The sequence below is a fragment of the Nitratireductor lacus genome, assembly GCF_056431025.1.
Genome location: NZ_JBWKMB010000026.1, coordinates 1 through 57147 on the forward strand (window position 1 = coordinate 1; position 57147 = coordinate 57147).

The 57147-nt window shown below is 62.0% G+C and carries 48 protein-coding genes and 1 tRNA gene; 27 read left to right on the plus strand and 22 right to left on the minus strand.

Features of this window, described 5'->3' with window-relative positions:
- Window positions 1-171 precede the first annotated feature (171 nt).
- Window positions 172-435 (plus strand): helix-turn-helix transcriptional regulator, encoded by a 264-nt coding sequence (locus AC07E3_RS18500; protein WP_478363919.1) that lies wholly within the window; start codon window positions 172-174, stop codon window positions 433-435.
- A gap of 84 nt (window positions 436-519) precedes the next feature.
- Here AC07E3_RS18500 and AC07E3_RS18505 read toward each other — a convergent pair whose 3' ends face one another.
- The gene (locus AC07E3_RS18505; RefSeq protein ID WP_336065941.1) at window positions 520-1263 is read right to left on the minus strand and encodes a sulfite exporter TauE/SafE family protein; all 744 of its coding nucleotides are present in this window, start codon (window positions 1261-1263) and stop codon (window positions 520-522) included.
- Between the two features lie 615 nt (window positions 1264-1878).
- Between AC07E3_RS18505 and AC07E3_RS18510 the strand changes: the two genes are divergently transcribed.
- Window positions 1879-2106, plus strand: coding sequence for a hypothetical protein (locus AC07E3_RS18510; RefSeq protein WP_478363921.1), 228 nt, complete (start codon window positions 1879-1881; stop codon window positions 2104-2106).
- Between the two features lie 238 nt (window positions 2107-2344).
- On the opposite strand, the gene AC07E3_RS18515 is transcribed toward AC07E3_RS18510, so the two are convergent.
- Complete coding sequence (locus AC07E3_RS18515; protein WP_336065944.1) at window positions 2345-3103, minus strand: GGDEF domain-containing protein; 759 nt, start codon at window positions 3101-3103, stop codon at window positions 2345-2347.
- A 351-nt stretch (window positions 3104-3454) separates the two neighbouring features.
- Here AC07E3_RS18515 and AC07E3_RS18520 point away from each other — a divergent pair, with 351 nt between their 5' ends.
- From AC07E3_RS18520 to AC07E3_RS18545, 6 genes are all read left to right on the plus strand, one after another.
- The gene (locus tag AC07E3_RS18520) at window positions 3455-4543 is read left to right on the plus strand and encodes a GGDEF domain-containing protein (protein ID WP_478363923.1); all 1089 of its coding nucleotides are present in this window, start codon (window positions 3455-3457) and stop codon (window positions 4541-4543) included.
- 259 nt (window positions 4544-4802) lie between these two features.
- Complete coding sequence (locus tag AC07E3_RS18525) at window positions 4803-5810, plus strand: endonuclease III domain-containing protein (protein ID WP_478363925.1); 1008 nt, start codon at window positions 4803-4805, stop codon at window positions 5808-5810.
- Window positions 5807-6682: an ImuA family protein gene (locus AC07E3_RS18530; RefSeq protein WP_478363927.1), complete on the plus strand. Its 876-nt coding sequence runs from the start codon at window positions 5807-5809 to the stop codon at window positions 6680-6682. The genes AC07E3_RS18525 and AC07E3_RS18530 overlap by 4 nt, the downstream gene beginning before the upstream one ends.
- Window positions 6579-8159 (plus strand): Y-family DNA polymerase, encoded by a 1581-nt coding sequence (locus AC07E3_RS18535; protein WP_478363929.1) that lies wholly within the window; start codon window positions 6579-6581, stop codon window positions 8157-8159. Before AC07E3_RS18530 ends, AC07E3_RS18535 begins: the two co-directional genes overlap by 104 nt.
- Complete coding sequence (locus AC07E3_RS18540; RefSeq protein WP_478363931.1) at window positions 8156-11425, plus strand: error-prone DNA polymerase; 3270 nt, start codon at window positions 8156-8158, stop codon at window positions 11423-11425. Before AC07E3_RS18535 ends, AC07E3_RS18540 begins: the two co-directional genes overlap by 4 nt.
- 85 nt (window positions 11426-11510) lie before the next feature.
- Window positions 11511-12440, plus strand: a complete 930-nt coding sequence (locus AC07E3_RS18545) for a carbohydrate kinase family protein (protein ID WP_478363933.1) — start codon at window positions 11511-11513, stop codon at window positions 12438-12440.
- A 261-nt stretch (window positions 12441-12701) separates the two neighbouring features.
- On the opposite strand, the gene cysQ is transcribed toward AC07E3_RS18545, so the two are convergent.
- From cysQ to AC07E3_RS18565, 4 genes are all read right to left on the minus strand, one after another.
- The gene (cysQ, locus tag AC07E3_RS18550) at window positions 12702-13502 is read right to left on the minus strand and encodes a 3'(2'),5'-bisphosphate nucleotidase CysQ (RefSeq protein ID WP_336067569.1); all 801 of its coding nucleotides are present in this window, start codon (window positions 13500-13502) and stop codon (window positions 12702-12704) included.
- A 45-nt stretch (window positions 13503-13547) separates the two neighbouring features.
- Window positions 13548-15467: a sulfate adenylyltransferase subunit CysN gene (cysN, locus tag AC07E3_RS18555; protein WP_336065960.1), complete on the minus strand. Its 1920-nt coding sequence runs from the start codon at window positions 15465-15467 to the stop codon at window positions 13548-13550.
- A 2-nt stretch (window positions 15468-15469) separates the two neighbouring features.
- Window positions 15470-16432 carry a sulfate adenylyltransferase subunit CysD gene (cysD, locus tag AC07E3_RS18560; protein WP_223005262.1) on the minus strand — a complete coding sequence of 321 codons (963 nt, stop codon included), beginning with the start codon at window positions 16430-16432 and terminating at the stop codon, window positions 15470-15472.
- A gap of 173 nt (window positions 16433-16605) precedes the next feature.
- Window positions 16606-17724 (minus strand): DegT/DnrJ/EryC1/StrS family aminotransferase, encoded by a 1119-nt coding sequence (locus AC07E3_RS18565; RefSeq protein WP_478363935.1) that lies wholly within the window; start codon window positions 17722-17724, stop codon window positions 16606-16608.
- A 297-nt stretch (window positions 17725-18021) separates the two neighbouring features.
- On the opposite strand from AC07E3_RS18565, the gene AC07E3_RS18570 reads away from it, so the two are divergent.
- On the plus strand, window positions 18022-19383 hold the full coding sequence (locus AC07E3_RS18570; protein WP_478363937.1) for a phosphohexomutase domain-containing protein: 1362 nt from the start codon (window positions 18022-18024) through the stop codon (window positions 19381-19383).
- Window positions 19384-19489: 106 nt separating this feature from the next.
- On the opposite strand, the gene AC07E3_RS18575 is transcribed toward AC07E3_RS18570, so the two are convergent.
- Window positions 19490-19564 (minus strand) — tRNA-Gln (locus AC07E3_RS18575).
- A 97-nt stretch (window positions 19565-19661) separates the two neighbouring features.
- A complete protein-coding gene (locus AC07E3_RS18580) occupies window positions 19662-20762 on the minus strand; it encodes a DUF2793 domain-containing protein (protein ID WP_478363939.1) in 1101 nt (366 codons plus the stop codon).
- A 341-nt stretch (window positions 20763-21103) separates the two neighbouring features.
- Between AC07E3_RS18580 and AC07E3_RS18585 the strand changes: the two genes are divergently transcribed.
- Complete coding sequence (locus tag AC07E3_RS18585; RefSeq protein ID WP_478363941.1) at window positions 21104-22510, plus strand: mannose-1-phosphate guanylyltransferase/mannose-6-phosphate isomerase; 1407 nt, start codon at window positions 21104-21106, stop codon at window positions 22508-22510.
- 2 nt (window positions 22511-22512) lie between these two features.
- On the opposite strand, the gene AC07E3_RS18590 is transcribed toward AC07E3_RS18585, so the two are convergent.
- The 3 genes from AC07E3_RS18590 to AC07E3_RS18600 form a co-directional block, all read right to left on the minus strand.
- On the minus strand, window positions 22513-23751 hold the full coding sequence (locus tag AC07E3_RS18590; protein WP_336065968.1) for an O-antigen ligase family protein: 1239 nt from the start codon (window positions 23749-23751) through the stop codon (window positions 22513-22515).
- Window positions 23748-24737: a UDP-glucose 4-epimerase GalE gene (gene galE, locus AC07E3_RS18595; protein ID WP_478363943.1), complete on the minus strand. Its 990-nt coding sequence runs from the start codon at window positions 24735-24737 to the stop codon at window positions 23748-23750. The genes AC07E3_RS18590 and galE overlap by 4 nt, the downstream gene beginning before the upstream one ends.
- Window positions 24738-24821: 84 nt before the next feature.
- Window positions 24822-25427, minus strand: coding sequence for a biotin transporter BioY (locus tag AC07E3_RS18600; protein WP_336065974.1), 606 nt, complete (start codon window positions 25425-25427; stop codon window positions 24822-24824).
- 127 nt (window positions 25428-25554) lie between these two features.
- On the opposite strand from AC07E3_RS18600, the gene AC07E3_RS18605 reads away from it, so the two are divergent.
- A complete protein-coding gene (locus tag AC07E3_RS18605; RefSeq protein WP_478363945.1) occupies window positions 25555-26460 on the plus strand; it encodes an MBL fold metallo-hydrolase in 906 nt (301 codons plus the stop codon).
- A gap of 208 nt (window positions 26461-26668) precedes the next feature.
- On the opposite strand, the gene AC07E3_RS18610 is transcribed toward AC07E3_RS18605, so the two are convergent.
- Window positions 26669-27448 (minus strand): DUF1499 domain-containing protein, encoded by a 780-nt coding sequence (locus AC07E3_RS18610; protein WP_478363947.1) that lies wholly within the window; start codon window positions 27446-27448, stop codon window positions 26669-26671.
- A 279-nt stretch (window positions 27449-27727) separates the two neighbouring features.
- Here AC07E3_RS18610 and AC07E3_RS18615 point away from each other — a divergent pair, with 279 nt between their 5' ends.
- From AC07E3_RS18615 to AC07E3_RS18630, 4 genes are all read left to right on the plus strand, one after another.
- Window positions 27728-28090 (plus strand): hypothetical protein, encoded by a 363-nt coding sequence (locus AC07E3_RS18615; RefSeq protein WP_478363949.1) that lies wholly within the window; start codon window positions 27728-27730, stop codon window positions 28088-28090.
- Between the two features lie 85 nt (window positions 28091-28175).
- Entirely contained in the window at window positions 28176-28559 is a 384-nt protein-coding gene (locus tag AC07E3_RS18620; RefSeq protein WP_478363951.1) for a DUF427 domain-containing protein, read from the plus strand.
- A 124-nt stretch (window positions 28560-28683) separates the two neighbouring features.
- The gene (locus AC07E3_RS18625; RefSeq protein WP_478363953.1) at window positions 28684-29220 is read left to right on the plus strand and encodes a PadR family transcriptional regulator; all 537 of its coding nucleotides are present in this window, start codon (window positions 28684-28686) and stop codon (window positions 29218-29220) included.
- Window positions 29214-29843, plus strand: a complete 630-nt coding sequence (locus AC07E3_RS18630) for a GyrI-like domain-containing protein (protein ID WP_478363955.1) — start codon at window positions 29214-29216, stop codon at window positions 29841-29843. Before AC07E3_RS18625 ends, AC07E3_RS18630 begins: the two co-directional genes overlap by 7 nt.
- Window positions 29844-30065: 222 nt before the next feature.
- Here the strand turns inward: AC07E3_RS18630 and ppdK are convergent, their stop codons facing one another.
- Both ppdK and AC07E3_RS18640 read right to left on the minus strand, forming a co-directional pair.
- Entirely contained in the window at window positions 30066-32741 is a 2676-nt protein-coding gene (ppdK, locus tag AC07E3_RS18635; RefSeq protein ID WP_478363956.1) for a pyruvate, phosphate dikinase, read from the minus strand.
- Between the two features lie 221 nt (window positions 32742-32962).
- Window positions 32963-34162 (minus strand): MFS transporter, encoded by a 1200-nt coding sequence (locus AC07E3_RS18640; RefSeq protein WP_336065992.1) that lies wholly within the window; start codon window positions 34160-34162, stop codon window positions 32963-32965.
- 86 nt (window positions 34163-34248) lie between these two features.
- Between AC07E3_RS18640 and AC07E3_RS18645 the strand changes: the two genes are divergently transcribed.
- Window positions 34249-35280 carry an AraC family transcriptional regulator gene (locus tag AC07E3_RS18645; protein ID WP_478363958.1) on the plus strand — a complete coding sequence of 344 codons (1032 nt, stop codon included), beginning with the start codon at window positions 34249-34251 and terminating at the stop codon, window positions 35278-35280.
- Here the strand turns inward: AC07E3_RS18645 and AC07E3_RS18650 are convergent.
- Window positions 35240-35698, minus strand: coding sequence for a DUF1810 domain-containing protein (locus tag AC07E3_RS18650; protein WP_478363960.1), 459 nt, complete (start codon window positions 35696-35698; stop codon window positions 35240-35242). The two genes, AC07E3_RS18645 and AC07E3_RS18650, sit on opposite strands and share 41 nt — an antisense overlap.
- A 128-nt stretch (window positions 35699-35826) precedes the next feature.
- Between AC07E3_RS18650 and AC07E3_RS18655 the strand changes: the two genes are divergently transcribed.
- Complete coding sequence (locus AC07E3_RS18655) at window positions 35827-36171, plus strand: VOC family protein (RefSeq protein ID WP_336065999.1); 345 nt, start codon at window positions 35827-35829, stop codon at window positions 36169-36171.
- Window positions 36172-36338: 167 nt separating this feature from the next.
- On the opposite strand, the gene smc is transcribed toward AC07E3_RS18655, so the two are convergent.
- The 4 genes from smc to AC07E3_RS18675 all read right to left on the minus strand — a co-directional run bounded on the left by smc (window position 36339) and on the right by AC07E3_RS18675 (window position 41935).
- Entirely contained in the window at window positions 36339-39797 is a 3459-nt protein-coding gene (smc, locus tag AC07E3_RS18660; protein WP_478363963.1) for a chromosome segregation protein SMC, read from the minus strand.
- 54 nt (window positions 39798-39851) lie between these two features.
- Window positions 39852-40451, minus strand: a complete 600-nt coding sequence (locus AC07E3_RS18665) for a DsbA family protein (RefSeq protein WP_478363964.1) — start codon at window positions 40449-40451, stop codon at window positions 39852-39854.
- A gap of 123 nt (window positions 40452-40574) precedes the next feature.
- A complete protein-coding gene (locus tag AC07E3_RS18670; RefSeq protein ID WP_065816056.1) occupies window positions 40575-41285 on the minus strand; it encodes a DsbA family protein in 711 nt (236 codons plus the stop codon).
- A 152-nt stretch (window positions 41286-41437) separates the two neighbouring features.
- Window positions 41438-41935, minus strand: coding sequence for a DUF721 domain-containing protein (locus tag AC07E3_RS18675; RefSeq protein ID WP_478363967.1), 498 nt, complete (start codon window positions 41933-41935; stop codon window positions 41438-41440).
- A gap of 50 nt (window positions 41936-41985) precedes the next feature.
- Between AC07E3_RS18675 and mutY the strand changes: the two genes are divergently transcribed.
- The gene (gene mutY / locus AC07E3_RS18680) at window positions 41986-43119 is read left to right on the plus strand and encodes an A/G-specific adenine glycosylase (protein ID WP_478363969.1); all 1134 of its coding nucleotides are present in this window, start codon (window positions 41986-41988) and stop codon (window positions 43117-43119) included.
- Between the two features lie 6 nt (window positions 43120-43125).
- Window positions 43126-43737 (plus strand): HAD family hydrolase, encoded by a 612-nt coding sequence (locus AC07E3_RS18685; RefSeq protein ID WP_478363971.1) that lies wholly within the window; start codon window positions 43126-43128, stop codon window positions 43735-43737.
- Window positions 43738-43955: 218 nt separating this feature from the next.
- On the opposite strand, the gene AC07E3_RS18690 is transcribed toward AC07E3_RS18685, so the two are convergent.
- Window positions 43956-45089, minus strand: a complete 1134-nt coding sequence (locus AC07E3_RS18690; RefSeq protein ID WP_336066015.1) for a site-specific DNA-methyltransferase — start codon at window positions 45087-45089, stop codon at window positions 43956-43958.
- A gap of 144 nt (window positions 45090-45233) precedes the next feature.
- Between AC07E3_RS18690 and AC07E3_RS18695 the strand changes: the two genes are divergently transcribed.
- Together AC07E3_RS18695 and AC07E3_RS18700 are read left to right on the plus strand one after the other, a co-directional pair.
- A complete protein-coding gene (locus AC07E3_RS18695) occupies window positions 45234-46886 on the plus strand; it encodes a vWA domain-containing protein (RefSeq protein WP_478363973.1) in 1653 nt (550 codons plus the stop codon).
- A 98-nt stretch (window positions 46887-46984) separates the two neighbouring features.
- Window positions 46985-47674 (plus strand): HAD family hydrolase, encoded by a 690-nt coding sequence (locus tag AC07E3_RS18700; protein ID WP_478363975.1) that lies wholly within the window; start codon window positions 46985-46987, stop codon window positions 47672-47674.
- A gap of 113 nt (window positions 47675-47787) precedes the next feature.
- Here the strand turns inward: AC07E3_RS18700 and AC07E3_RS18705 are convergent, their stop codons facing one another.
- The gene (locus AC07E3_RS18705) at window positions 47788-48375 is read right to left on the minus strand and encodes a hypothetical protein (protein WP_336066020.1); all 588 of its coding nucleotides are present in this window, start codon (window positions 48373-48375) and stop codon (window positions 47788-47790) included.
- 253 nt (window positions 48376-48628) lie between these two features.
- Between AC07E3_RS18705 and thrC the strand changes: the two genes are divergently transcribed.
- From thrC to AC07E3_RS18725, 4 genes are read left to right on the plus strand one after another with little or no spacing between them, the layout of a single operon-like run.
- Window positions 48629-50032 (plus strand): threonine synthase, encoded by a 1404-nt coding sequence (thrC, locus tag AC07E3_RS18710; protein WP_478363977.1) that lies wholly within the window; start codon window positions 48629-48631, stop codon window positions 50030-50032.
- A gap of 24 nt (window positions 50033-50056) precedes the next feature.
- Window positions 50057-51349 carry a M16 family metallopeptidase gene (locus tag AC07E3_RS18715; protein WP_065816064.1) on the plus strand — a complete coding sequence of 431 codons (1293 nt, stop codon included), beginning with the start codon at window positions 50057-50059 and terminating at the stop codon, window positions 51347-51349.
- A gap of 15 nt (window positions 51350-51364) precedes the next feature.
- Window positions 51365-51967: a GNAT family N-acetyltransferase gene (locus tag AC07E3_RS18720; RefSeq protein WP_322339475.1), complete on the plus strand. Its 603-nt coding sequence runs from the start codon at window positions 51365-51367 to the stop codon at window positions 51965-51967.
- Between the two features lie 5 nt (window positions 51968-51972).
- A complete protein-coding gene (locus tag AC07E3_RS18725) occupies window positions 51973-54861 on the plus strand; it encodes an EAL domain-containing protein (protein WP_478363980.1) in 2889 nt (962 codons plus the stop codon).
- 42 nt (window positions 54862-54903) lie between these two features.
- Here AC07E3_RS18725 and AC07E3_RS18730 read toward each other — a convergent pair whose 3' ends face one another.
- On the minus strand, window positions 54904-55485 hold the full coding sequence (locus tag AC07E3_RS18730; protein ID WP_065816511.1) for a YqgE/AlgH family protein: 582 nt from the start codon (window positions 55483-55485) through the stop codon (window positions 54904-54906).
- Window positions 55486-55664: 179 nt separating this feature from the next.
- Between AC07E3_RS18730 and AC07E3_RS18735 the strand changes: the two genes are divergently transcribed.
- Window positions 55665-56462, plus strand: coding sequence for a protein-disulfide reductase DsbD domain-containing protein (locus tag AC07E3_RS18735; RefSeq protein WP_336066028.1), 798 nt, complete (start codon window positions 55665-55667; stop codon window positions 56460-56462).
- 36 nt (window positions 56463-56498) lie between these two features.
- The gene (locus AC07E3_RS18740) at window positions 56499-57011 is read left to right on the plus strand and encodes a redoxin family protein (RefSeq protein ID WP_478363982.1); all 513 of its coding nucleotides are present in this window, start codon (window positions 56499-56501) and stop codon (window positions 57009-57011) included.
- Window positions 57012-57147: the final 136 nt, after the last annotated feature.

Consider the following 57147-nt stretch of genomic DNA (forward strand, 5'->3'; position numbering starts at 1 on the left):
GCAGGCACTCGACACTGGGCTATCTGAGCCCCGTGGAGTTCGAGGAGCGAGCTATGTTAGCTTAACCTCGTGTCCGAAAAACCGGCAGCAGGCCAAATGACAGGAATTTCGCGCGTCGCTTCAAGCGCTTCGCACAACATGATGCGGCGAGAGGCATGGGGAAGTCCATCTATGATCGTGTGTGAGCCGAAGCGTCCCACAGAGCGCTGCCCGTCCCACGCTGGCGCGCTGCTAGAGGACATCATCCCGGCAACTGGAAAGAGCAAGGTAGGGATCGCCAATCTTCTCGGCATCTCCCGCATTGCCGCACGCCTTGGAAACCTGTTTGGCGACGGCCCCGCCATCATCTGGCTCCCGATGCAGGTCGCCTATGATGCCTGGCACGCTGAACGCGAGGTCGATGTAAGCGGGATACCAACGCTCACGGACGCTTAAGCTATTCCACATACGAGAATCCCGGCGCATGGCCGGGCCGTTCTGTGCGTTTTTTGCAATGAAGTTTGAGTGACTGGATCGGAGCTAGTTGCCCAGTGTTCCTATGATCTCGCGAGCTGCCAGCACCGTGATCAACACACCGACCATCAGCATCATCGGGCGATCCGGCATGTGCTTTACGACGAGCGCGGCGAGTGGCGCTGCAATAATCCCTCCGACGATCAGGCCCAGTATGATCGGCCAGAGTTCCAGGCCCACGGTCAGAAGGAACGTTCCAGAAATCGCGACTGTGACGAGAAACTCGCTGGCGTTGGCGGATCCAATCGCAGTGCGTGCAACTGCACCCTGCCCGATTATGCTCGAGGTAACGATCGGTCCCCAGCCGCCCCCGCCTATCGAATCGAGAAACCCGCCAACCAACCCGAGTGCCGGCAGCATCTTGGGTTCGGCAGGTTCGCGAGGTTTTCGGCTAGCAGCCTTCCAGACGATCCATATTCCCATCGCAGCAAGATAAGCAGCCACGAACGGGCGGATTGTGCTTCCATCGACAGAGGAAAGGAGGAGCGCACCAACGAGGCCGCCCAACGCTCCGGGTACTGCGAGGCGGGCAACCATCCTCCACCTCACATTCCCAAATCTCCAATGGGACAAGGCCGATGCGCCGGTTGTGAAAACTTCCGCCGCGTGAACGCTCGCACTGGCAGTAACGGGTGGGTAGCCTAATCCCAGCAAGACCGACGTACTTGCGAGGCCGTAAGCCATACCGATGGCGCCGTCTATGAGTTGGGCTGCAAATCCGACCGCAACGAAAAGCACGAAGTCAGACATCGGAGTATAGCTCTCAGGCCAGCGCAACGGCGCTTTCCTGTGATTATACCTTAACGGAAATCGGCGCGCTCCTGGTTTTTGTGGTCTTTGCCAACATGGCTTTGCTCTTTCCCACCAAACGTGTCCGTGGCCGGAATCTGGTTCACACGGCTATATGCTTACAGGAACCAGCGCCCAGAGAGAGCATTAAGGACCAGAGAGAGCATTAAGGAAATGGCAACACCGGCGCCGATAAGGCCGACCGGTGTTCAGACAGTCAGCCAGAGAGGAACGATATGTTCGGGCTCGCATTTCGGGCTGTGATCCTAGCCTTCGTACTGGCAGGTTTCGCCCATATGGCAGCGGCTATAGTGCTTATGTTCTTCGATGACCATCACTCTTTCGCCGCTACGCTCATTGCTGATAACCGCCTTCTACGCGCCGGCCCTATTCTTCCTTATGTGGAAGAACAGGGAGGCCCACAAGGATGATCACTGGTAGGGAGGCGGAACTGGCTGCTTGGGGTTACGCCGCCTCCTGCTTCCGCTTCTCTTGGCTTCCCTCTGCCACCGGTCTCAGGTCGCTCACAGACGATCGATATTGTCCGGCCCGTTCAACACCGGATGCTGAAGGTGCTTGTCAGCATTCCTCGTTGGCGCCATTGCCGACAAGCGGCGCGGCGCTAATTCTCTTTCCATGGACCAGTATGAGATCACTGCGCGCACCATGTTTGCGGCACTGGAACGCGGGAGCTGGAAGCTGCAGCCTCCATCCGTGCGAGAGGAATGGCTCGCCAAGGCGCGCGCGCTTCACACCGCCATTGATGCGGGCAAATGGCCTCCACGAGACACCAGCGGACTATAGCTCTCCTGCAGCCTGAGCTGACCTCCGTGTGACCTCGCTTAATTTCTCGATGCAACGGTAAGAGCACGCACTTAGACATCCAGGGCAATTCCAGGAAAAGTGGAGATGTTCTGGAATCGAATGACTGGTGTACGACACGGGAGGCCGCAGGGTGCCCGAAGAAGAAGTCCGAAGCCGGGTCTGGTCTGTGTTTCACATCGAGGCCGAGTAGTCCGGCAGACAGTGCCCGGTAATGAACCTACGCAACGATCTCCTGTGGCGGATGGTGCACCACACGGTCACGACCGCCCTGCTTTGCCTTGTAGAGCAGCGAATCAGCTTCCTTGACGACCGCATCGAGGGACTGCTGCGGGCGATGTACCGCGATGCCGATGCTGACCGTGGTCGATATGTCTTCGACGCTGGCCCCGCAACCGACAAGGCGGCATGTGATTGCAATGCGTTCGGAAACCGTACGGGCCAGCGGCAGGTCCGCACCGGGCATGAACACCGCGAATTCTTCGCCGCCGATGCGGGCGCAGATGTCGTCTGCGCGGACGCTCTGCCTGATCGCTTCTGCAATGAGAACAAGAACCCTGTCGCCCTCCGCATGACCGAAACGGTCGTTGATGCGCTTGAAGTGATCCACATCGATAAACAGGACCACGCCCGCCGATGCGTCGGTGGCGTCGATGGTTTCGCCGGCAATCCGCATGAAATCCCGCCGATTGCGCAGCCCCGTCAGGAAATCCGTGGCGGCGGCCATATCCAGTTCTGCGGCCAGTCTGGCAACCGTCGCCGTCTTGCGCAGAAAGACGAAGGAAATGGGATAGGCGATCACGATCGTGATGAACGCGGTCAGGATCAGATCCAGCAAAAGCCGCTCGGAAAAGAAGATGGAATAGAAGACGAGCGTCAGCGCATCAGCGCCCAAAACGGAAAAAAGCGTGACGAAGCAGGCCTGCTGCCAGATCCGCAATCCATAAAACCTGTCAAATGCTGCCTGAACCCAGCTCATTCCATGCCCCACTTTGCCGGCATATGAATAATCCGATCTCGTAAAGATGACGTTACCCAACGGAAGTACGCATCCGGCCAAATGTCCCTGACAAGTGAAAACTGGAGTTTTTCGCTGGAATTTCTTGTAATTTGCCTGCCTTATCATTCATACTGTCAATCAGCTAAAGTAATGGCGGACTATGCTTTAGGGGCAGGACCTAATGCGAAGCATGCTGGTTTCTGAGGCCGCTTCTGAAGAAGCTGCTATCGGGCTTCCGCCTGAAGGTGAGCGAATTCAAGAGATTGGACTGGTTCGTCATATCCTGGCAATGATGAGGCAGTCGGACAGGCTTCCGCGGAGATAGACCCCATGGAAATGGTTTCTCTGGCATCCGAGTTCCTGCAAGGCCTGGGAATTGCCGTTATCGCGGCTCTTCTTTATGAGCGCGCAGCCCGACTGACCATGACATCGCTGCAGCGCAATCTGCTCGTTTCTGTAATGTTTTCGGCCGGCACAATCGGCCCCGCCCTTCTCGCGGCACCGTCGTCTTCCGGCTTTTCCTTCGATATTGGCAATGTCTTCGTCGTCCTCGCCATGACATATGGCGGCTGGATCACGTTGACCGTTACGACTGCGGTCGCGGTCCTCGGTCGCCTCTGGCTCGGTGGAGCCGCGGTGGCGAGCAGCGTTCTTGCCGTTCTGATCTGCAGTGCCATCAGCCTCGCTTTCGCCCAGATGGTAAAGGGCCGGCGTGTTTCGATACCGGCGCTGGCCGGGGTCGGGCTTCTGGCATCGGTGTCGCTGATCTCGGTATTCCTGCTGCCGCGGGAAATCGCCATGGAAACCTTGGGCGAAGTCGCATCTGTTGCTATTGTCGCCAATGTAGTTGCCGCCGTGGTCATCGGTCGCATTCTCGAATTGCAGCGCTCGCATTTCGGCCCCCCACGCCTGAAGGAGGCACCATTGGGAACCACCGACACCGCAACCGGGCTTTTGAACAGACGGGTGTTTGACAAGCTGGGGCCGGAACTCGCGGCCGCCATGAACTGGGCAGGACAGCCCTACTCCATGGCCTTGATCGACATCGACGAGTTCGATCAGGTGGTTGAAGCGCATGGGCATGCCGCCGGCGAGCAGACATTACGCCATGTTGCTTCGGTCGTTCAGTCAGCCGTCCGCCAGACTGATATGGTGGCGAGCTTTGGCGGCCAGGCCATTGCCCTGGTGCTGCCGGCCTATGACGCTGAGCGCGCCTTCGGGCTTGCCGAGCGCATCCAGAACGCGGTTGCCGACACCCCATTTCATCTCGACGGGATCGAAATTCCGCTGACCGTCAGCGTCGGGCTTCATACGCCGCTGCCGTGCAAGGAAAGTTTCTGGATCGCGCTGGGGCAGGCCGACACAGCGCTCAACCGTGCCAAGTCCACCGGCGGCAATCGGCTTGAAGTGGCTGTCTGAAGCCGGAAATTCTTCCCCGTCATAGAAGCGATGACCTGCCTGCATTGTGGGCAGAATGCCTGCCTTCGTGTCACGATGACAGTCAAACGGTCCGCACGAAACCGGCGATGGTGCGGGCAACTCCGTGAAAAGGCGTGAAAAAGCCGGAACAAACATTTTTGGCACGTTTGATGCTTCTCTTCCTGCGAGTCCGGAGGGGACTCTCCAGGAAAACGCCACAAGAGCGCTGGAGTGAGCCGTCAGACTGATCGTGCCTGCCGTGGGGCCGATCGTCTGGCGGCTTTTCATTTCTGCACACAGTCCCGTCTGGGATCACAGAACGATTGATTTGTTCCCTTTTTGTTCTTATTGTGCAGGAATGCAATACACCCTGCCCCTTTTGCCATTCGACCGGATGGCGAGCCTCCACCGGCGCTTGCTGGCTGTCTTCGGACCGCCAGCGGAGTTCGTGCGTCTAGACCCGGTCAGTCAGATGGTACTGGCGATGCTTAGCGCCAGAACGCGCAGCGAGGCGGCGTTGAATGCCTTTGTCAGGCTTGTCGAACACTTCGAAGTGGCAAAGTTCAAGGGCTCCTGGATACGGCTGGCCGAGGCTTCTTTCCACGAAATAGACCCGCTGCTCGAAGGCATTACCCATCCGGAGCGCAAGGCTGTTGCCCTGCCCCGCGCCCTGCAGGAGATCGCCAGCCTGGGCGGCGGGCTCAGCCTCGATTTCCTGCACGGCTGGCCTGTCGATGACGCCTTGTCCTGGCTGGAGCGCATTTATGGTGTCGGCCCCAAGACCAGCACCGCCACGCTCAACATGAGTACATTGCGCAAGCGCGTTCTTGTCGTCGACACGGCCCATTGGCGCGCCGCACGCTGTCTTGGACTTATTCCCGGGCAGACCGCGCCTGAGCGTTCGGTTCGCCTTCTCAACCGTCAGGTTCCCGACCAATGGGACGCGGCAGACACCGAGCAGCATCACATCCTGATGCAGGAGCTCGGGCGAAATTTTTGCGCCCGCAAAAACAGAACCGCCTGCCCTTTCGCCAGGGTCTGCGCTCATGGCGACAGCGGCCCGGCGCCCCGGCGTGACCGCCTGCTGGAAGAGTTTCTGCATGCGTCAGCCAGGGTCGGCGGGAAGGGAAAAAAGACGAGTCCGATCAGGCTTCTGGAAGCGGAAGCTGAAAGTTTGAATCAGGATAGATCGACTGCGGCGCCAATGGCGCAGAGTTCCATGGCACCTGCCGCGTCTTTGTGGTTGCGTTCGGAGGCTGCGTCATGAAACAGGCCATTGAAATGAAGCCGGTTCAGCGTACCGGAAGGGAAATATCTGTCGCTACGGCTCCCGAAAAAACGGGCAGTGTTCTTGATGCCCTGCGCAGCCGCATTGCTCCCCAGGAGAGGTTTGCGCCAGCACCCCGCCCCTCTTTTTCGCTCGGGTCCGAAGCCCTCGATGCCGCCCTGCCCGGCCATGGCCTCACAACCGGCGTGCTGCACGAAATCCTGCCCGCCGGCCACGGCGACTTTGCCGCTGGTCTCGGCTTCGGCATCTGTCTTCTGGCGCGCCTTCTTTGCCAGCGGCCAGGGTCTCTGTTGTGGGTGTCTCCGGCACATCTTTCCAGCCGCGAAGGCGCGCTCTACCCGCTCGGGCTTGCAGCCCTCGGGCTTGATCCGAACCGCCTGATCCAGATCCAGGCGCGCAAGCCGATCGATGTTCTGTGGGCGCTTGAAGAGGGGCTCTCCCATGCCTCCCTTGCCGCCGTCGCCGGCCTGTTGCCGGACAATGCCCGCGCCTATGATTTCGCCGCCAGCCGCCGCCTTGGCCTGCGGGCGGCACGCCATGGGGTCACGGCCCTTGTCATGCGCGGCCGGCAGGCCTGTGCCGAAAACACCGCCGCGGAAACCCGCTGGTCTGTCGGCACCCTGCCAGGCCGCGCGCGCTTTTCCGGTCAGGCAGGTCCCGGTGCGCCGCACTGGCGGCTTCAGCTTCTCAAATGCAGGCAGGGCCTCTCCCGCCGTTTATCGCAACACTGGGATGTCGAGTGGGATCATGACACGCTTTCTTTCCGTCTTCCTGCCCCGCTGGCCGATCGAGCGCCGGGTCACACGGCCTGGCGACGCGGCATCGACCATGCATGGGCGGAAGCCTCATGAGGTCGAGCCGCTGGTGCTCGTCACCACCACGGACAATGGCCAGCGCATCACCGCGCTCAACCAGCCAGCCGAGGCGCTCGGCTTTTCGCCGGGCATGGCGCTGGCCGACGCACGCGCCATTCATCCCGCCCTCAGGGTCGCCCATGCCGACCTTCCCGGCGACGAGCGCGCGCTCATCCGTCTGGCGCTCTGGTGCCAGTGTTTTTCGCCCTTCACGCGGCCGGATTTTCCCGACGGGGTGAGCCTGGACATCACCGGCTGCGCCCATCTCTTCGGCGGTGAGGCGAAGCTTGTCGACACGCTGGCGCAAAGGCTTGGCGGCTTCGGCCTCACCGCGCGGCTGGCGCTCGCGCCCACCATTGGTGCCGCCTGGGCGCTGGCCCGCCATGCGCCGTCCGGCAGGCTCATCGTTTCGCGCGAAGCACTCCACAGGCATATGGCGCCGCTGCCCGTCTGCGCCCTGCGGCTGGAGCAGAACACGACCGAGGCAATGGAGAAACTCGGCCTCAAACATGTCGGCGACCTGATCGGCAAGCCGCGCGCGCCGCTTGCCGCCCGCTTCGGCCCTTCTGCCCTGCGCCGGCTGGATGAAGCCCTTGGTCACGAGGAGGAAAGCTTTCGCCCGCTCAACCCGCCCCATCTTCACGCCGCGCAATGCCGTTTTGCCGAACCCCTCGTCACACAGGAAGCAATCGAAATCGCCATCGGACGCCTTTCGCGCGACCTGTGTGCGATGCAGGAAAAGGCGGGCAAGGGTGTGCGCCGGGTGGAACTGCGCCTGTTTCGCGTCGATGGCTGGTTCGAGGCCCTGCCGCTTGCCACCAGCACCGCCACGCGCGATGCCGGACACCTCGCCCGCCTGCTTGGCGAGCGGCTCGACCGCATCGAGGATCGCGCGGGCTTCGGCTTCGAGGCCGCCAGTCTCACCGCCTTTTCCGTGGAAACGCTTGCCATGCGGCAGGAGGATCTGGGCGACGACGCCCGTGCCGACCGTAATGGCGACATTGCCCCCCTTCTCGACCGGCTGGTGAACCGTTTTGGTGCGCAGAACGTCACCCGCGCCGCGCCGCATGCAAGCTTTTTGCCCGAGCGCGTCAGCCAGTCCGTCCCGGTTCTCACACGGGCCGAAAAGCATGACTGGCAGGCTCACCTTCGCCACGTTCAGGATGGAGCAGCCTTTGCCCGGCCGCTCTTTCTCTTCCCTGTGCCCGAGCCCGTCATCACGCTTGCCAGCGTGCCGGACGGGCCACCCACCCGGTTTGAATGGCGGCGTGTGGCGCATCGCGTGACCCGCGCCGAGGGGCCGGAGCGCATCGCGCCCGAATGGTGGCGCGCACCGCTCGGCGCCAGCCGAAAGACGCGCGATTATTTCCGTGTCGAAGACGATGCCGGCCGCCGCTTCTGGCTTTTCCGCGACGGACTCTACGAACGCGATGAAGAACCGCCGCACTGGTTCATTCACGGGGTTTTCGCATGAGCGGGAAAACACCAGAGCACGTCGCGCCGCCGGCCCTGCCCTTTGCCGAGCTCGGCGTCACCAGCAATTACAGTTTTCTACGCGGTGCCTCGCATCCGCGCGAGCTGGTTGCAGAAGCCGCCCGGCTTGGCCATGCGGCCATCGGCATCGCCGACCGCAACACGATGGCTGGCGTCGTGCGCGCACATGTGGAGGCCAGGGCGCGGAAGATCCGCCTCGTCGTCGGCGCGCGGCTGGTCATGCGGGACGGTTTCGAGACGCTTTGCTTCCCGACCGACAAGCATGCCTATGGCCGGCTGACGCAGCTTTTGACCGATGGCAACCGCTACGCGCCGAAAGGCGAATGCCACCTTCATCTGGAGAACCTCGAAAAACTTGGCGTGGACCAGCGCTTCATCGCCATGCCGGCTTATGATTTCGGCACCGATTTCGAGGAAAACCTGCGCCGCCTCGCCGCTCTTTTTCCAGGCGATGTCTTTCTGGCGCTCACGCCTTATCGCCGGGCCAATGACGGCGCGCGCCAGCACCGCCTTGCCGCGCTCGCCGCCGCCTGCGGCACGCCGCTCATCGCCACCAATGACGTGCTCTACCACACACCGGCCCGCCGCCCCTTGCAAGATCTTCTCACCTGCATCCGCGCGCACTGCACCATAGACGAAGCCGGTTTCCGGCTGGAGCGCAATGCGGAGCGGCACCTGAAAGCACCAGCGGAGATGGCTCGCCTGCTGCGCGGGCACGAAGACGCCATCGCCCGTTCCGTGGCGCTCATGGACGAATGCCGCTTCTCGCTCGAGGAGCTGCGCTTCGACTATCCGAGGGAATCGAGCGGTGAGAGCGCCACCCCGCAGGAGGAGCTTGAGCGCCTCACCTGGCTTGGCGCAAAAGACCGTTTCAACGGCATGGTTCCACCGAAGGTCGCAGGCATGATTTTCCATGAGCTGAAGCTCATCGGCCAGCTTGGCTATGCCGCCTATTTCCTCACCGTGCACGACATTGTGCGCTTCGCCCGCACGCAGAAGCCACCCATCCTGTGCCAGGGGCGCGGCTCGGCGGCCAATTCGGTCGTCTGCTATTGCCTTGGCGTCACCTCGGTCAATCCCACCGAGATCGATCTTCTGTTCGAGCGTTTCATCTCCGCCGAGCGCGGCGAGCCGCCGGACATCGATGTCGATTTCGAGCATGAGCGGCGCGAGGAGGTGATGCAGTATGTCTACGACAAGTACGGGCGCCACCGTGCCGGGCTTGCCGCCACCGTCATTTCCTATCGCACGCGCAGCGCCGTGCGCGAGGCCGGCAAGGCCATGGGCCTGTCGCCCGATGTGGTGGCAGCCATGACCGGGCTTGTCTGGGGGCATTCGGAAAAAACGCCGGCCCGCGATCAGGTGCGCGAAGCCGGGCTCGACCCCACCGACCCGCGCCTGCGCCAGACCCTCGTGCTCGTCGGCCAGTTGATCGGCTTTCCCCGCCACCTTTCCCAGCATGTGGGTGGCTTCGTGCTCACCCACTCGCCGCTCAGCGAGATCGTGCCCATCGCCAATGCCGCCATGAAGGACCGCACCATGGTGGAATGGGACAAGGACGACCTCGACGCCCTCAATATCCTGAAAGTGGATGTGCTCTCGCTCGGCATGCTCACCTGCCTGCGCAAGAGCTTCGATCTGTTGCGCGACCATTATGGCGTGGAACGCACGCTTGCCACCGTGCCCCGCGGTGACAGACCTACCTATGCCATGATCCAGCGCGCCGACACGATCGGCGTTTTCCAGATCGAAAGCCGGGCGCAGATGTCCATGCTGCCGCGCCTGAAACCGGAAAACTTCTACGACCTCGTGATCGAGATCGCCATTGTCCGTCCCGGTCCCATTCAGGGCGACATGGTCCACCCCTATCTGCGTCGGCGCAACAGGGAGGAGGATGTGGACTATCCCTCCGAGGAACTGCGCGCCGTCCTGCAGAAGACCCTCGGCGTTCCGCTCTTTCAGGAACAGGCAATGAAGATCGCCATCGTGGCCGCCGGCTTCGCGCCGGAAAAGGCCGACCGGCTGCGCCGCGCCATGGCCTCTTTCCGCCGCACCGGCACCATCGACCAGTTCCGCGAGGATTTCATCAACGGCATGCTCGCCAACAATTATACGCCCGATTTCGCCGAGCGCTGTTTCAACCAGATGAAGGGTTTTAGCGATTATGGCTTTCCCGAGAGCCATTCGGCCAGTTTCGCGCTGCTCGCCTATGCCTCTTCCTGGCTCAAATGCCATTATCCGGATGTTTTTGCCTGCGCCCTTCTGAATTCGCAGCCCATGGGGTTTTACTCCGCCTCCTCCATCGTGCGCGATTTCCGCGATCACGGTGGCGAGACGCGCCCCGTCGATATCAATCACAGCGGCTGGGATCACACGCTGGAGCCTGCGGCGAAGCCCGGTGCGGTCGGCCATGCGCTGCGGCTCGGCCTGCGCCAGGTGGACGGCATGCGCGAGGCGGCGGCGCTCAAGATCATGGCTGCGCGTGCGGCGGGCTTTTTCACCACACTGCGCGACCTCTATTTTCGCTCCGGCATCGACATGTTCTCCCTGCGCCGGCTGGCCGAGGCCGATGCCTTCCGCTCGCTCGGGCTCGACCGGCGCGCCGCCCTTTGGGAAGTACGCGGCCTGAGCGGCCATCACGGTGTGCGCGCAGCCGCCGAGGAACTTCCGCTCTTCGCCAGCGCCAAAAGCGCGGCCGCAACGCCCCTTCAGGAAGAAGAAAGCGTCGCCCTGCCGGACCTTCTTCCCGGCGAGCAGGTGGTGGAGGATTACGGTACGCTCGGCCTCTCGCTCAAGGCGCATCCCGTCTCCTTCCTGCGCCGTCTGCTGGACAGGCGCCGCGTCCTGAAAACCCGCGCCCTTGCCGAGACCCCGGCGGGCCGCTTCGTGCGTGTGTCGGGCCTTGTGCTGGTGCGCCAGCGCCCGGGCACCGCCAGCGGTGTCATCTTCATGACGCTGGAAGACGAGACCGGCATCGCCAACGTCATCGTCTGGCCGCGCGTCTTCCAGCGGTTCCGCCGCATCGTCTTCGGTGCGCGCATGGTGACGGTCGAGGGCATTCTGCAGAAGGAAAGCAATGTCATCCACGTGGTTGCACGGCGTCTCATCGACACGACCCCCGATCTCCTTGCCGCCATGTCAGATCAGGGCGTGGGTGCTGTGGAAGAAAAGGCCGCCACGGCGCAAAACCTCTGGCGGCACCCGCGTGATGTGCGCGTCCTGCCCAAGGGCCGCAATTTCCATTGAACGCAAGAGCCTTTCCGCGTAACCAGACTGCTCCTTGTTAAAAGGGGTGGGAGAACCCCGCAGGGGAACGAACGGGAGGCTTTTCATGATCCTTTGCTGCGGCGAGGCGCTGATCGACATGCTGCCGCGCCAGACAGGCCAGGGCGAGGCTGCATTTGCGCCCTATACGGGCGGCGCGGTCTTCAACAGCGCCATCGCCATTGCGCGCCTTGGTGTGCCGTGCGGCTTCTTTACCGGACTTTCTGACGATCTTTTCGGACGGATGCTGCGGGAAAAGCTCGAGGAAAGCCATGTGGATCTCTCCCTTGTGCAATTTTCAAGCCGTCCCACCACGCTCGCCTTCGTGACCCTCGCCGACGGCCAGGCCGAGTATAATTTCTATGACGAAGGCACAGCCGGTCGCATGATCGAGCCATCCGATCTGCCGGCCATCGGCGCGGACGTGCCGGCTATGCTTTTCGGTGGCATCAGCCTCGTTTCAGAACCCTGCGGCTCGGCCTATGAAGCGCTGATGGCGCGCGAGACCGAAAACCGCGTCCTCATGCTCGACCCCAATATCCGCCCCGCCTTCATCACCGATGCGAGCAGCCACCGCGCACGCATCGAACGCATGGTGGCGAACGCCGACATTGTGAAAATTTCAGCCGACGATCTGGAATGGTTCGGAGAGACAGGCAGCACCGACGAAATTCTCACCCGCTGGCTGGAGCGCGGCCCCAGCCTCGTCATCCTCACCGATGGCGGAAAAGGCGCAACGGCCTACACGAAATCGCAAAAGCAGTTCGTTCCGGCAACTCCCGTCGAGGTGGTCGACACGGTCGGGGCCGGAGACACATTCAACGGTGCGCTTCTGACGGCCCTTGAGACGGCAGGGCTTCTGACGAAGGACAAGATCGCGGCGCTCGACGAGGCGCAGATTTCCAAGGCAATCGCCTTCGCCGCCCGCGCTGCCGCCATCACCGTGTCGCGCGCGGGAGCAAATCCACCGTGGAAGAATGAGCTGATGGGGGTCTGATTGGACGGTCAGGCGGAAAAGCCTGTGCTCTGCCTTCCCATCAAGGAGCGCCGAGGTTTCGGCCATCCTCCTTCTCCCCGTGCGCGGGGAGAAGGTCCCGGCAGGGGGATGAGGGGCGTGCTCACTCTTGCCCCACGACAGCCGGCCTCATTCAAAACCCCGCATTGATCATAACCGCAGGCGCTCGCCCCTCATCCTCACCTTCTCCCCGCCAGCGGGGAGAAGGGGCATCAACGTTGCGGCCAAACAAGCGAGACGCTATCAGCCCACTCCCTCAGCCACGAAAGAGGGACTCACAAAGGCTTCCAGCCCCTTGCCCCCCTTCGGCCCATAGGTGAGCGGCACGCCATCGAGCGTGCGCGCCATGCCGCCTGCCGCGCGCAGGATCGCATCGCCTGCCGCCGTGTCCCACTGCATGGTGCGGCCGAAACGCGGATAGAGGTCCGCATCGCCCCGCGCGATCATGCAGAATTTGAGCGACGAACCGATGGAAACCGTCTCGGCATCGGGATAGCGGGCAATGAAGGCGCGCGTCTCGTCGGTGCAGTGCGAGCGGCTGGCAAGAATGGCGGGCGGCGTCCGGCGCGGCCGCGCCCTGATCGCGCGCCGCTCCTGCGGCATGCCGGCCACCACCGGAATTTCAAACGCGGAACCCGGACGCGCCGAATAAAGCAGGTCGCGTGCCGGCGCATAGACAACACCCGCCACCGGCTCGCCATTGCGGATCAGGCCGATATTGACGGTAAAATCCGGACGCCGCGCAATAAATTCGCGCGTGCCGTCGAGCGGATCGACCAGAAGGAAATTGCCGTCGCCGCAGGCCGGAATGACACCGCCGGACGCGGCTTCTTCGGAAACGCAGGGCGTTCCAAGCCCCACATTGCGGAAACCGTCGAGAATCACCTTCTCCGCCGCGCGGTCGGCTGCGGTCACCGGCGTGTCGTCGGCCTTCTGCTCCACCTCGAAGCCCGCTTCGTAGTGCTGCATGATTGCGGCACCAGCCGCCAACGCCAGTTCCTCGAACAGCGCCAGAAGCGCTGCGTCGTCCTTCAACATGCCCATGGGCCAGTCAGTCTTTCCACTCAAGTCAACCGCAACAATCGCAGATCAGCAATAGCCGCGTGCCTTGAGCCATGCCTCGACCTCATCGACCAGCTCCTCCGGCGCGCGGGCCATCGTCTCGATGTGGATATCAGCCCTTTCCGGCGTCTCATAGGGGGAATCGACACCCGTGAAGTTCTGGATCTCGCCATTGAGCGCCTTGGCATAGAGCCCTTTCGGGTCGCGCCTCGCGCATTCCTCGAAGGGCGTGTCCACGAAGACCTCCACGAACTCGCCCTCGTTCATCAGCTCGCGCGCCATGCGCCGCTCGGCCCTGAAGGGCGAGATGAACGAGACGAGCACGATCAGTCCGGCATCCGCCATCAGCTTCGCCGTTTCGGCCACGCGGCGGATGTTCTCCACCCGGTCCTCGTCGGTAAAGCCAAGATCCCGGTTCAGCCCGTGGCGAATATTGTCGCCGTCCAGAACATAGGTGTGGCGGCCAGCCGCGTGCAGTTTCTTTTCCAGAAGGCTGGCGATGGTCGATTTGCCGGAGCCAGAAAGCCCGGTGAACCACAGCACCGCCGGCTTCTGGTGCTTCAGTTCCGCGCGCGACTGGCGCGTCACGTCGAGCGCCTGCCAGTGGATGTTCGCCGCGCGCCGCAATGGCCGCTGGATCATGCCGGCCCCAACCGTCGCATTGGTCAGCCGGTCAATCAGGATGAACGCGCCCGTGGTGCGGTTGTCGCTGAAAGCGTCGAAGGCGATCGGGGCCTGCAGCGAAAAATTGCACAGGCCCACCTCGTTCAGATCGAGGCTGGTCGCCGCTTCCTCGGCAAAATTGTTGATGTTGCGGCGATGCTTGAGCTGGCTCACCGTCGCCGAAACCTCATCCGTTTCGGTGCGCAGGATGTAGGAGCGCCCCGGCAGGAGCGGCTTTTCATCGAACCACACAAGCGTCGCGGAAAACTGATCGGCCACATGCGGCCGCGCCTCGGGCGTCACCAGCATGTTGCCGCGTGAAAGCTCCACCTCGTCTTCGAGCAGAAGCGTCACCGCCTGCCCCTCGGATGCGACCTCCAGATCGCCATCCTGCGTGACGATGCGGCGGATGCGCGTCTGCTTGCCCGACTTGGCGACCGTAACCCGCTCGCCGACGCCGATGCTGCCAGCGGCCACCGTGCCCGAGAAACCGCGAAAATCGAGGTTCGGCCGCGAGACATACTGCACCGGAAAGCGAAAGGGCTTTCCCTCTGCCTCGGCCTCAATGTCCACCGTCTCCAGATGCTCCAGCAGCGACGGCCCGTCATACCAGGGCGTCTTGCCCGACGAGCGGATGACATTGTCGCCATAGCGCGCCGACATGGGGATCGGCTGGATGGTCGTGAAGCCGAGCTCTTCGGCAAATTCGCGATATTCCGCCGCGATGCGCTCGAACACGGCTTCGTCAAAGCCGACAAGGTCGATCTTGTTCACCGCCAGAACGATGTGACGAATGCCCAGAAGCGAGGCGATCATCGAGTGCCGGCGCGTCTGCGGCAGGATGCCCTGCCGCGCGTCCACCAGCACGATGGCCACATCCGCAGTGGATGCACCCGTCGCCATGTTGCGCGTGTACTGCTCATGACCCGGCGTGTCGGCCACGATGAATTTGCGGCGCGGCGTGGAGAAGAAGCGATAGGCCACGTCGATGGTGATGCCCTGCTCGCGTTCCGCCTCCAGCCCGTCGACCAGCAGTGCGAAATCGATCTCGTCGCCGGCCGTGCCGTGTTTGCGGGAATCGTTCTCAAGCGCTGCCAGCTGGTCCTCGAAGATCAGCTTGGTGTCGAACAGGAGACGCCCGATCAGCGTCGACTTGCCGTCATCCACCGACCCGCAGGTCAGGAACCGCAAAAGCCCCTTGTTCTCCTGCCCGGCCACATAGTCGCGGATATCGACCAGAGCATCGTCATCTTCACGCAGAAGCGCTGTGTTGGCGGTCAACATGATCAGAAATACCCCTCGCGCTTCTTCTTTTCCATTGAGCCCGCCTCATCGCGGTCGATCAGACGCCCCTGCCGTTCGGACGTGCGAGCCGTCAGCATCTCGCCGACGATTTCCTCGAGCGTGGTGGCGGTCGACGGGATCGCGCCCGTCAGCGGGTAGCAGCCAAGCGTGCGGAAGCGCACCAGGCGCTCCTCCACCTTCTCGCCCGGCTGAAGGCGCATCCGGTCGTCATCGACCATGATGGTCATCCCGCCCCGATCCACCACCGGCCGTCTGGCGGCGAAATAGAGCGGAACGATGGGAATGTTCTCCTGCAGGATGTATTGCCAGATGTCCTGCTCGGTCCAGTTGGAGAGCGGGAAGACGCGGATCGATTCACCCTGCGCCACGCGCGTGTTGTAGATCTTCCACATTTCCGGCCGCTGGTTCTTCGGGTCCCAGCCATGGCCTGCCGAGCGGAACGAGAAAATGCGTTCCTTGGCGCGGCTTTTCTCTTCGTCGCGCCGCGCGCCGCCAAAGGCCGCGTCAAACCCGTATTTGTCGAGCGCCTGGCGCAGCGCCACCGTCTTCATCACATGGGTGTGCGTGTTGGAGCCGTGGTCGAACGGGTTGATGCCGTCGCGCACGCCCTCTTCGTTCACGTGCACCAGAAGGTCAAACCCCTTTTCGCGCGCCATCCGGTCGCGGAACGCGATCATCTCGCGAAATTTCCAGGTGGTGTCCACATGCAGAAAGGGAAATGGCGGTTTGGCGGGATAGAACGCCTTCATCGCCAGATGCATCAGCACGGACGAGTCCTTGCCGACAGAGTAGAGCATCACCGGCTTTGAAAAGGTCGCCGCCACTTCGCGGAAGATGTGGATCGCCTCGGCTTCCAGCCTGTCGAGATGGGTAAGGGCTGCCGGCATGTCTTCGCCTTCGCGTCTTTGTCGCTGCGGCCGGAGCCTTCGCGGCTTCCGGATCATGCCCTTGAGGTACCATGCGGTTTTCCGCCCTCTCAAGGCGCGCACGCCCAACCTCACCCCGGTTTGCGAGGCACATTTTGCGTTGTTTCCGGCAAAGAGGAAAAGGCATTTCAGAATGCGAAAAAGGCCCGTTTTCACGAGCCTTTTAGAGGTTTCCGACGCTGCTTTTTCGCCTATTCGGCGACAGCGCTGCGGATGGTCTCGATCACGTGATCCTGGTCGCTCTCGGCCAGATAGGGGTGCATCGGCAGGCACAGGATGCGGTGCGGCAGGCTCTCCGAGACGGCGAGACCACCCGGCGCTTTCGCATGCATCTCATAGGCCTTCTGCAGGTGCAGCGGCTTCTCGTAATAGACAACCGAGGGAATGCCCGCCTCGCCAAGGCGCTTGCGCACCAGATCGCGCTTCTCGGTCTCGATGGCATATTGCGCCCAGGCCGAGCGGTGGCCCTTCGGCGTCACCGCCACCTTCACCACATCGCCAAGGCCTTCGGCATAGCGTGCGGCAACCTTCTGGCGCGCTTCCATCTCGTCTTCGAGGATGGCCAGCTTCTCGATCAGGATCGCGGCCTGGATCGTGTCGAGGCGCGAATTCAGGCCCACGCGCACATTGTCATACTGGCTTTCGCCCTTGCCGTGGAAGGCGATGGAGCGCAGCACATCGGCCAGCTCGTCATCATCGGTGAACATCGCACCGCCATCGCCATAGCAGCCCAGCGGCTTCGCCGGGTAGAAGCTCGTCGACGCCACATGGCCGAACGCACCGCAGCGCTTGTTGTTGAGCGTGCCACCGATGGACTGGGCAGCGTCCTCGATGATGCGCAGCCCCTCGCGCGCGGCAATGCCCTCGATGGCTCCGTAGTCGGCAGCCAGACCGAAAAGATCGACCGGGATCACCGCTTTCGGCGTCAGCCGGCCTTCCGCCTTGATGTGATCGATGGCAGCCGTCAGGCTCTTGGGGTCCATATTATAGGTGTCGGCGTCGATTTCCACGAAGACCGGCTCCGCACCCGCGAGCGCCACGACTTCTGCCGTCGCCGCGAAGGTGAAGCTCGGGCAGAACACGGCGTCGCCCGGTCCGATGCCATAGGCCATCAGCGGCATGAGCAGGGCGTCGGTGCCATTGGCGCAGGCAATCGCGTGCTTGGTGCCGACATAGGCTGCGAGTTGTTCTTCGAAAGCGCCGACCTGCGGCCCTAAAATATAACGTCCCTCAGCCACGACCGTGTCGATTGCAGCTGCGAGCCTGTCCTTGATGCGCTCACGCTGAGCGCCGAGATCGATGAATTGCATATATTGCCCAATCGGTTGCGGGTGATTCCGCGTTAGCCCCGTCCGTTGAATAGGGCTGTCGCGTGCGCTCTGCAACCAAAGGGCCTCTTCAAACTGATGGGCCAACTGTTACACGAGGTGAACGGCCCGGGATGCAACGCTTTTTCTCCCTGTGAATTTTCGGGGCGTGCGCATTTGTCGCCGCAATTCTGTCTCTGTGTGCATTCACGCAACTCTAACAAAACTTCAATCAATCATTGCAATGTTCGACAATGAAAGAGCATTGTTCATTGTCAAAAAAAATCCAGGAAGGAAAGTATGGGCGCCCCCTTCAAAGCGTATGACGTTCGCGGCCGTATCCCCGCAGAAATCAATGTTCCCTTCGCCTATCGCTTTTCGCAGGCGCTCAAGCAAAGCCTCAATCCCGGCACGGTCGTTATCGGCCACGACATGCGCATGGACAGCCCGGCGCTGGCCGAAGCGCTGACCCAGGGCCTTCTCGACAGCGGCGTCGATGTGCGCCCCGTTGGCCGCTGCGGCACGGAAGAGGTCTATTTCCACACTGCCGCCAGCGGCGCGGATGCCGGCCTCATGGTGACCGCCAGCCACAACCCGCCCGATTACAACGGCATCAAGATGGTGCTGAAAGGCGCGTCCGCCGCCACGCCGGACAACGCTTTCAACGCAATCGAAGAGATCATGCGTTCCGATGCAGTGCTTCAGCCGGTTGCCGACTACGCCGCGCGCGGCGCCCTGCACGATCTTTGCGACCGCGACGCCTATATCGAACGCCTTCTCAACGAAGTGGCCGGTCAGGACCTGAAACCGATGAAGATCGTCTGCCATGCCGGCAATGGCTGTGCAGGGCCGATCATCGACCTTCTGGAAAAGCACCTGCCCTTCACCTTCATCAAGATCGACCACGAGCCCGATCCGCGCCTGCCCAATGGCGTGCCAAACCCGCTGCTTCCTGAGAAGCGCGAGAAGGCCAGCAGGGCGGTGATCGAGCACGGCGCGGATCTCGCCATCGCCTGGGACGGCGATTTCGACCGCTGCTTCCTCTACGACCACAAGGGCCGTTTCGTGGAAGGCTATTATCTGGTCGGCATGATCGCGCAGTCCCTGCTCGTCAAGAATCCGGGCGGCACGATCCTCTACGACCCGCGCCTGACCTGGAACACGATCGACATGGTGGAGAGTGCCGGCGGCGTGGCAAAACCTTGCCGCACGGGCCATGCCTATTTCAAAAAGATGATGCGCGAGGAAAACGCCATCTATGGCGGCGAGATGAGCGCGCACCACTACTTCCGCGATTTCGCCTATTGCGATTCAGGCATGCTTGCCTGGCTCGATGTGGTGGCCGACCTTTCGGCCAGCGGCACGACGCTTGCCGAGCGACTGGAAGAGCGCATCGCCGCCTATCCCTGCTCCGGCGAGATCAATTTCACCGTTTCGGACGCAGCCGAGGTGCAAAAACGCATTTCCGACCACTACATGCCAAAGAAACCTCAGATCGAGAGTCAGGACGGCCTCGGCATGGTGTTCGACGACTGGCGCTTCAACCTGCGCGCCTCCAACACCGAACCGCTCTTGCGCCTCAACGTGGAAACCCGCGGTGACAAGGCGCTTTTGCAGGCGAAGGTGGATGAGTTGCGGGGGATGATCGAGGGAGCGGGTTGATTGTACGCACCATGCGAATCCGGCCGAAGCCCGCTGCTCATCCGGCGGGCTTTCCGTTTTGGGTGATATCCCAATTGGCTTGCCCAGCCGTAGCTTTAGCGGAGGCTGGCTGGGGCGGCAGGATTCGAACCTGCGAATGACGGTACCAAAAACCGTTGCCTTACCACTTGGCGACGCCCCAAGACCGAGCGAAGCGGTGGATAGCAGAAGCGCCGCCCCACGACAAGCAGGCGTTTTGAGCCTTTCTGTGGAGCACGCGCTTCCCATTCCCGCCCGTGTCAGGCCACCCACTCTCCCCAGAACCGCGTGACCGTCGCCGGGACATAGCCATCAAGACCGCCGAAGAACTGTGCGAGCTCCACCGTATCGCCGGCTGTGAGGTTCGCCATCACGTGAAGGTGCAGCGCCGTCTCCGACCCGTCGACCGCGAGACTGGCCACATCGCCCTTCACCAGAGGCGCAGAGAGGTCGCCCGCACCATTCAGCACCAGCTTCGCCTTCACCGAAGCCGGAACATTCGCGCCGTTCTGCTTCCAGCCGATGGCCGCTCCGAACCGATAGAGCCCGTCGGCCGGCGCGGTAAAGCGGTTCGTCCCCGTGTCGAAGGCCATCTGGCTGTTGGCCAGCGTGTTGTTGATGGCCACAGTCTGCCAGGTGTCGGCAGCGACATACTGGTCGTAGTTGATGAAGCCCAGAAATTTGGGGTTCGACGGCAGCGCGATACGACCGGAGTTCTCGTCCGCGCGAATCGCATCGTTGAAGGCGGAGCCGTCTGCAGAGACCGCAAGCCGCCAGCCATCCGACCCGAAAAGGCCCATCGTCGCCCTGGTGACAAACCCGCTCTGCAGCAAGAGACCGACATCGCCGGCAGGTGCCTCCTTGTTCATCGCGCAGAACAGGCTTCCTGTTCCCCCTTCAGCCACGTAGCGGGCCGTCCAGAGTGCCTTGTCGAGTTTTGCGGAAAACGGGTTTGCCGCATCGGCGCTGGTTCCAAGCCCGAACAGGGCCGCGTTCTGGATTTCGGCCCCGCTTTCCGGCACGCCGTCGATTGGCTGCCAGCCCGCCCCATCGAACACCGCAAGGCATGCCTCGTCCACGATCCAGGCGCGCCAGCCCGTAACCGGCGCAAGCTTTTCCCATGCGCCGTCGACGAAATAGGCGATCGCACGTTCCCAACCGGTCCATTCACCGCTGGCTGCGGGGCCGACAACGTAACAGTCGCCATCGTCGGGAGTGACCGGCGGTGCCGCGAGGTCACGGTCGCGCACTGAAAGGTGCATCAGCCCGTCGAGCAACCGGATCGCTTCGTTGTGGGTCACGTGTTTTTGCGCCTGCGAGGGCATGATATAGGGCAGTTTGAGCTTTGCAGTCTGTTCCATGTCGGCCGTTCCTTGTGAAGGCACAAGTCTACGGGCGGTTGCGCCTACGGGGATAAACGCGTGCGTGCCCGTTCCGGCCTTCCCCCGGCAAAGGGCGCAGCACGCCCGCCCTTTTGGCTGCTTTCACGGGTTGCGGTGGGGAAAAAGAGCCTGTCGGGGTAGCCCCCTCTCCCCATGGACGCACCAAATCCACGGATGGACCTATTGCCTACACCCCGTGTCAACGTTTCCAATCTAATCTCGGGGCACTCTTCGTGAAGGCATTCTGAAACGCTGGAAAGTGTTTCGCCGCGTTCACGGTCAAGACAACGCATTTTGGACGATGATGGCGGGGTAGGCTCATGTTGGTACCGGTGATCATGGCGGGCGGAATGGGAACGCGGCTGTGGCCGGTTTCGCGCGAGCACTATCCCAAGCAGTTCTGTGCGCTGGTCGGCGACACGACAATGCTGCAGCAGACGATCGGGCGTCTCGACGGTCTCGACTGTGCTCCTCCGCTTACCGTCTGCAATGAAGAACACCGTTTTCTGGCCGCAGAGCAACTTCGACAGGCAGGCATTGAGAATGCCCCGATCCTGCTCGAACCGGTTGGCCGCAACACGGCACCGGCGATCACGCTTGCCGCATTGCAGGCGATGGCAAATGGAGCTGACCCGCTGCTTCTCGTAATGCCTGCCGACCATCTGATCCCGGATGTGCCCGCCTTCCACAGGGGTGTCGAAGAGGCAAAGACACTGGCTGAGGAAGGCCGGCTGGTGACCTTCGGCATCGTGCCGACCGGTCCAGAGACCGGCTTCGGCTATATTCGCCGTGGCGAAAAGATCGGCGAGACGGGGTTTACGGTTTCCGGTTTCGAGGAGAAGCCGGATCTGGCCACCGCAAAATCCTACCTCAAGGATGGCGGATACGACTGGAACAGCGGCATGTTCGTGTTTCGGGCCAGCGTGTATCTGGACGCCATGCAGACGCATGCCCCGGCGATACTGGATGCGTGCAGGGCGGCGATGGCGGGCGTAGAAAGCGACGCCTATTTCCTGCGGCCCGAACGCACGGCCTTCGAAGCCTGTCCGTCCGACTCCATCGACTATGCGGTGATGGAAAAAACCGATCGGGCTGCCGTCGTACCGCTCGATGCGGGCTGGAACGACATCGGGTCATGGTCGGCCATATGGGAAGCGCAGGACAAGGATGCCGACGGGAACGCGCTGACCGGCGACGTGTTGCAGGTTGCCTCGAAAAACTCCATCGTCTCCGCCCAGAAGCGCCTCGTCGCCATTGTCGGTGTGGAGGAGCTGGTTGTGGTCGAGACGGCGGACGCGGTCCTCATCGCCAGCCGCGACGCGGTACAGAACGTCAAGGAGATCGTCACGCAGCTCAGGTCGGCCAAGCGCACCGAACACATGGACCACCGCCGGGTTTACCGCCCATGGGGCGACTACGATTCCATCGATTTCGGCAACCGCTATCAGGTCAAGCGCATTACGGTGAAGCCCGGCGCAAAACTCTCCGTGCAGAAACACCATCATCGTTCCGAACACTGGGTGGTCGTACGCGGCACCGCGCGGGTCCTGAAGGGTGAAGAAACAATCACGCTGACCGAGAACCAGTCGACCTATATCCCGCTTGGCGAGATCCACGCGCTTGAAAACCCTGGCAAAATCCCGCTCGAACTGATCGAGGTGCAGTCGGGATCGTATCTAGGCGAGGACGACATCATTCGCCTCGAGGACCGATACGGCCGCGTTTGACGTTACCGAGAAGGTAGCGGTGCTCCGGCATCGGCCAGGCGCGACGTGCCCCGCGCGAGAAAGAGCCCGATGATCAGGAAGATCATGAAGACCGTGTCGAGGATGTCGTGCCCGAAGATGAGGTTCACGCTTCCGCCGCCGGCGTAGACGGCTGCCAGTATCAATAGCACCGCACCTCCCAGACGCTCCAGTCGATCCCCGGCCTTCGCCAGACTGCGCACCGCGATGACGGTTATCAGCGCAAACATTGCAATGATGGCAAGACCGGCAACGATGCCACCTTCCACAAGGATGGTCAGGAAGCCGTTGTGAAAATGTGTGAACCCCACCTCAAGGCCGAAATTCTGCTCCATACGTTCCCGGATCAAGGTGGAAATGTTCTGCATCCCATGACCGAAGATCGGTTCCTCGGCAAAGAGCTGCCCGCCAGTGCTCCAAACCGCCACCCGAAGCCCCACGGAGGAGTTGTAGTCTCCTCCTTCCGTCAGCCTGTCCATATTATGCCAGAGTGCCTCGAAGCGGTTTACGATCAAGCCGGATGTGAGTACGGCGATCACGATCGCAATGCCCAACAGGGCGAGGACACGTCCACGAAGTAGGGGCAGAACACGGCTTCGGAATATGAATAGCTGTCCCAGTGTGAGAACGATCATCACCCCCCAGACTGAGCGTGATCCCGACAACATCACCGCGCCGAACGCAGCTGCGAAGGCAGCGAGCAGTATCAATGATCGCCTGGTTTCAAGGATGAGGGCGCCTGCCAAGCACATCAACCCCGCCAGACAGATCACATCGGCAAAGACCAGCGCATTGCCGGCGCCGCCTTCAGCACGCATTCCTATAAACTTGTACTGCACGAGCGCGAAGGCGAGCCCCCCAAAACTTGCTATGGCGGCACCTGCAAGCGCCGCGTACGCAACCTCTTCCCTGTCAGCAATCGTCCACACTGAATAGGAAAAGGGAAACAGCAGAAACGTCGAGAGCGGAAGAAGCTTGTAGGCCATTTCCAGCGACGGCTCATTCAGAAGAAACGAAACGACGTTGGCCAGCACATAGACCAGCATGAGCAGCGCGACCCACCGCATCGCGGTGTCGGGGCTCAGCCGCCGCCTGCCGGAAAGAACCTCAAACACACACCAGAGCGCACCGCCATGCCAGACCACGCTGGTGGCTGACCCGACAATGGGCGGCATGGAAAAAACGGCCAGGGTGAACAGCCTGTTGACGACCCGATAATTCATTGTCTGTTCCGCCTGGTGAGCTTCGTTTCCCAGTTCAGTGCGTGGGTCACGATCGTTTTCAGATCGTCGTAGCGCGGCTGCCATGCCAGTTCCCGGCGGCAACGTTCCGCCTCCGCGACGATCGCCACCGCATCGCCCGGCCTGCGACCGGTGGTGCGCACGTCGAAATCCGTCTGCGCCACGTCCTTCACCGCATTTATGACCTCAAGCACCGAGTAGCCCTTGCCGTAACCGCAGTTCGCCACGAGGCTCCCCTTGCCTTCGCGCATGCGCAGAAGCGCAAGATAGTGGGCGTTCACCAGGTCGGACACGTGAATGTAGTCTCGAATGCAGGTTCCGTCCGGCGTGTCGTAGTCGGTGCCGAACACGTCCATATGATCGCGCTTCCCCGTCGCGGTTTCGCACGCGACCTTGATCAGGTGCGTGGCGCCCCTGGTCGACTGCCCGGTCCGAAGTTCCGGATCCGCACCGGAGACGTTGAAGTAGCGCAGCGCCGTATAGGCGAAGTCATGCGCCGCAGCACAGTCGCGCAGCATCAGTTCCGTCATCATCTTCGACGTCCCGTAGGGAGATTCAGGCCGCAGTTCCGTATCCTCGCCAACCGGGAAACTGGCCGGGCTGCCATAGACGGCTGCCGTGGACGAAAAGATGAAGTGACGCACGCCGCACCGTACTGCGCTTGCGATCAGGCTCTGCGATTTCACCGTATTGTTCAGGTAATAGCCCAGCGGATCGGACACGGATTCGGGCACGATGATCGATCCCGCGAAGTGAACGATGGCGTCTACACCGTGCTTGCGGATGATATCATCCACCAGTGCCTCATCGGCAATATCACCGACAACGAGCGTTGCTGCATCTGCGACGGCCCAGTCAAAGCCGGTGCTGAGACGATCCAGAACCACCACCTCTTCGCCGTGGTCCAGCAGTTCCCAAACCATATGGCTGCCGATGTAACCGGCACCGCCGGTGACCAGAACACTCATCGCAGTCCCCTCAAAAAAAATCGGGCCAGATACCCCATCCGGCCCGATCTGCATTCCGCTCTAAATCGGCAATTCCATGGCGGGTCAGCGCCCGGAGACGCCCAGTCCCCGCAGCAACGCCCATGCTGCCGGCATGAAACAGGCGGCCAGGGCGACCTTGATCAGGTCGGGCAGGATAAACGGCGCAACGCCGAACTGCCAGGCCTTGTCCGCACCGATCAATCCGGCGAGCCAGGCAAATCCAAGTGCCATCATGACCATTTCCGCGAACAGCATGGCACCGCCAAGCTTCAACGGGCTGCGGTCCCATCCGCGGTCAGCGGCCCATCCTGCGATAGCAGCCATCACCACGAATCCAAGCAGATAACCGCCCGTCGGTCCCATCATATAGGCAAAACCGATCCCCTTTTCAGGCGTTCCCTGGAACACCGGAAGGCCCATGGCGCCCTCGGCCATGTACAGGAGGAGTGTTGCCACGCCGAGGCGCATGCCGAAGGTCGCACCGATCACGAGCACTGCCAGCGTCTGGAGAGAAAGATCGACCGGTCCGAGCACGACACGTGTCTTTGCCGACAGGGCGAGAATCACGGTCGCGCCGATGGCGAGGAAAAGCTGCGTTGCCAGACGCTGGGTGGCGTTGCGCGGAAGTGTCTGCGAAACGAGGGATTTTGAGGCGATTGCGAGCGACATGGCTCCTCCGTTCAGGCTCTTTGCGAAAAAGTGCGCGTTTCTTCTCCTATAAGCGCTTCCATGATATGCGGCAACCTGAATGCGGCTTCTTGCCGTTCGGTGCTCTTTATTTCCGGACAATCTGCCAATGGCTCTCGAATTTGAAACACGTTTCGATCCCGCCTATGGCGACGCGATCAAGGTCGCACCGGATGTTCTGCGCCTCACGGTCAACAATCCGAGCGCCTTCACCTTCCACGGCACCAACAGCTACATCGTCGGCAGGTCCACCCTCGCCGTCATCGATCCCGGCCCGGAAGACGAAGCCCATCTGCGAGCACTCCTCAAAGCCATTGATGGACGACCGGTAAGCCACATCTTCGTCAGCCACACGCACCGGGACCATTCGCCGCTCGCCACACATCTGGCGCGCGAAACCGGGGCGCTGGTCTGCGCAGAAGGCCCGCACCGCGCCGCCAGGGCCTTGAGAATCGGCGAGACCAATCCTCTTGATGCAAGCGCGGATATGGATTTTGTGCCAGACCGGGCGCTCGCCGATGACGAGCTTGTCGAGGGCGACGGCTGGGCCATCCGGGCCATCCACACCCCCGGTCATGCAGCCAACCACGCTGCCTTTGCACTTGAAAATACGGGCATCCTCTTCTCCGCAGACCATGTGATGGCGTGGGCAACCTCCATCGTTGCTCCGCCCGATGGCGCCATGTCGGATTACATGGCCTCGCTCGACCGCCTGCTGGCGCGTGACGATACGGTGTTCTTTCCCGGCCACGGCAGCAAGGTGAAAAACCCGCAGCGTTTCATGCGCGGACTGAAGGCCCACCGCAAAATGCGCGAACGCGCCATACTCGACCGCGTCACGCGTGGCGACCGCACAATCCCCGAAATGGTCGGCTCCATTTATCGGGATACGGATCCCAGGCTGCACGGGGCAGCGGCCCTTTCGGTTCTCGCCCATCTGGAAGATCTCGTCGCGCGCGGGGCCGTGACGACCGAGACAGAGCCGTCCATCGATGCGGTCTATCTGCCTGGCTGACCCTGGAGCATCGGACCGAAAAGTGGAATTCGGTTTTCGGATTGTTCCGATGCTCCGTCCATCGTTTAGATCGTCCTTTGTGCGTCCGCATGGACGCACGGCGATCTTGAGCATCGGACCGAAAAGTGGAATCCGGTTTTCGGATTGTTCCGATGCTCTATCAATAATTTAGATCGTCCTTTGTGCGTCCGCATGGACGCACGGCGATCTAGACTGCTGCCAGCAGGGCCATTCTTTCATCGAGTTCTTTGAGAAATCGCTGGATGCGAGCGGCATTGTCTCCTAGATCGTGGCGCCCATAGCGCGAAACGGACCGCATGTCGACGAAAGTTGCGGTCTGGTCGTCCTCTATGCGGATCGCGACGTCTGCCGGGAAACCCAGAATGAAGGAATGGGCAACGCCTTCCAGCGTGATGCTGCCGCCGGCGAGCTGTTCACCTTCCGGGCCTCTGGGCTGCCAGCCCTTGTCCTGCATCATCGAACGCACCACTTCGAGAACCTTGTCCGCCGTGTGTTCATAGCGCCGTCCAGCGACTTCCGGATAGCCCTCTTCCTGCAACGCGCGGTCTTCGGGGGAGATGCCCTTGACCGGGTTCATGGCACCGGTGCGCGCGGCCGCAGCCAACGGCATCTGCGGAGGGTGGTCGAGGTCGGTGGAGATGTCGATCAGCCGAGGATGCTCGAACACGCGAACGCCCGATACTCCGTAGGGGGTGAGCACGATGGAGGCAATCAGTATTCCGGTGCCGGCAATCGACGCGCCGGACGACCCGTGTTCCCAAACCTGGACCAGAGCAATCACACCAAGCGCGAAACCGGTAAGGGCAAGAACGCCGCTCAACCCCAGCAGCCAGAAAAAGGGAACCGTTTCCACCAGTCCGAACCGGTGCCCGGCTCCCGAGACCGCAAGAAGCACCGCGGCGAACACTGCAAGCCTGAGGCTCCAGGGAGCGGCGGGAGCGCGTTGCGGTACCAGAGTTGCCTTCATGTAAAGAACCAAGCATGTCTTGATGCTGAAGATAGGTCTCTCTTAAACCAATGCCTGCCTGCGGGAAATGCGGTTTCCGTATATTCCTTGAGGATTCAGTCCCTTGTGTCTTTTGGCTGCGAAACTGATTCACCTTTCTGGAACCGCACTGCGCCATGCAGCGTTCTTCTCTCAAAAGCGTTTCCTTTGGTCGATATAACACGCCACATTCCGGCCATGCTGACCGGCACAATGAACCGGGCGGAGGGGGTGCGTGGGAGAAAGTTATGAGGTTCCGCCATGCAGACAGTGCTTCCAGAACATCATGAAACCGCCTCGAGCTCACTGGAACTGGTTGAGCTGGAACTTGCTCTGAAGCATCAGGATTTCGTCGAGCTCGGCTTCGAAGGCGCGGTGCGACAGGCACTGGACCAGATCAACGGGCGCCTGCTTTTCCACATGCGGCTTGATGGAATGAACGATTGCGACTGGGTGGCTGCCGTCGTGCTGGAGGAGCATGATGAACATGCTTACGCCCTCGTGGTTCAGCGGACCGGAAGCGGATCGCTTGAAGTCGAGGACATCGACACAAGCGGACTGCCGGTGGCCAGGATCGTCAACGCCTATGCAGGCCTCATGACATCGCTGGATCGCGTGCAGTAACCAGGCGTACGGCGTTACAAGCCGTTGCCCCGCACAAGGAACCTGGAGCACTCCACCGCGTTCCCTCCACAACGGAGTGAACGTCATGACTGACAACGGAAATCCAGCCCCCGGCTTCATGCGCAATCCGCACAAGCGCATCACCATCACGCCGCACGCCAAAAGGATCATCGTGAAGGCGGATGGGATTGAAATCGCGGCAACGAAGGCCGCCAAGCGTCTGCGCGAGACCGGCTGCCGGGATGTGTTTTACATCCCCTTCACGGACATCAATTTCGCCGGCCTTGAACCGACCCAAACCAGAACCCACTGCCCTTACAAGGGAGATGCCTCCTACTGGCGGCTGACCGGCGCCGGGGAGCCGGGCAGCGACATCATGTGGGCGTATGAAACGCCGTACGACGAAGCTCAGGAGATCAAGGAGCACGGCGCATTTTATGCCGAGTTCGTTGACATTGAGGAGCATTAGGTCCTGTTGACAAAAGGTGATCCCAGAGGAGTGTGCCCGCTCCTTGTTGCTTGGATCTCAGTGGATAGCCCGATTAAGGGCCAGGTGCTTGACGCTCAACAGTCCGATATTCTAGTACTAGAATATGACAGTGAATCTTACAGATGCTGAACTCCTGCTCCTGGGACTCGTCGCTGAGATGCCGCGACATGGATATGAGCTGGAACAGATCATAGACACACGGGGGATGCGTGAGTGGACGCAAGTCGGCTTCTCGTCGATCTATTTTGTGCTCGGCAAGCTGGAGAAATCAGGGCTCGTAGCGGCCGAAGTGCCCAGGGGTGCCAAAGCGCGAAAGACGTTCTGCATTACGCCATCTGGTCGTGAGGTTTTGTGCGAACAGACGATTGCCGCCCTTGGCGCCTATCGTCCTACGTTCTCATCGCTCCTGCTCGCAATGGTGCACTGGCCAGTGCTGTCGCGCGATGAGGCTCTCGGGGCATTGGAGACGCGCCTGTCGTCGGTTGACGCCGAATTGGAACGGCTCGAGCGCGTGCGCCGGCAAAGGCAGCCCATGCCCGATCACGTCGAGAGTCTTTTTGACTTTTCAACCGGTCAACTGAACGCCGAGCGAAGCTGGATCATCACCACGCTGGACTATATGAGGAACAAGCCATGGTAGACGAAGCACTGATAGATTTGACACAGGACCGAACCTCACTCCGCGCACTTTACGCGCCACCTGCGGGCAAGTTCACCGCTGTTGATGTCCCGAAACTTCCCTTCGCGATTCTGGATGGGGGAGGCCCACCCGAACAGACCTCCATCGGAGCCGCGGTGAAGGCTCTCTACACAGCAATCTATGCCATCCGGCGCGAAGCGCGGGAGCGAATGGGCAGGTCCTTTGTCGAGCCGCCGGTGGAAATCGTCTACTGGGCGGACGATATGCGCGACCTGGCAGCGGGCAATCGTGAGAAGTGGCATTGGCGTGTGCAGATTACTTTGCCGGTTTGGGCCGATGCGCAGAAACTGAAGGACTCAGTTGCCAAGGCGCGCCACGAACTGGGCGATGAATTTGCTGTTCGATGGGAGGTTCTGGCCGAAGGCAAGTGCGTGCAGTTCCTGCATGTTGGCGAAACGACCGACCTTCCGGAGATTTTGGCGGAGCTCTACGGCCATTACCTGGGGCAGCAAGGGCTGGAACCGGATGGCCCCTATCATGAGATCTATCTCGATGATTGGAGCCGCGTTGCGCCGCGTCAGCGCAAGATCATCCTCCGGCAGCCGGTGCGCCCGACGAAGTAGGAGAAGACAGGCATCCATAGCTTTGCGGCAGCGAGTGCCAGGAAGCCGGGGAAAGAGACGGCGGTCGTGTCATATCGGGTAGCGATCGGCGATTCCGTGAAACGGTGAGCCGCTCTGGGGTCGGGACCGCCTCAACCATTTACGGGTTCGAGGAGGCGGTCCAACTGTCTGTTTCACGCAATTCCGGATGGAAAACCGGTTCTCGCTTTTCCTGGAACTGCCCTATCCGGCAGCCCTGCTTTCGCTGATGGCAGCCTGCGCGGCAGCCAGCCGGGCGATCGGCACGCGAAATGGCGAGCAGGAAACATAGTCCAGCCCCACGCTCTCGCAGAAGCGAATGGAAGCGGGGTCGCCGCCATGCTCGCCGCAGATGCCCAGCTTGATCTCCGGCCGGACATCACGTCCCTTCCGGGAGGCAATCCGCACCAGTTCGCCAACGCCGTCGACATCCAGAGACACGAACGGATCCTGCTCGATGATGCCGCGTGTGCGGTAGGTCTCGAGGAACGAGGCCGCATCGTCACGGGAAATGCCGAATGCCGTCTGCGTCAGATCGTTGGTTCCGAAGGAGAAAAACTCTGCGCTGGCCGCGATTTCATCCGCTCTGAGAGCCGCACGCGGCAGTTCGATCATTGTGCCGACAAGATAGCTGAACGTGACACCTCGCTCTGCCATCACTGTCTTCGCCACCGCGTCGATGCGGTCCTTCACGAAGGTCAGTTCGGCGGACATGCCGACCAGCGGCACCATCACCTCCGGCACCACCGGCGCGCCTGCCTTTTCCGCAGCCTCGGCGGCCGCCTCGAAGATCGCGCGCGCCTGCATCTCCGCAATCTCCGGATAGGAAATCGCCAGACGGCAGCCACGGTGGCCAAGCATCGGATTGAACTCGTGCAAAGCCTCGGTCCGCTGGCGCAGTTTCTCCGCCGAAACGCCCATCGCCTCGGCCACCTCGGCGATTTCCTCCTCGGTCTTGGGCAGGAACTCGTGCAGCGGCGGGTCGAGCAGGCGGATGGTGACGGGAAGCCCCGCCATCACCTCGAATATCTCCACAAAGTCGGAGCGCTGCATCGGCAGAAGCTTGGCGAGTGCCGCGCGCCGCTCGCTTTCCGTGTCGGCCAGGATCATCTCGCGCATGGCGAGGATGCGGCCGTCGTCGAAGAACATGTGCTCGGTGCGGCAAAGGCCGATACCCTCCGCGCCGAAGGACCGCGCCGTGCGCGCATCGGCCGGCGTTTCGGCATTGGCGCGCACCCGCATGCGCCGTGCTTCGTCGGCCCAGCCCATGATCGTGGAGAAATCGCCCGAGAGTTCCGGCTGGAGCATCGGCACCGAGCCCTTCAGCACCTGTCCCGTCGCGCCGTCGATGGTGATCGTATCGCCGGCCTTCAGCATCTGCCCCATGGCCAGGAGAACGCCCTTCCTGTGATCGACGCGCAGGGAACCCGCGCCCGAAACGCAGGGCTTGCCCATGCCGCGTGCCACCACCGCCGCGTGGCTCGTCATGCCGCCGCGCGTGGTGAGAATGCCTTCTGCGGCATGCATGCCGTGAATGTCTTCCGGGCTCGTCTCCACCCGCACCAGGATCACCCGGCGCCCTTCGGCCTTTGCCTCTTCGGCGGCTTCCGAGGAAAACACGATCTCGCCCGTCGCAGCCCCCGGCGAGGCCGGCAGGCCCATGCCGATGATGTCGCGCGGGGCGGAAGGGTCGATGGTGGGATGAAGAAGCTGGTCGAGCGACGCCGCATCGATGCGCGCCACGGCCTCTTGCTTCGTTATGAGCCCCTCATTGGCCATGTCCACCGCAACCTTGAGGGCCGCGCTTGCCGTGCGCTTGCCGGAGCGCGTCTGCAGCATCCACAGCTTGCCACGCTCGATGGTGAATTCCAGATCCTGCATGTCGCGGTAGTGCCGCTCCAGCGTGTCGGCGATCTGGACGAAGGCAGCGAAGGCTTGCGGCATCAGCTTTTCGAGCGAAGGCTTGTCGGAGCCGGCCGCGAGCCGCGCAGCCTCGGTAATGTTCTGCGGCGTGCGGATGCCCGCCACCACGTCCTCACCCTGCGCATTGACGAGAAATTCGCCGTAGAGCGCTTTTTCGCCGGTCGAGGGGTCGCGCGTGAAAGCCACGCCCGTTGCCGAATCCTCACCCCGGTTGCCGAACACCATGGCCTGCACGTTCACCGCCGTGCCCCAGCTTTCAGGAATGTCGTGCAGGCGGCGATAGGTCACCGCGCGCGGGTTCATCCACGAAGAGAAGACAGCGCCAACCGCACCCCAGAGCTGTTCGTGCGGATCCTGCGGAAACGGCGCGCCCAGTTCGGTCTCGATCCGCCCCTTGTAGAGCGCGATCACGTTCTGCCAGTCTTCGGCCGAGAACTCCGTGTCGACCTCATAGCCGCGCCGCGCCTTTTCCTCTTCGAGGATCTCCTCGAAAACGTCGTGGTCGAGCCCAAGCACCACATTGCAGTACATCTGGATGAAGCGGCGGTAGCTGTCATAGGCAAAGCGCGCATCCCCCGCCTCCGCCGCAATGGCCTCAACCGTCGCATCGTTGAGGCCGAGATTGAGCACCGTGTCCATCATGCCGGGCATGGAAGCGCGGGCACCGGAGCGCACGGAAACCAGAAGCGGTTCACCGGCATCGCCGAAGCGGCGGCCGGCCACACGACCCACCTCTTCGAGTGCCGCCTCAACCTGTGTTTTCAATTCGCCCGGATAGGTGCGGCCACTGGCGTAATAGTGGGAGCAGAGCTCGGTCGTGATCGTAAAGCCGGGCGGTACGGGCAGCCCGAGGCTGCACATCTCCGCCAGGTTTGCGCCTTTGCCGCCGAGCAGATTCCTGTCGCCCGCGCTGCCTTCGGCACGTCCATCGCCAAACACATAGACCCACTTGGTCATGCTGCATTCCCCTTCCGGTCGATTTGCCGGCGCCTGGAACCATAATGCACCGGCCACGGGACGCAGCGTTAAGCGGCAGCGCACGCCAAGGCAAGGCCGGCTTCCCGACCATCCGCCTCTTTATCGATTGAAGAGAAGATTTTTTCTGATCAGCAGGCCCATGAACGACGCAGGCGGGGCGAAGCCAAAGCTCCGCCCCGCGCCGATATTCTTCAGGCAGGTCAGGCCGCCGCGGCAACCGCCCTTGGGCGCACCCCGATGAAGATCATCACCGCTGCCAGCACCAGGACAATGCTCGCCACGCTGAACACGCCCTGCGCCCCGCTGGCGTCGAAGATCAGCCCGCCGCCGGCGGCCCCAATGGCAATCGCCAGCTGGATCGCCGCAACCAGCAACCCGCCGGCGCTCTCGGCCTGATCGGGCACGGTGCGCGCCAGCCAGGTGGACCAGCCGACCGGGACAGCGCCAAATGCAAGCCCCCAGAGCGCGATCATCACCGCACTGGCTGCCGGCATCGATCCGGCCGAGACGAGCCCGAAGCCCAGGACGCTCATCACCAGCGGCACAGTCATCAGCGTGCGACGCAGACTACGCTCGACCAGAAGCCCGCCGAACAGCGAACCGAGGAAATTGGCGAGGCCGAAACCCAGCAGAATGCCGGAGACCGCCGTGATGCTCGCATCCGTAATGTTTTCCAGATGCGGTCTGATATAGGTGAAGAAGGCGAAGTGGCCGGCAAACACCAGCATGGCCGCCAGAAGACCAAGCCCCACACCCGGCCGCACCAGCACATCGACCAGCGTGCGCAGTCGTGTCGCGGCATTGGGCGCCAGATTCGGCAGAGTGGCAAACTGGACCACGAACGTGATGACGCCGAGTGCGGTCGCCAGCACGAACACGCTGCGCCAGCCGAACATGTCCCCCACATAGCTGCCGACAGGAGCGGCAACGATCGTTGCCGCGGCGACACCGCTGACGATCATTGAAAGCGCCCTTGGCACCAGCGCATCGGGCACGAGCCGCATGGCGACCGCCGTCGACATGGTCCAGAACCCGCCCAGCCCGATGCCGAGCAGAACCCGCCCTGTGAGCAGCACCGCGATGTTGGGTGCGAATGCCACCATCAGGTTCGATCCGATGAGAAGCAGGGTGAACCCGAGCAACACATAGCGCCGGTCGATGCTGCGTGTGGCAGCCGAAACCAGCAGGCTCGTTAACAGCCCCACCACGGCCGTCGCCGTCACGGCCTGGCCGGCCATCCCTTCCGAAACGCCGAGGTCCAGCGCCATCGGCGTCAGAAGGCTTGCCGGCAGAAATTCCGCCGTCACCAGCCCGAACACGCCGAGCGCCATGGAAACCACCGCACCCCAGGCCGGCTTCCGGCTGGCCTGGGCATTTGTCCACTGCGGGACTTCGTCCATCTGTCTGTCCTTTCACATGCAGGGTGTTTTGCAGTGCGACAGAGATAGGCTGGACACTTCGGACGCACTATGTCATAAAATCCGAAATGCTTGATCGAAACGCCGAAAATTCCTCGCTTCACCCCAACCCTGACCTGGTCAGTGACCTGCTCATGGGCATGCGTCTTTATGGGATGGAGTACAATCGCACCCAGATCTCACCTCCCTTCGGCCTTCGCTTCCCGACCATTGAGGGGCGCGCTCAATTTCACTTTGTGGGCCGCGGGCCGGTGTTTCTGCGTGGGCCCGGTGACGCGCTTCATCCGCTCGATACCGGCGACGCCGTGCTTCTCCCCCGTGGCGGGGAACATTCGCTTCTGTCCGATGCGGAGATGAAGTGTCACTGCATTACGCAGTTCCAGCCAAAGACACTGTGCCGGAACGTCAATGAGATCATGGCCTGTTCGAACGAGAAGGACCACACGTCCGATGCCCTCATCTTCTCGGGCTGCATGGAGTTCGATCTGGGCAGCATGCATCCCCTTGTCGCCCTCATGCCCGACGTGATGCTGGTCAACACGCTCCTGAAGCGATATCCGGAAATCCTGCCGATCCTTGACGCCATGGAACGCGAAGCGAAGGAAGACCGTGCGGGGTTCGCCGGCATTCTCGCCCGGCTAGCCGACGTGGTCTCGGCCTTCATCGTACGTGCCTGGGTGGAGTGCGGCTGCGGTGGTTCAAGCGGCTGGGTGGCTGCCCTGCGCGATCCACGTCTTGGGCGCGTCATCGCCGCCCTGCACCGCGATCCGGGACGCAACTGGACCGTGGCGGAACTCGCCGGCCAGATGGGCAGTTCCCGCTCCGTCTTCGCCGACCGGTTCCAGGCCGTCACCGGGATGACACCCGTGCGCTACCTTACGGAACTGAGGATGCGGCTTGCCGCACAATGGATCAGCCGCGAGGGCATGGCCATCGAAACGGCGGCGCAGCGCCTGGGTTACGGATCACAGGCCGCGTTCAGCCGCGCATTCAAACGCGTCATCGGCAAGCCGCCCGGCGCCGTCCGCACGCTCACATCGCCGCGCCCGCATCCAGTCGCTACCGTTCACGAAGCGACCCCTGCCCCGCAGACTCCGTGAGGCGAAGCGTCGCCTCATCCATCTGCCCGCCACACCACCGCGCCAGTGCTTCGGAAAAGAGCGTTTCGCTCCCCTGCGAGGCAAGCGCGAAAAGCGTCATGCACGAGCAGAATTTCAGGTCGTCCGGCGTGCCAAGGATCGCCCGCAGGGACTGGCCGGGCGCCTCCAGCATCACACATGTCACGTCCCGCAATCGTGAACCGAGCACCGGGTGAGCGAGGTAAGCGCGCGCTTCCTCCAGAGAGGAGAGGCCGTAATACTTCGCGGTCGATGACCGCCCGAGAGCGCGCAATTGCGGAAAGACGAACCACATCCAGTGGGTTCGCTTGCGACCGGTCTGCAGCTCCCGGATAGCCGTCTCGAACACGCCCTCCTGCGCTTCAATGAAACGCTGCAGCTCGAATGGGTCTTTCGCCACCTGTCTCCTCCTGCGCGCGTCACCATACGATCCACAGCATATCCCTGTCCGGCAACAAGAATGAGGATTCCGGCCTTGCAAAAAGCGCGGAAACGAAATAGAACAAAAATAGAACATTGGAGACAATCATGCGCAAGACCGGAAAGCTCGACTATATCGAAATGCCGGCGGGCGGCGGCAGCATCGACCGGGTTAAAGCCTTTTACGCCAATGCCTTTTCCTGGTCGTTTACCGACTACGGCCCCGGCTACTCAGCCTTTAACGAGGGTCTGGACGGCGGTTTCGACGGCAATCCGGACGGGAACGATAAACCACTTCCGGTGCTCTTCTCCGAAGACCTTGAGGCCACACTGAAAACGGTCGAGGATGCTGGCGGAAAGATCGTGAAACCGATCTTTTCCTTTCCCGGCGGCCGCCGCTTCCACTTCACCGATCCGGCCGGCAACGAACTGGCGGTCTGGAGCGAGACATGAGGTCGTTGAACGCAGTGGTCGAGGCCGGGCCTTTGGCATTTTGCAGTCAGGTGGAATCACCTGACGTGCGCATGAATGCGGTACAACAGATAGATAGAGCCGAGCATCGTTTCCAGGGAACGGTGAACCGCTCTAACCCGGATGAAGCGGACGAGCGGGAAGAAATGCTAGCCTGCCTCGCGCAGGCGCTCGGCGGTCTGGAGATCGACAGAGACGAGTTGGCTGACGCCCTGCTCGGCCATGGTCACACCAAAGAGCCGGTTCATGCGCGCCATGGTGATGGGGTTGTGCGTGATGACCACAAAGCGGGTATCCGTTGACGCCGCCATCTCGTCCATAAGATTGCAGAAACGCTCGACATTGTGATCGTCGAGCGGCGCATCCACCTCGTCCAGCACGCAGATGGGGGCGGGATTGGTCAGGAACACGGCGAAGATCAGCGCCATCGCTGTCAGAGCCTGCTCGCCACCTGACAGAAGCGTCATGGTCTGCGGACGCTTGCCGGGCGGGCGGGCGAGAATTTCAAGCCCCGCCTCAAGCGGGTCGTCGGATTCGATCAGTTGCAGTTCCGCGGTACCACCGCCGAAGAGATGGGTGAACAGCCGCTGGAACTGCTCGTTGACCACGTCGAATGCAGCCAGCAGGCGCTCGCGCCCTTCCCTGTTCAGGTTCTGGATCGCATGACGCAGTTTGCGGATGGCCTCGATCACGTCCTCGCGCTCGGCAACGATGGTGCCGTGACGTTCGGTGAGTTCCGTCTGCTCCTCCTCGGCGCGCAGATTGACCGCGCCCAGCCGTTCCCGCTCCATCTTGAGGCGCTCCAGCCGACGCTCCACTTCGGCGATCTCCGGCATCGGCGCATCTGGCTCCAGTTCGGCCATCGCCAGAACCCTGTGCGGCGCAACGTTCAACACTTCCTGAATTCGGGCTTCCGCCTCCTTGCGCCGTTCCTCGGCTGCCGTCACGCGCTCCTCGGCACGGGCCCTGGCTTCGCGCGCCGATGAAAGCGCCTGAATGCTCTCGGTCGCCCGCTTGTCGAGCTCCGTCTGGCGGTTTTCGGCTTCCTGCAGAGTGTCAGCCGCTTCCCTGCGCACGGCTTCCGCCTTCGCTATCTCCGAAAGCAGCGAGCGGCCGCGCGCCTCGATCTCCTCGGGCGCTTCGGCGAGTTCTTCAAGCTCTGCTTGCGTATCGGCGCGGCGCTGCAGAAGGGCCGCGGTGTGCCGGTCGGCGTTCTCCACGCGTGACTGCCAGCCACGCCGTTCCGCTGCGATAGCCTCCAGCCGGCGCCGGCGCGCTTCCGCCTCGCGCCGCAATCCCTCATAGGCCGCACGCGCTTCGGCCACCGCCGCGCGTTTGGCGGAAACCTCGGCGGACTGCCGCTCAAGCTGCGCCTGCAGTTCGGTCAGATCGGGCGCGGCTTCCAGCGCTTCCTCTGCAGCCACTGTCGCCGCAGCGGCCTCTTCGTGATCCTCGACCACCCGGCTGCGCGCCTCATCAAGGCTCATGCGCCGGCTTGAAAGCTCGCCCGCTGCCTTCTCTGCACCAGCCAGCGCATCGCGCGCCCGGCCAAGCACGGCCTGCGCTTCGCGCGCTTCCTCGCGGGAGCGGCGTTCGGCTTCCACCGCGCTCTTCACCCCCTGCTCGGCATCGGCCAGTGCGGTTTCTGTCGCGCGGAGCCGCGCGGTCGCCTCGATCACCTCTCCGTCGAGCTCTGCGAGGCGATTTTTCTGTGCCAGCCTCTGCGCCGCCGCTGTCGGCGCATCGGCGCTGGCGCGATACCCGTCCCAGCGCCAAAGCGCCCCATCGCGCGCCACCAGCCGCTGGCCAGGCTTCAGCATTTTCTGCAGTCCTGGCCCGTCCCCGGCGTCCACGATGCCGATCTGCGCCAGACGACGTGCAAGCTGCGCGGGCGCTTTCACCACAGAGGAAAGCGCCATCACGCCCTCTGGAAGGGCGGGGTCGTCCGCAGCTATCTCCGAAGGCCCCCAATAAACGGGTGCGGCACTGTCGAGCGGCACATCGAGGTCTTCGCCGAGAGCGGCACCCAGCGCGGTCTCGAAGCCCCGTTCAACGCGCAATTGTTCGAGAACCGCCGGAAAGAGATCCACCCCTCCGGCATTCAGAATCTTGCGCAGGGTCTGCGCTTCTGTCTCCACCCGGCCAAGTTCGGCCCGCGCCTCCTGCAGAGGCGGGCGGGCGGCCTGCTCGGCCTCGCGGGCGGCGGCGACACGCTCCTCGTTTTCGACTGCAGCCACCTCCGCCATTTCCAGCCGCTCGGCTGCTTCGTCGACGAGCATGCGCTTTTCGGCCGGGTCCGGCAGCCCGGCAATCCGGCTGGCAATCTCCGCAAGCTCGGCATCCATATTGGCGATCTGCCGCGCCAGCCGGTCGCGGCGCTCGGCCTGATCGCGGATCGCACGTTCGGCCTGCTGCCGTGTCGCCGAGGCCTCTGCCTTCTCCGCCGTCAGCCGTGAGAGCAGTTCTTCGGCGGCCGAAAGTTCAGCGGAAACCGTTTCGAAGACATTCTGCAGTTCGGTTTCACGCCCGTCAGCACCCTCTTCGGCCTCTTTGAGCGCTTCTTCCTCTTCGGCCAGCCGCGCCAGCGCATCGGCATTGTCGCGTACCATCTGCTCTTCGCGCGCAACATCGGCGTTCAGCTGGTCGATGCGCTTCTTCAGCTCCTGCGTGCGCGCGTCTACGCGCTTGGCCTCTTCCTCCACCTGCGTGCGGGCGATGGTCAGTCGTTGCAGGGCGGCGGCGGCGGCGGCTTCGGCATCGCGTAGCGCAGGCAGCTTGTGCGCACCGATGGCCTGTGCCTTGGCCGCTTCCATCTGGCCGCTGGCGTTTTCACCAACCAGTGCCGTCGCCTCAGACAGCGCGCTTTGGGCCTCGGCCTCCTGCGCCTTGGCCGAAGACCAGCGCAGGTGCAGCAGGATCGCTTCGGCCTTGCGCACTTCGGCAGAAAGTTTCTTGAAGCGCGAGGCCTGACGCGCCTGTCGTTTCAGGCTCTCGATCTGGCTGTCGAGCTCACTCACCACATCGTCGAGCCGTTCCAGATTCTGTTCGGCGGCGCGCAGCCTGAGTTCAGCCTCATGGCGGCGTGAATGAAGTCCCGAAATGCCGGCAGCCTCTTCAAGCAGCGCCCGGCGCGCCTGCGGCTTTGCCTGGATCAGTTCACCGATCCGCCCCTGCCCCACCATGGAGGGCGAGCGTGCGCCGGTCGACTGGTCGGCGAACAGAAGCTGTACGTCGCGGGCGCGCGCTTCCTTGCCGTTGATGCGGTAGACCGAGCCTGCCTCACGCTCGATGCGGCGCGACACCTGCAACTCGTCCGCATCGTTGAAAGCGGCCGGCGCAGTGCGGTCGGAATTTTCGAGAAACAGCGTCACCTCGGCCGTGTTCCGGGCCGGGCGCGTGCCCGAACCGGAGAAGATGACATCGTCCATCCCGGAGGCGCGCATGTTCTTGTAGGAGTTTTCGCCCATCACCCAGCGCAGCGCTTCGACCAGATTGGACTTGCCGCAGCCATTCGGACCGACCACCCCGGTCAGCCCGTTCTCGATCACGAACTCGCTCGGCTCGACGAAGGATTTGAAGCCCAGAAGGCGCAGCTTGGTGAACTTCATGCCGGTCGCGCCTCAATCAGCGCACACGAAAACGGCGGACAAACGCGTTGTCCGCTAAAGCATGCCGTCGATGATCGCCGACATTTCCTCAATCGACATGGCTCCCGAGTGCTTCATCCCGTTGATGAAGAATGTTGGAACAGCCTCAATCCCCAGACGCTCCAGACCCCAATTGCGCATTGACCTGACTTCATCCAGAAGCTTGCTGTCCGTCAAGCAAGCTTCAAAGCTCTCCTGTGAGAAACCGGCATTTATGGCGGTTTTCAACAGGGCAGAGCGTCCATCCTGCACCCAGGCCCACTGCGTCTGGGTTCTATAGAGGAGATCGGAGACGCGGAAATAATCGTCCTTCGCGCAATAGGCAAGCATCAAGCCGGCTTCAGCGCGCGGGTCCGTTGGCAGCCCGCGCACGACATAGCGCACCTTGCCCGTGTCGATATACCGGCGCTTCAGTGCCGGCAGCGTCTCGACATGATAGCGGGCACAGTGTGCGCAGGTCATCGATGCATATTCGATGACAGTCACCGGCGCGTCGGGGTCGCCGAGCGCCTGCTCCTCGAGCCCGCCCGTTTCAGCGAGCGCTTCCATATCCACGCTGGCGGCGATTGCCACCACAGCCCCGTTCAGTGAAAAACCGGCTGCAAAAAGCGTCAATCCCAATGTCAGAATCAAACGACGCCGTTGGCCGCCCCCAAGGCAAGCCAAAAGAAAATTCATCAATTAAAACCCGATAAATAAAAACGCCACCGGCAAAACCGGTGGCGCAGCTACGCTAAATTAAAGCATCCCGTCGATGACAGCCGATATCTCGTCGATGGACATCGCACCGGAATACTTCTTTCCATTGATGAAGAAGGTCGGCGTGGCATCGACGCCGAAATCGCTCGCGCCGCGGGCGCGCACGGCCCGCACCTTCGTCAGAAGTTCCTGATCCGTCAGGCAGGCTTCAAAACTCTCCTGGGTGAACCCGGCAAGCTTTGAAATCTTCAGGAGCGCAGACTGTGCATCCTGCACCGGTGCCCAGTTGTTCTGCTGCTTGAAGAGCACGTCGACCATCGCAAAGTACTTGTCGTCGGAGCAGCGCGCCAGCATGAAGCCCGCTTCCGCGCGCGGATCGAACGGGAACTCGCGCATGATAAAGCGCACCTTTCCCGTCTCAATGTATTTCTTCTTCAGCTCCGGATAGGTCCGGGTGTGGAAGGTGGCGCAGTGGCTACACGTCATGGACGCGTATTCGACAATGGTCACCGGCGCATTTTCATCGCCGAGAACCTTGTCCTCCAGCGCGCCCTCTTCGAGCAGCTTGTCCATGTCCACCGTGCCACTGGAGGGGGGGGCTTCGACGGCTGCCGTGGTGACGGGATCCGTGGCAGGTGCTTCCGCCTCCGCTTCGGCGTTGCTGTCGGTGCACGCGGCCAGTCCAAGCCCAAGCGCCGGCAAGGCGGCCATGGAAAGAAGAAGTCTGCGGCGCTGGATCAGTTCGGACATGAATTTTCACCTGTTCGTCTTGGAGTGTTACCTGCGAGTGTTACCTGCGTTCACGCCACAAAGCGGGCGTTTCGGGCGAATTTGGGTCAGGGGCGCGTTTTTCTGAAGCAAGCGCCCCATCACGTTTTGGTGATCGCCGGGATCATGATCTGTCATTTGCGCCGGCCTAATATGCTCGCCCCCAGCTTTTGCAGCGATTGGCGCAGCCCCTCGTCTTCCACCCCGGCGACAAGCGCATCGATCCGGGCGCTTTCCGATCCTGTAAGAGGGCGCGTGGGCGGCGCACGGCGCACCTGCGGCTGAGCAACCGGCTTCTGCACGATCTTTATACGCCCCACCGCGGCAAAGCCGAGGAAGGCATTGACGCGGGCGATCACCTCACCCGTCTCGTGCTGCAGGCGCAGCGCCGCCGCACCTTCGCACGCGATCACCAGCGTGGCCGGCTCAAACGGGTCGTCCTCGTGCCGGCGGCGCGGCCAGGCGAGCTTTTCAGGCCGCGTGCTGAGCGCCAGCCGCTCGCCCACGATCTCGCCCCAGCACTGGACAAGCTCCACCGAAAGCCCGGCGCGCTTGCGCATCACCGGATCGAGAATACCGGTGGCAAGATCGCTCACCGCGACGGGATTGCCCGATTGCCTCTTCCCTGTCATGACATGAAGTCTCGAATTGATCCGCAACGCATATTGAGTTTCGCTCCAGTATGGCACGCAGGGAAGCGTCGGTCACCGACGCACAGGCCTCTTCGACCGATTTTTCGCGCCCGCTGCTCGCGTGGTACGACCGCCATCACCGGAGCCTGCCCTGGCGCACTCCGCCCGACGAGACAAAACTCGGCGTCCTTCCCGACCCCTACCGCATCTGGCTGTCGGAAGTGATGCTTCAGCAGACCACGGTCGGTGCGGTCAAGCGCTATTTCGAGGACTTTACCGGTGCATGGCCGACGGTCGAAGCCCTCGCCGCCGCCGAAACCGACGACGTGATGAAGGCATGGGCGGGGCTCGGCTATTATTCACGCGCCCGCAATCTGAAGAAATGCGCCGAGACCGTCGCCAGCGAATATGGCGGCCGCTTTCCCGATACCGAGGCCGGCCTCAAGGCCCTGCCCGGCATCGGCGACTACACAGCCGCCGCCATTGCAGCCATTGCCTTCAACCGCCCCGCTGCCGTGGTGGACGGCAATATCGAGCGCGTCATCACACGGCTTCATGCCATCGAGACGCCTCTGCCGCAGGCCAAACCCGAGATTCGCACTCTGGTCGCGCAGGCTCTTCCGCATGATCGACCGGGCGACTTCGCGCAGGCGATGATGGATCTCGGTGCAACCATCTGCACGCCGCGCAGGCCCGCATGTGTGCTTTGCCCCATCACCGATGGCTGCACGGCACGGCGCGAAGGCATCGCCGAGCGCTTCCCCGTCAAGGCGCCGAAGATGGAGAAGCCCACCCGCCGCGGCGCGGCCTTCATCGCCGTGCGTGCCGATGGCGCGGTGCTTTTACGGCAGCGCCCGCCCACCGGCCTTCTGGGCGGCATGACGGAGGTCCCCGGCAGCCACTGGACAGCGCGGCAGGATGGCGCCACGGACATCTCCGCCGCCCCCTTCCCCGCCGACTGGCGTGAAACCGGATCGATCCGCCACGTCTTCACGCATTTCGCGCTGGAGCTTTCCGTTTTTCGGGCCGATCTTCACAATGATCAGCCGCCCGGCGATCAACCGCCCGGCGATGGCTGGTGGTCGTCCCCCGACACACTGCCCGGCGAAGCCCTGCCCACTGTCATGAAAAAGGCTATCGAGGCTGCGATACCCGGAGCCACCAGGAAGCGCCGAAAAGGATAAAGCCGCATGAACGAGGTCCGTCACATCGTTTTCGATATCGGCAGGGTCCTGATCCACTACGATCCGGAAATTCCCTATCGCCGCCTCATCCCCGATGATGCCCGGCGCCGCTGGTTTCTGGAGAATGTCTGCACCGGCGACTGGAACATCGAACAGGATCGCGGACGCAGATGGGAAGACGCCGAAGCGCTTCTTATCGCCGAGCATCCGCAGGAGGAAGAAAACATTCGTGGCTTCCGCCGTCACTGGCATGAAATGGTGCCTCACGCCTATGACGATTCGGTCGCCATGCTCGAAACGCTCATCGACGCCGGCCATGACGTGACCATGCTCACAAATTTTGCGGCAGACACATTCTCCGAGGCCCGCGAGCGCTATACCTTTCTCAACCGGCCACGCGGCGTGACCGTCTCGGGCGAAGTGGGGCTCCTCAAGCCTGACCGCGCGATCTACGACATCCATGTCGAAAGCTTCGGCCTCGAGCCGGCCGCCACGCTGTTCATCGACGACAGCGAGAAGAATGTGGAAGGTGCAAGAGATGCCGGCTGGCAGGCCGTGCATTTCAGCGGCGCAGAGAAGCTGCGAAGGGATCTGGCCGGCTATGGCCTCGCCGTGTGACGAACGCGCGCCTTTGCGAATCATAAAGTGATTCACGAAAGCGCGGCACCCGTTTGGTCTCTAGATCGCCGTGCGTCCACCCGGACGCGCAAAGGACGATCTAAACGATTGATGGAGCATCGGAATAATCCGAAAACCGGATTCCACTTTTCGGTCCGATGCTCTAAGGACTTTTACGACTCCGGGCCCTTGGCGCCGGAGCCATTTCATTGTCTCGCTCAGGCGGCAACGCCCTGCATGTTGTCGCGCATGATCTGGCGCAGATCGTCGATCGGCTTCAGGCTGCCCTTTTCCTCAAAATGCCAGAAGGTCCAGCCATTGCAGGCTTCGAGCCCCTGAACGCGTGCGCCGATTCGGTGGATCGAGCCTGCCTCGTCGCCGATGGCAATCGTGCCGTCGGCACGCACATTGGCGGTCCAGCGACGCTTGGAATCGTGCAATTGCGTGCCCGGCTGCATAAGGCCTGCCTCCAGCAGGCTGCCGAAGGCCACGCGCGGCGCGGAACGCTTGGCCTGCATCTGGGCAAGATCCATCTCGTCCAGCGGTTCGATGCCCGCGATACGGGCGCTCGCCGCTTCGATATATTCATCCTGCCGATCGATGCCGACAAAGTGGCGGCCAAGCCGCTTGGCAACCGCCCCGGTCGTGCCTGAGCCGAAGAACGGATCGAGCACCACATCGCCGGGCTTGGTCGATGCCATCATCACCCGTGCAAGCAACGCTTCCGGCTTCTGCGTGGGATGCAGCTTGCCGCCATCCTCGTTCTTCAGGCGCTCCTTGCCCGTGCAGATGGGGAAGAGCCAGTCGGAGCGCATCTGCACATCGTCATTGGAGGCCTTCAGCGCTTCATAGTTGAAGGTATAGCCCTTGGCGGACTTGTCGCGCGAGGCCCAGATCATCGTCTCATGCGCGTTCTGGAACCGGCGGCCGCGGAAATTCGGCATCGGATTTGTCTTGCGCCAGACAATGTCATTGAGCAGCCAGTAGCCCAGGTCCTGCATCACTGTGCCGACCCGGAAAATGTTGTGATAGGAGCCGATCACCCAGATCGTGCCGTTCGGCTTCAGAACACGGCGCGCAGCCAGCATCCATGCCCGGGTGAAGGCATCATAGGCAGCAAAACTGTCGAACTGGTCCCACGCATCGTCAACCGCATCGACGCGCGACTGGTCAGGACGGTGAAGATCCCCGCCAAGCTGCAGATTGTAGGGTGGATCGGCAAAGATCACATCGACCGATTTTTCCGGCAGACGGTCAAGTGCGGCGACACAGTCCCCCTTGATGATCGTATCGAGCCATTCGGCCTTTTTCGGTTCGGGTGCAAGCTCATCGATACGACGCACAGCGGACATGGACTGACCTCTAACTCGGACTGTTTACCTGCCGTTATGGTTACGGAAGATGGTAAATATTCCGTAAGGGTCCGCGCCGATTTGCGGCCCATGCGAAGCTGTGCAATCTTCCCTTGCGTCAAGTTTCACCCACGGAGATCCGGTATGATCCGCATCCGCCTGTTGAGCGTCCTGGCAGCCCTGTTGTTTGCCTTCCCCGCGATGGCCGCAGGCAAGACGATCATCGTCCTGGATGGCTCCGGCTCCATGTGGGGACAGATCGACGGCACGACGAAGATCGAGATCGCACGCGACACGCTGCGCAAAGTCATGGAAACGCTGCCCAAGGATACCGAGCTTGGCCTCGTGGCCTACGGGCACCGGGAGAAAGGTTCCTGTTCCGACATCGAGATCGCCATTCCGCCGGCAACGGGCACGGCAGCCGCGGTTGCCGATTTCGCCGACCGCCTCAATCCGAAGGGCAAGACTCCGCTCACCGATGCGGTTCGGAAGGCCGCCGAGGAACTGCGCATTGAAGAAAATGCTGCGACCGTCATCCTTGTCACCGACGGGCTGGAGACCTGCAACGCGGACCCCTGCGCGCTCGGCCGCGAGCTTGAGGCCTCTGGCGTCGATTTTACCGCGCATGTGGTCGGTTTCGGCCTGTCCGAGGAAGAAGGACAGGAAGTTGCCTGTCTCGCAGAAAACACCGGCGGGCTCTATCTCAAGGCAGATGACGCAGGCCAGCTTGCCGAGGCGCTCGAAACCACGGTCGCAAAGGCGCCGGACCCGAAGCCAGAGCCAAAGCCGCAACCGGCCAGTGTCGAGTTCAATGTGCGTGGCATCGCACGCCTTTCGCAGGATGGCCCGGACATGGCTGACAGTTCGGAAGTGCGCTGGGACTTCATCCCTTTGGACGCAAATGGCGAGCCCGCGAACCGCAGCGCAGACGGCGGCTATCGCGGCGTTTTCGCTGCCAGCGTACCCGCCGGTTCCTATCGTGCGAAAGCGCGGCTTGGCCGCATCACATTCGAGACCGATGTGGAACTGACCGACGACAAGACAACGGACGTCATTGCCGTGCTCGATGCCGGGCTCGTCGAAATCACGCCGAAACGGACCCCCGAAGACAACGAGGCCGACACGGGCGCGCGCGTCGACGTGCATTTCGACGGCACGAAGGATGGCGGATATGGCCAGACACGCGTTTGGGCAAAGGCCGGTTCCATCAAGGTCACCGGGCGGATCGGCAAGGCCACCGTCGAAGAAAGCCACGAACTCGCCGCCGGCGAGACCCTCAAACTCGACTTGGTCATCGGCTCCGGCCTTGTCGTCCCGTCTGCCGTTTATGCGGAGGGCGGGCCGGAGGTGGAAGGCAACGCAATTCGCTTCGAGGTCCAGGACGCCAGGGCCGACATTAACGGAAAGCGCAAATCGCTTGGCGGCCAGTATGGCCCAGGCAAGCAGGGAATGGATGTTCCACCCGGCGATTACATGCTTTATGCGCGCCTCGGAAAGGCCGAAGCCATGACGCCGATCAGCGTCAGGGCGGGCGAACGCACCGAGGCGACGATCAATATCAATGCCGGCGTCCTCGCCGTCTCCGCTCCGGGCGCCTACAGGATCGAATTTCTTGAGGGCAAGAAAGACATCCAGGGCAACCAGAAGAATCTGGGCGGCACCTATGACGTCGAGGCACAGGAGACTTTGCCGCCGGGAGACTATGAAGTGCTTGTGCGCTACGAAGGCGACAGGGCGGAACAGCGCCGGAAAGCCAGCGTGACCGCTGGCGAGCGCACAGAGGTCGTCGTCGAATAGCGCGTTCAGCCATGGCTTTGTGGAGTTGTCTCGGGGCGGCATAACGGCTATGCCCCCAACGCGCCGCCATCAGGCTTCAATTCAGAACAGGTCTTGCCATGCCAGCTCCCGAACTCGTCATCTTCGATTGCGATGGCGTTCTCGTCGATTCGGAAATCATCGCGTCGCGTGTCGAAGCGCGGGTGCTGACGGAAGCGGGCTTCGAGATCACGCCTGAGGAACTGGCCAGCCGCTATGCCGGCCTCACCTTCAAGGACATCCTTTTATCCATCGAGGAAAATGCCGACGCGCCGCTGCAGGCCACGCTGATCGATCAGGCTGAAAGCGAAGTCGACAAGAAAGTACGCAAGGAGGTGAAGCCTCTGGAAGGCGTGCACGAAGCAGTCGCTGCCGTCACCATGCCGAAATGCGTCTGTTCGAATTCGAGCCACGAGCGGGTGGAGGCGATGCTATCCCGTACGCGGCTTCTGCCCTTCTTCAAGGACCGCATCTATTCCTCTCTGGAAACGCCCACGCGCCAGCCCAAGCCTGCGCCGGACGTATTCCTTTATGCCGCCGAGAAGATGGGAGCCGCACCCGGGCGCTGCTTCGTCATTGAAGATTCAGTGCACGGGATCGCCGGCGCGAAAGCCGCCGGCATGCGCGTCATCGGCTTCACCGGTGGAGCGCACATCCAGCCCGGCCATGCTGACCTTTTGATGGAAGCGGGCGCGGAGACTGTCATTCACCGCTTCCAGGACCTTGCCGGTGTCATCGAAGCCCTGTCGGAATGGAGCGAGGATGCCTGAGGGAAACCCTGACAGATTGATTCAGCCCGCACTCCAAACACCCTGATATTCCACAAAAAACGGGGGACCTGCCCCCGCCTTCATCTTGAACGGTTTAGAGACCGACCGCAAGGTTAGCGGCCGCCGTTCGGCCCCTCGTCAAACCCGACCATCAACTGAATGCTGCGATCGGGCGTCCCCGTGATCATCACATTCGGATCGTTGAAGATGAACTGGGTTGCGCCGGCGGTGTCGCTGATCGCGACCTGATGCTGGAACAGCTTCGAATAGACAACCTCGCCGCCACGAACGGCAACGATGCGGATCGGCATTGTGATCGTGCCGGTATTGCCTTTCGGACCCGGGACGACGCGTCCTGCCACGGCCACCGTCATGCCGAACGAGCCCGTGCCGTAGGTACACTTGCGCGTCACATCGGTGATCGAGGCCTGATAGATCACGCTGCCGGGCTGGTCCTGCCCGCCCTTTTCATAGGTGGTGAAATAGGCCGTGCCTTCTCGCAGGGAGACCGGTGGGCAGAAAGCGCGCAATTCGCTTTCGCGCACCACATCCTCAGCCTGCCCGGCTGCCTGGGTACCCTGCTGTTGAAGATTGCCGCCCTGCATGTCCAGTCCACCCGTCGCATCGTCGGACTGGCAACCGGAAACGATGGCAGTGGCGGAAAGCAGGAGAGAACTGATGAAAAGACGATAATTGACCAAGTGACATGCCCCGTGGATCTGCGCATTCTGCAAGCACCGGCAACGACCGGGCAAAAAAGCAACGGAGAGATGACAGATTTTTCCGGCAAATTCCAGAAAACCCGTCATCGACATTCAATTTCCGTGCGGTTTGAGTGGAAAACCGGTTCCCACCCGTCCAGATCATGCTCTATACCAGACGCGCGGCCGGAATGCGACGGGCTCTTGCGGGCGCCGGCTGTCCTCCCTCGCAGTTCATGAGGCTATACGACGAATGGCGACAGATTATATCAGCACGCGTGGCGATGCGCCGGCGCTTGGGTTTTCCGATGCCATGCTGGCAGGGCTTGCCCGCGACGGCGGTCTTTACGTTCCCCGCGCATGGCCGCAATTCTCCGCTGACGATATCCGTGCCATGCGCGGCCTGGGCTATGGCGAGATCGCCTTTCGCGTGCTCGCTCCCTTCGTGGGCGATGAAATAGACGCATCGACCCTGCGCCGCATCATTGACGAGAGCTACGCCACTTTCCGCCACCCGGCGGTGTGCCCCCTTGTTCAGAGCGGTCCGAACGAGTTCATCTTGGAGCTTTTTCACGGCCCCACCCTCGCCTTCAAGGACGTCGCCATGCAGCTTCTGGCGCGGCTGATGGATCATGTTCTTGCCGAGCGCGGCGAGCGTGTCACCATCGTCGGCGCGACATCGGGCGACACCGGGGGGGCTGCCATAGAGGCCTTTGCCGGGACCGAGCGGGCGGACGTGTTCATCCTCTTCCCCGAGGGGCGTGTCTCCCCGGTACAGCAGCGCCAGATGACCACATCCGGCGCCGCCAACGTGCATGCGCTTGCCGTCAAGGGCAATTTCGACGATTGCCAGGGCCTGCTCAAGGACATGTTCAACGATCATGGTTTCCGTGACAGCGTTGCTCTTTCCGGTGTGAATTCGATCAACTGGGCCCGCGTTATGGCCCAGATCGTCTACTACTTCACCGCCGCCGTCTCACTCGGCGGTCCCGACCGCACGATCTCTTTCACCGTACCCACCGGCAATTTCGGCGATATTTTTGCGGGCTATGCGGCAAAGGAAATGGGCCTGCCCATCGACCGCCTCGTGATCGCCACCAACGACAACGACATTCTCGCCCGCACGCTCGCCACCGGTGAATACGCCACGCGTGAAGTGGTGGCGACCACATCGCCCTCGATGGACATTCAGGTTTCCTCCAATTTCGAACGCCTGCTCTATTTTGCTTCCGGCAGGAATGCGGATGAAATCCGCCGCTACATGCAGATTCTGAAGCAGTCGGGCAGCTTCACGGTCGAGCCAGAGACGCTGGAGGTCATCCGCAAAGGCTTTTCTGCCGGTCGCTCGGAGATGGCGGAAACGGCGCAAACGATCGGCGCGGTCCGGCGCGAGAGCGGCTATCTGCTCGACCCGCACACAGCCACGGGCGTGAAGGTTGCGCGTGCAATGCCGGCATCGGCCTCGCCCATGGTGGTGCTGTCGACCGCCCATCCGGCCAAGTTCCCGGCTGCCGTCAGGGATGCCAGCGGCATCGAGCCGGCCCTGCCCGAATGGCTCGGCGACCTGATGAAACACAAAGAGTCCTTTACAGTCCTTCCCTCAGATTTAAGAATGCTGCAGGATCACATAAGCCGCCATGCCAGAGCGGCGCGTTGAGTTTGTTCAAGGAGTGAGAAGCATATGGGTGTTGAGGTAAGCCGTCTGTCGAACGGCCTGACGGTCGCAACCGAAACCCTGCCTCATCTGGAAACCGTTGCGCTGGGCATCTGGGTCAAATCCGGATCGCGCAATGAGCATGAGAATGAGCACGGTATTGCGCATCTTCTCGAGCACATGGCGTTCAAGGGAACGACCAAACGCAGTGCCCGTCAGATTGCGACCGATATCGAGGATGTCGGCGGTGAGATCAACGCTGCGACCAGTGTCGAGACAACCGCATTCTATGCACGCGTTCTCAGCGCAGACATGCCGCTGGCGGTAGAACTCCTTTCCGACATTCTGACCGATTCCAAATTCGACCCGCACGAGCTGGAACGCGAGCAGCATGTGATCCTCCAGGAGATCGGCGCCGCGCACGACATTCCCGACGACATCGTTTTCGACCGTTTCACCGAGACGGCGTTCCGCCATCAAGCGCTTGGCCGTTCGGTGCTCGGAACCCCCGAGACGGTCCAGTCCTTTACCCCGGACCAGCTTCGCGGCTTTCTCGAACGCCAGTACTCGGCCGATCGCATGGTCATTGTCGCCGCCGGCGGGCTGAAGCACGAAGACTTCGTGCGCGAGGTGGAAAGCCGCCTGGGCAGTTTCCGCAGCAAGGCCGAAGGCACCACACCGCCCTATGCACACTATGTGGGCGGTGACTTCCGCGAGCACCGCGATCTCATGGATGCGCAGATCATTCTGGGCTTTGAGGGCCGTGCCTACCATGTGCGCGACTTCTATGCCTCGCAGGTGCTCTCCACCATTCTCGGCGGCGGCATGTCCTCGAGGCTTTTCCAGGAAATACGCGAGAAGCACGGCCTCTGCTACTCGGTCTATGCCTTCCACTGGGGATTTTCGGACACCGGTATTTTCGGCATCCACGCGGCGACCGGCAAGAGCGACATTGAAGAGCTTGTGCCCCTGCTCCTCGGCGAGTTACAGAAAGCGGGGCAGGCCATCGGCCAGGACGAGCTCGACCGGGCACGTGCGCAATATCGCGCCGGCCTCATGATGGCGCGTGAAAACCCGGCAAGCCGCGCCTCGCAGATCGCGCGCCAGCTTCTGCTCTACGGCCGGCCGATCGATGTGGACGAATTGATGGATCGCCTGTCCAACCTCACCGTTGATCGCCTGACCGATCTTTCGCAGCGTCTCTTCACCTCCAAGCCGACCGTTGCGGCGATCGGCCCCGTCGGCAGCCTTGCACCCTTCGAATCCATTCAGGATGCGCTCGCCGATCAGGGGTCCATGCCTCGCAAGCTCGCCGTGTAGGATCGTCGCAGACATATGCTGGACGTGCCCTTCTTCCGCCGCCCGCCTCCGGCGCTCAAGGGCGAAACCGTGTTCCTCAGAACACCGGTCATGGGCGATCATGCGGAATGGGCAGCCCTGCGCGATGAGAGTCGCGGCTTTCTCGTGCCCTGGGAGCCGAGCTGGGCACCCGACGAATTGTCCAGAAGCGCTTTCCGGCACCGGCTCAAGCGCTATCGCACCGAGTATGACAACGGCACCGGCATCAGTTTTTTCGTCTTCGATGCACCGACCGAAGCGCTGGCGGGTGGAATCACACTCTCCAACATCAGGCGCGGCGTCGCGCAGACCGCCAGCATAGGCTACTGGATGGGCGAGCGATATGCCGGTCGCGGCATGATGCTTTCGGCCCTGCGGCTGCTCATTCCCTATGCTTTCGACGGCTTGCGGTTGCACCGCCTGGAAGCCGCCTGTATTCCAGACAACAAACGTTCTGTCGGTTTACTTGAAAAAGCCGGATTTCAGCGCGAAGGCCTGCTCAGGTCCTATCTCAGGATCAACGGTACTTGGCGTGATCACTATCTCTATGCGCTGGTCGCTGAGGAGCGTCACGTGCCTGCATTAGAAACACGAGGCTGATTTCCTTGTCGCGTTCCCTCTTCCCCGCTTTTCTGGTGGCCCTGGCCGCGGCATTCATCACCCTTGTTTCAGCCGTCGGCACGGCAGAAGCGATCGAACCGATCAAGATCGCCCGTGATGATGTGGCGCTCGATCTGTCGGGAGCGGTGGAAATCTACCGCGCGCAGGGAGACGCGTTTCAGGTGTCGACAGCGCCCGACGTCGACGGCATCGTCCGGCGCATCGAGGTGGAAGCGCAGGATGAACGTTCCACAGGAGACTGGGCGGTGTTCGCGCTCGCCAACACGACGGACCAGCAGCTTGACCGCCTCATCGTGGCGCCGCATTTCCGTCTGGTCGGCTCAGGCCTTGTCTGGCCCGACCTTGGCTCGCAGCGCATTGCCGCCATTACACCGAGTTCCGGTTTCACGCTCGACAGGCAGGAAAGCCCGGATGCGGATGAGTTTCACGTCACGCTCAATCCCGGCTCTGTCGTCACCTTCGTCGCCGAGCTTTCCTCGCCAAACCTGCCGCAGGTCTATCTGTGGGATCCCGGCGCCTATAAGGACACGGTGAACGCCTACACGCTCTTCCGCGGCATCGTCATCGGCATTGCCGGCCTGCTGGCCCTGTTTTTGACCATCCTGTTCGTGGTCAAGGGAACCTCGATGTTCCCGGCCACGGCGGCGCTGGCCTGGGCGGTTCTTGCCTATATCTCCATTGATTTCGGGTTCCTGAGCAAGGTGATCGAGATTACGCCTGGCAACGAGCAGATATGGCGCGCCGGTACCGAGGTCGGTCTGGCCGCCACGCTTGTGGTTTTCCTCTTTGCCTATCTCAATCTCAACCGCTGGCACGACCATTTCAGCTATGGCGTGCTCGCCTGGATCCTGGGTCTCGGCATCATTGCCGGTTTCGCCATCATCGACCCCGCCGTGGCGGCCGGCATCGCCCGCATTTCCTTTGCCGCCACAGCCGTGGTCGGCCTTGGCATCATCATCTATCTCAGTCTTCAGGGCTATGACCGTGCCATCATGCTGGTTCCCAGCTGGGTCATGATCATCGCCTGGATGGTCGGCTCGTGGATGGCGATCACCGGGGTTCTCGACAACGACATTGTCCAGCCGGCAATCGGCGGCGGCCTTATCCTGATCATTCTCCTGATCGGCTTCACAGTCATGCAGCACGCCTTTGCCGGCGGCGCTCTCTTCCAGGGCCTGTTCAGCGACATGGAGCGTCAGGCGCTGGCGATCTCTGGCTCGGGAGACGTGGTCTGGGACTGGGACGTTTCGCGCGACCGCATCATCACGCGACCCGATGTCAGCCGCCAGCTCGGCCTCCCCTCGGGCAGCCTGCATGGCCCGGCCCGCGACTGGCTTTCAACCCTCCATACCGAGGACCGCGACACATTCCGCACGACGCTCGACGTGGTGCTCGAACAGCGCCGCGGGCGCATCTCCCAGTGCTTCCGCCTGCGCGGTGCGGACGGTCATTATCACTGGTTCGATCTGCGCGCGCGCCCTGTCATCGGTTCCGATGGCCAGGTCATCCGCTGTGTCGGCACCATGGTTGATGTCACCGAGCAGAAAAAGGCTGAAGAGCGCCTCCTGCACGACGCGGTTCATGACAATCTTACCGGGCTTCCAAGCCGGGAGCTGTTCCTCAACCGGCTCGATGCGATCATTTCCATAGCCCGCATGGAGCAGCAGGTACGACCGACCGTCTTCGTGATCGACATCGACCGTTTCAAGCAGGTCAATGAGGAGCTCGGCATCTCGGTGGGCGACACGATCCTGCTCACCATTGCCCGCCGGCTGCACAGGCTCCTGAAGCCGCGCGATTCGCTCTGCCGCCTGTCCGGCGACCAGTTCGCCATGATCCTTCTGTCCGAGCAGGAGCCAGCGCGCATTGCCGCCGTGGCAGACGCGGTCAAGCAGGCGATCCGCACTCCGGTTACCTTCGCCCGCCGCGAGATTGTCCTCACCTCCTCCATCGGCCTCATTTCCTGGACCACGACACAGGAATCGGCGGAGGAGATGCTCAAGGACGCCGAACTCGCCATGTATCAGGCCAAGCGTTTCGGTGGCGACCGGATCGAGCCCTTCCGCCCTGCCTTCCGCTCGAACGACAACAATCGCCTGCGCATGGAGGCGGATCTGCGCCGCGCGATCGAACGTTCCGAGCTTAAGCTTGTCTATCAGCCGATCATTCGCCTGGAAGATCAGACCATTGCCGGCTTCGAGGCTCTTCTGCGCTGGGATCACCCGCGCCGCGGTGCCATCCCGCCATCGGACTTCATACCGATTGCCGAGAGCTCCGGCCTGATCGTCCAGCTTGGCCTTTTTGCCATGCAGCAGGCGGCCGAGGATCTTTATCGCTGGCAGAAGCAGTTTCCGGATTTGCCGCTCGTCATGTCGGTCAATCTCTCAAGCCGGCAGCTTATCCGGCGCGATCTCGTGGGCGACGTACGGTCTGTCATCGCCCGTTCGGGCGTTTCACCGGAGAGCTTCCGGCTTGAGCTGACCGAATCCGTGGTCATGGACAATCCCGAGCAGTCCGCCCATGTGCTCGAGAAGCTGAGGCAGATCGGCATCGGCCTGTCGCTGGACGATTTCGGCACGGGCTATTCTTCGCTGTCCTATCTATCGAGCTTCCCTTTCGACACCATCAAGATCGACCGGCGCTTCCTGGAAGATCACAGCGCACGTGGCATCGTCATGGTGCGTTCCATGGTCAAGATGGCCAAGGAGCTCGAACTGTCCGTCGTGGCGGAAGGCGTGGTCGATCACCAGGATGCGCAGCAACTTGCCGAGATGGGGTGCGACTACGCCCAGAGCTTTGTTTTCGGCGAACCGGAAGATGCCGAAACCACCGGCAAACTCCTGTTCGAGCATACCACCGCAGCCAAGTCTTGAGGTTAAGGAGGCAGGACGTGGGCCGGGAAGAGGCCTTTCCTCTCAGGCGTGGCCGGCAATCTGGCTGAGATTTGCCGCATCAATGCCAATCGATGCGAGGACGCCATCATATTTCTGTTCGATATTGCCCTCGAACAGGAGCTGCGGCGTTGCCGGACAGGTCAGCCAGCCGTTCTCGCCGATCTCCATTTCAAGCTGCCCGGCGCCCCAGCCGGCATAGCCGAGCGCCATCAGGGCATGACGCGGCCCCTGGCCGAGCGATATGGCTCTGAGCATGTCGACCGTGGCCGTCAGACAGATGCTGTCGGAAACCGGCATGGAAGACTCCACAACATAGTCGTCCGTATGCAGCACGAAGCCCCGGCTTCGGTCCACGGGGCCGCCATTGCGCACGGGCATGTTGCGCGCTTCCTGCGGCAGCCGGATGGCTTCCGACTGTTCTAGAATGCCGAGCTGCACGAGGATATCGGGAAAAGCGAGCTGCTGCGGCTGGTTGATGATCAGCCCCATCGCCCCCTCCTCGCTATGGGCGCACAGATAGATCACCGCGCGCGCAAACCGTTCATCGCGCATGCCGGGCATGGCGATCAGGAAATGGTTTTCCAGATATGGAAGTGCCGTCATTTCCTTTTGTACCCTTGGTCCCTGCTGCATTCTGGGTTTCCGTGCTTTCAGCCTAACCCGTTTTCCCATGGCGTGAAAGGCGGATATCGCCCTGCCGCAGGCCGCCTGTCACGCATTTATGATGCTGCCAGAGCGAAGTGTTCCTTGCCGGCCCGGCCTCTCCGCTGCACTCTCCCACCATGATTCGAGCCGCATCCCTGACCCTTGCACTGATCATGGCCCCGCAGGCACATGGCGCGTCCAGCCAATGGCAGGAAAGCGAGGGCGGATCGGTTCGTCTCGTTACCGTCGGGCTTCCGGATGAAGACGGTCGTCTCCGTGGGGCTCTCGAAATCAGTCTCAAACCTGGCTGGAAGACCTATTGGCGCAACCCGGGCGCTGCCGGCATCCCCCCGCAGATCGATGTCTCCCGCAGTTCCCATATCCGCGCGGTCGAAGTGCAGTACCCGGCCCCGGAACGCATTCATGACGGTGAAACCCAGTGGGCGGGCTACAGGCAGTCCGTTTCGCTGCCCATCACCTTCACACTCGACCAGGCGAACGCTGCGACACTGATCGATGCGGACGTGTTTCTCGGCATCTGCGAGACGATCTGCATCCCCTTCCAGGCCTCCTTCACCTTCGACCCCGGCGCTGACGCCGACAATGTCAGCGACGCGCTCGCGGTCCGGCGTGCGTTCGCCTCCCTTCCCGCCCCCGCCGATGCGACGTTTGGAATCGCTTCTGTAGAGAAAACGGGAGGCGCGCTTGTCCTAAAAGGGAGCGTGCCCGCCTCGACGCAGGATCCAGTCCTCTTCCTCGATCATGCGCACGCTCATTTGCTCGGGACACCGAGGCTGGAGGCCATTGATGACGGCGCCACCAGGTTCGTTGTTGAAATATTGGACGGCGATGTCGGGAAACTTGAAAATAGCGATCTTATATATACGCTGACGGCTGATGGAGAGGCTGTCTCAGGGGATATTGAAATCCCCTGAAAATCATTGATTTTAAATAGTTTTCAGGAGCCCCTGATGAAAGTTTCCGTTGGTGATCGCATTCCCGATACAAACTTCAAGAAAGTGAGCGCCGAAGGCGCGAACGATGTCGCCGCGCCCGACTTCTTTGCAGGGCGCAAGGTCGTCCTCTTCGGCGTACCCGGGGCCTTTACCCCGACCTGCAGCAACAGTCATCTGCCGGGCTTTGTCGAAAATGGCGATGCGATCCGCGCCCGTGGCGCCGATGACATCGCCGTCATCTCCGTGAACGACGCCTTCGTGATGCAGGCCTGGGCCGGTTTCACAGGCGCAGAAGACAAGATCACCTTCATTGCCGATGGCAATGGCGATTTCACCAGGGCGCTCGGCCTCGATACCGATCTTTCGGTTGCGGGTCTCGGCAGCCGTTCCAAGCGGTATTCGATGATCGTCGATGACGGCGTCGTGAGCGCGATCAACATCGAGGAGAATCCCGGACAGGCCGAAACAAGCGGCGCCGCCCGCATCCTCGATCAGCTTCAGGCGCAGAATCACCTGGCGTCCGCATAAATGCGGAAAAGCAGACAGATAGAACGGAGCGATGTTTCCCTAGTACTACAGTTGCAGATGGCCTCTTTTCTTGTAGTGAGCGATCATGGCCTGGGCTTGATGCCGTCGTCGCCAAAGCGACCAGGCGAAAATGAAG

Coding starts and splice junctions, on each gene's coding strand:
- AC07E3_RS18615 (WP_478363949.1), top strand. CDS start 27,728: ATGCAGACAGTGCTTCCAGAACATCATGAAACCGCCTCGAGCTCACTG.
- AC07E3_RS18645 (WP_478363958.1), top strand. CDS start 34,249: ATGCTTGATCGAAACGCCGAAAATTCCTCGCTTCACCCCAACCCTGAC.
- AC07E3_RS18620 (WP_478363951.1), top strand. CDS start 28,176: ATGACTGACAACGGAAATCCAGCCCCCGGCTTCATGCGCAATCCGCAC.
- mutY (WP_478363969.1), top strand. CDS start 41,986: ATGGCACGCAGGGAAGCGTCGGTCACCGACGCACAGGCCTCTTCGACC.
- AC07E3_RS18580 (WP_478363939.1), bottom strand. CDS start 20,762: ATGGAACAGACTGCAAAGCTCAAACTGCCCTATATCATGCCCTCGCAG.
- AC07E3_RS18700 (WP_478363975.1), top strand. CDS start 46,985: ATGCCAGCTCCCGAACTCGTCATCTTCGATTGCGATGGCGTTCTCGTC.
- AC07E3_RS18630 (WP_478363955.1), top strand. CDS start 29,214: ATGGTAGACGAAGCACTGATAGATTTGACACAGGACCGAACCTCACTC.
- AC07E3_RS18655 (WP_336065999.1), top strand. CDS start 35,827: ATGCGCAAGACCGGAAAGCTCGACTATATCGAAATGCCGGCGGGCGGC.
- AC07E3_RS18640 (WP_336065992.1), bottom strand. CDS start 34,162: ATGGACGAAGTCCCGCAGTGGACAAATGCCCAGGCCAGCCGGAAGCCG.
- AC07E3_RS18600 (WP_336065974.1), bottom strand. CDS start 25,427: ATGTCGCTCGCAATCGCCTCAAAATCCCTCGTTTCGCAGACACTTCCG.
- AC07E3_RS18570 (WP_478363937.1), top strand. CDS start 18,022: ATGGGCGCCCCCTTCAAAGCGTATGACGTTCGCGGCCGTATCCCCGCA.
- AC07E3_RS18695 (WP_478363973.1), top strand. CDS start 45,234: ATGATCCGCATCCGCCTGTTGAGCGTCCTGGCAGCCCTGTTGTTTGCC.
- smc (WP_478363963.1), bottom strand. CDS start 39,797: ATGAAGTTCACCAAGCTGCGCCTTCTGGGCTTCAAATCCTTCGTCGAG.
- AC07E3_RS18685 (WP_478363971.1), top strand. CDS start 43,126: ATGAACGAGGTCCGTCACATCGTTTTCGATATCGGCAGGGTCCTGATC.
- cysQ (WP_336067569.1), bottom strand. CDS start 13,502: ATGGGCATGTTGAAGGACGACGCAGCGCTTCTGGCGCTGTTCGAGGAA.
- AC07E3_RS18730 (WP_065816511.1), bottom strand. CDS start 55,485: ATGACGGCACTTCCATATCTGGAAAACCATTTCCTGATCGCCATGCCC.
- cysD (WP_223005262.1), bottom strand. CDS start 16,432: ATGATCCGGAAGCCGCGAAGGCTCCGGCCGCAGCGACAAAGACGCGAA.
- AC07E3_RS18675 (WP_478363967.1), bottom strand. CDS start 41,935: ATGACAGGGAAGAGGCAATCGGGCAATCCCGTCGCGGTGAGCGATCTT.
- AC07E3_RS18515 (WP_336065944.1), bottom strand. CDS start 3,103: ATGAGCTGGGTTCAGGCAGCATTTGACAGGTTTTATGGATTGCGGATC.
- ppdK (WP_478363956.1), bottom strand. CDS start 32,741: ATGACCAAGTGGGTCTATGTGTTTGGCGATGGACGTGCCGAAGGCAGC.
- AC07E3_RS18605 (WP_478363945.1), top strand. CDS start 25,555: ATGGCTCTCGAATTTGAAACACGTTTCGATCCCGCCTATGGCGACGCG.
- AC07E3_RS18540 (WP_478363931.1), top strand. CDS start 8,156: ATGAGCGGGAAAACACCAGAGCACGTCGCGCCGCCGGCCCTGCCCTTT.
- AC07E3_RS18715 (WP_065816064.1), top strand. CDS start 50,057: ATGGGTGTTGAGGTAAGCCGTCTGTCGAACGGCCTGACGGTCGCAACC.
- AC07E3_RS18625 (WP_478363953.1), top strand. CDS start 28,684: ATGACAGTGAATCTTACAGATGCTGAACTCCTGCTCCTGGGACTCGTC.
- cysN (WP_336065960.1), bottom strand. CDS start 15,467: ATGTTGACCGCCAACACAGCGCTTCTGCGTGAAGATGACGATGCTCTG.
- AC07E3_RS18500 (WP_478363919.1), top strand. CDS start 172: ATGATCGTGTGTGAGCCGAAGCGTCCCACAGAGCGCTGCCCGTCCCAC.
- AC07E3_RS18690 (WP_336066015.1), bottom strand. CDS start 45,089: ATGTCCGCTGTGCGTCGTATCGATGAGCTTGCACCCGAACCGAAAAAG.
- AC07E3_RS18590 (WP_336065968.1), bottom strand. CDS start 23,751: ATGAATTATCGGGTCGTCAACAGGCTGTTCACCCTGGCCGTTTTTTCC.
- AC07E3_RS18505 (WP_336065941.1), bottom strand. CDS start 1,263: ATGTCTGACTTCGTGCTTTTCGTTGCGGTCGGATTTGCAGCCCAACTC.
- thrC (WP_478363977.1), top strand. CDS start 48,629: ATGGCGACAGATTATATCAGCACGCGTGGCGATGCGCCGGCGCTTGGG.
- AC07E3_RS18545 (WP_478363933.1), top strand. CDS start 11,511: ATGATCCTTTGCTGCGGCGAGGCGCTGATCGACATGCTGCCGCGCCAG.
- galE (WP_478363943.1), bottom strand. CDS start 24,737: ATGAGTGTTCTGGTCACCGGCGGTGCCGGTTACATCGGCAGCCATATG.
- AC07E3_RS18535 (WP_478363929.1), top strand. CDS start 6,579: ATGACACGCTTTCTTTCCGTCTTCCTGCCCCGCTGGCCGATCGAGCGC.
- AC07E3_RS18610 (WP_478363947.1), bottom strand. CDS start 27,448: ATGAAGGCAACTCTGGTACCGCAACGCGCTCCCGCCGCTCCCTGGAGC.
- AC07E3_RS18740 (WP_478363982.1), top strand. CDS start 56,499: ATGAAAGTTTCCGTTGGTGATCGCATTCCCGATACAAACTTCAAGAAA.
- AC07E3_RS18565 (WP_478363935.1), bottom strand. CDS start 17,724: ATGCAATTCATCGATCTCGGCGCTCAGCGTGAGCGCATCAAGGACAGG.
- AC07E3_RS18530 (WP_478363927.1), top strand. CDS start 5,807: ATGAAACAGGCCATTGAAATGAAGCCGGTTCAGCGTACCGGAAGGGAA.
- AC07E3_RS18670 (WP_065816056.1), bottom strand. CDS start 41,285: ATGTCCGAACTGATCCAGCGCCGCAGACTTCTTCTTTCCATGGCCGCC.
- AC07E3_RS18735 (WP_336066028.1), top strand. CDS start 55,665: ATGATTCGAGCCGCATCCCTGACCCTTGCACTGATCATGGCCCCGCAG.
- AC07E3_RS18720 (WP_322339475.1), top strand. CDS start 51,365: ATGCTGGACGTGCCCTTCTTCCGCCGCCCGCCTCCGGCGCTCAAGGGC.
- AC07E3_RS18520 (WP_478363923.1), top strand. CDS start 3,455: ATGGAAATGGTTTCTCTGGCATCCGAGTTCCTGCAAGGCCTGGGAATT.
- AC07E3_RS18585 (WP_478363941.1), top strand. CDS start 21,104: ATGTTGGTACCGGTGATCATGGCGGGCGGAATGGGAACGCGGCTGTGG.